Consider the following 54,843-nt stretch of genomic DNA (forward strand, 5'->3'; position numbering starts at 1 on the left):
GGGCCAGTTCGACTCGGTTCGCGAGACCCTTGCGCGAGAGTGAGGTGCGCGCCGTATCGAGCATCGCCTCGCTGATGTCGAAGCCATAGAAACGTGCCTCGGGCCAATGGCGGGCGGCAACGATCAGGTTTCGTGCCGTGCCGCAGCCGACTTCGAGCACGGTGCCGCCCGGCGGGGGCGCCAGATCGCGGATCAGCGCGTCGCGGCCGAGCAGGTAGAACTTGCGCGTGGCGTCGTAGATGTGGCGATGGAAGCCGTAGACGCTGTCCATCAGCCCCTTCTGGTCGGCGGCGGCGCCGTCCGTGCCCGCCCCGCTCATCCGTGCGGCTTCAGCGTCCAGAGATGGACCATGCCATAGACCGAGGAACGGTCCCGCCGCGTCCAGTCGTCGAGCTTGTCCTGCGGGGCATATTCCCACTGAGACATCAGCTCTTCGGGAATGTGCCCCTTCACGACGTCCGGCTTTGCGGCGGTGCGATAGAGCACGCGGGCGCCAGGCTTTGCCGTGCGCGTGATCGCCGCCCACAGGCGCGTGAGCTGCTCGTCCGTCATCCAGTCCTGCGCATCGAGCAGGATGTACCGGTCGAGCGACTGTGCGGGCATCGATTCGAGATATTCGGCCATGTTCTGGTGCCGGATCTCGATCCGATCGGCGCGGGTGCGCACCGCATCCCAGTTTTCGCGCTGAAGATAGGGGGGCAGGGGGGCGTCTTCGGTGCGGCCATAGCCGCGACCGAACGCCTGCCAGGCGAAATAATTGTCCTTGATGTCGAAATCACAGGCCAGCTTGCGTAGCCGGCTGCGCAGTGCGCCGGTGATCCCCTCGGGGTCGTCGGCCTTCAGCAGGTCGTATTGCGCCGGAGGGATGCCGAGCCCGAACAGCGAGGCGGGATTGTCGACGATCCACCGCAGCAGCTTCTTGTCGAAGAAGGGGGCGAAGTTCCGATCGAAAATCTCGCACTGCTCTTCGCGGCTCTTGGCGCGCAGGATCTCGCTCGGATCGATCTTGTAGCGGTGGGCGAGCCAATGGACGAAGCCGATCAGCCTGCCGAGCAGCCCGTAGCGATAGAAATTCGCCTTGAACGCGCTGATCCGACGCACGCCATTGGGGCTGCGCTGCTCCCAATAGGCGCGCGACGTGGAGTCGAGATGCGGCCGGATGTGTTCGTGATAGGCGTCGATGTTCGCCTCGCGGTCGGCCAGGCCGAAGAAGCGATGGAAGCTCTCATAGTCGGGCAGGTGGAGCGCTGCCTGCTGCTTGAGATTGTTGAGCGCGACGTGCGCCGTGTTGAGATCGACCGCCGTAATCTTCCGGGGATCGGCGGTCAGATAGGACTGCACATTGCAGCCGCCCGACGCGATCGTCACCAGATGGTGGTCCGGCCCGAGTTCCAGCGCCTCCATGTCGACGATCGGGTCTTCCCAAATCTGCGCATAGACGAGGCCGCGGAAGGCGAAGGTGAAGGCGCGCTCGAGCAGCCCCTGCTTGGTCAGATGCTCGTGCCGGTGCACGGCACCGCGCACTGCGACATTCTTCGGCGACTTCGCCATCGATCCCATTGCAGACTCCTGGAGGGGTTCCGCGCCTCGGGCGGAAGCGCGCGAGCACTAGGCTCGCATTGTGACGGTTTGGCGTCTCACATGTGACACGGCCTGCCCGAAATCAATCCCTCCCACCCGACGGGAGAAGCATGCCGCCCCGGCTGAGGCACGGAACATCGGCCTCGGCGGCAGCGCCGCCGGCTCCGGGGAGCCGACGGCGCCGGTTGCAGCTGGTGAAGGGATCAATAAGCGATCCGCTCCGCGTTCAGCGCGCGTTGGGCCAGGAAGTGCTGGAGGCTGTCCTCGCCAGCAAGGTGCCCCGCTCCGACGGCGACGAAGGCGGTGCCCGGCTGATCCAGTCGCGCGTCGATCCACTCGGCCCAGCGGGCGTTGCGATCGGCCAGAAGGCGCCGCGCGAGTTCGGGCTCGTCGCGCAGTTCCTCGTTGAGCAGCGCGCCCAGCGCATCGGGATCGCCGTTCGCCCAGAGCACGACCATATTGTCGAGCATCGGCCCCATCTCATCGACCTGATCGAGCACGCTGACGAAGTAGCGCGTCTGGAGATCGGCGGGCATGCTGTCGAAGATCATCAGCTGCTCTTCGGCCGTTTCGAGGCCGCTGACCGGCTTGCCGGCTTCCTCGGCGGCGGCGCTGATCATGCGCTCGGCGCCGGTGCTGGGATCGAAGCCGAGCTTCTGGAGCTTGACCGCCGTGATCGTGAGGCCGGCGAGCCAGGGATCGAAGCGATCGAGGGCGGCGACCGGCAGGCCCGTCTCGGCGGCGGCTGCGGCGAGCGCGGCGCGCTTGTCCTCGGGAAGCTGCTCGGTGAGCGTGGGTCCGGACATGTTCATGCCGGTGCGCATCACCAGCGCCTGCATCTCCGCCTCGTCGGGCTCGACCATTTCCAGCACGATTTCGTCGCTGGCTTCAAATGCGTTTTTCACCGCTTCGTCGAACCAGCTCAGACCGGGCTTGAGCACATGGACGGTGCCGAACAGGTAGATGGTCGTGTCCTCGTCCTTGACGACCCACAGCGCGGGATCGGCGTCTTGCACCGGCGCAGCCTGCGAATGCGCCTGCGTATCCACCTGAGCCTGACCCGCGGCGGGGGCGAGCACCAGCGCCATCGCGGCACCGGCACGAAGAAAGGTCTTCAACATGTTCGTGTCTCCTCGAGAGTGACCGCACCGGTCAGGGATGGAACTTCTTCCAGGAATAGGTCGCGATCAGTGCGAAATAAGTGGCGCCAAAGAGAATCTCGTGGTGCGGCTCGGGCGTGATTCCGCCCTTCCAGAGCAGCCACCAGCTCATGTACGTCAGAAAGTAGAAGTTCAGCGTCAGCATGCCGCTCCACAGGCAGGCGTTGCGCTCCAGCTCGTCGATCCGCCGCCAGTAGATCACGCTTCCGGCCGTCACCGTGACGACCGTGACGAGTGCCGCCGCCACCGCAGCTGCGGGCGGAAGCGCGCTGACCATCCGCTCGGTGCCCCCCTCCAGCGCCGCCAACACGAACCCGAGGATGCCGCCGATCACGCCGGTGGCGATGATGGGGCGCATGACGCGCCGGCGCCTCAGCACGGTAGCACGCTCGCCTTCGCCCATCCGATCAATCACAAGCCTGCTCCCCGCCATTCTCGCCATCATCGAAAATCTCCTCGATCCGCATGCCGAACACTCGGCCGATCCTGAAGGCGAGCGGGAGCGAGGGATCGTATTTCCCTGTCTCGATCGCGTTCACCGCCTGGCGCGAGACGCCCAGCCGTCCACCGAGTTCTGCCTGGCTCCAGTCGCGCTCCGCACGCAGCACCTTCAGCCGGTTCTTCATGCGGCCCATCGTCTCCTTCTGGTCGACCCCGAAAGTGTCAGGCGTCCCTGACTTTGTGACAGCGAGTCCTGGCGGTGTCAACAACACCTGACTAAAAGCGCTCTATAGTTGACAAACGGGCTCTGCTATCGGGATGCTGCGAGAAAGACAGGGAGGGCGCGATGCCGAGCCAGGCGATTGAATTCCAAGGCTCTTCTGGCCAGAGCCTCGCGGCGCGGCTGGAGCTCCCGGTCGGACCGATCCGTGCAGTGGCGCTGTTCGCGCATTGCTTCACCTGCACGATGAACAGCCATGCCGCGAATCGAATCACGACTGCGCTGGCAGGCGCCGGGATCGCGACGATGCGATTTGACTTCACGGGCCTTGGCGGCAGCGAGGGCGACTTCGCCAATGCGCATTTCCTCGGCGATGTGGCCGACATCGTCGCGGCGGCCGATCATCTGAGGGCGTCGATCGCAGCGCCCGCACTGTTGATCGGGCACAGTCTGGGCGGCGCGGCCGTGTTGGCGGCGGCGGAACGGATTCCCGAGGCGCGCGGCGTGGTGACGATCGGGGCGCCGTTCGATCCCGCGCATGTGCTCGAGGCGATCCGCGGCGATCTGGCGGCGATCGAACGTGAAGGCGCCGGCGCGGTGACGATCGGCGGCCGCAGCTTCCGCATCGGCGCGCAGTTCCTGCATTCGCTGCGCGCGCAGGATCCGGCGATCCGGATCGGCGCGATCGGCCGTGCGCTGCTGGTGCTGCACGCCCCGGGCGACGAAGTGGTGGGGATCGACAACGCCCGGCTGATCTTCGACGCGGCACGGCACCCGAAGAGCTTCGTCACGCTCGACGATGCCGACCATCTGCTCACGCGGCGCAGCGACGCGGCCTATGTCGCCGCGCTGATCGCCGCCTGGGCCGAACGCTATCTGGCGCCCGCCGAAGCGGCGCCGATGGTGGCGGAAGGCGAAGTGTTCGCCGGCAATGCGGGCGGCAAGTTCGGCACGACCGTGCGGACGCATCTTCACAGTCTGGTCGCCGACGAGCCGGTGGCCGTGGGGGGCGAGGACGCGGGGCCGGGCCCGTACGACCTGCTGCTGGGCGCGCTGGGCGCATGCACTTCGATGACGCTCAAGCTCTATGCGGCGCGCAAGGACATTCCGCTCGAGGACGTTGCGATCCGGCTGACGCATGACCGCAACCATGGCGTGGATTGCGACCATTGCACCGATCCGGCTTCAAAGATCGAAGCGATCGAGCGGACGATCCGAATGACCGGCCCGCTGAGCGAGTCGCAGCGCGCCGATCTGATGCGGATCGCCGACAAATGCCCTGTGCACCGGACGCTTACCGGCGAGCTGCACGTGCATACGCGCGAGGAGCCGCAGTCGGCGGACGAGGCTGATCGCTAGCCCAGCAGTTGCTTGAGCGGAACGCTCGTGTCGGCGAGCCGCTCCGGATCGACGACCGCTCCCGGCTCGACCAGCTTGCGTCCCTGAACATAGTCCTTGACCCTGTTCACGCAGTCGAGCGCGATTACCCGGCCCGAGCGCAGATAGACGAGCGAGAAGCTGCGGTCCGCCGGATCGCCGCGAACGACTGCGGTGTCATGGCCGGCCGACAGCCCGACGGTCTGCAGCTTCAGGTCATATTGGTTCGACCAGAACCAGGGGACGGCCTGATAGGTCGCGTCGATTCCACAGATCGTCTTCGCGGCCACCGTGGCCTGATCGTTCGCGTTCTGCACCGATTCGAGGCGGATAGGCCCGTCTTCCGCGAAGCGATTGGCGTGCAGCGCACAGTCACCGACGGCATAGATTTCGGGAAGCGTCGTGCGGCATTGCGCGTCGACCAGCACGCCGTTCTCACCCTGCGCGCCCACGGCGTAGAGCGGATCGGTCGCGGGGAGGATGCCGATGCCGACGATCACCATTTCGGCAGGAACGCTGCTGCCGTCACCGAGCCGTACGCCGCAGGCAGCGCCGTCCCGATCCTCGATGCAGCCGACCTCGACGCCCAGCCGGATGTCCACGCCATGGGCGCGATGCTCGTCCTCGAAGAAACGCGACAGCGGCGTGCCCGCAACTCGGGCAAGAACGCGATCCTGCGCCTCGAGAACGCAAACCTTCTTGCCGAGCTTGGTGAGCACCGCGGCCGCTTCCAGTCCGATGTACCCGCCTCCGATCACCGCCACACGAGTCACGTCCGGCAGTTCGGCGATCATTGCGTCGACGTCGGCGCGACTGCGTACCGTGTGAACGCCCTTCAGCGCCGCGCCCGAACAGGTGAGCCGCCGCGCGCGCCCGCCGGTCGCCCAGACGAGCGCTCCATAGCCGAATGTCTCACCCGCCTCGGTGGTGACTTCATGCGCGCCGGGATCGACGCGGACCACACGGCGGCCAGGCAGCATCGCCACGTCGCGCTCCGCCCAGAAAGCGGGGGGGCGTATCAACAGGCGCTCAAACGGTTTCTCCCCGGCGAGATACTCCTTGGAAAGCGGCGGGCGCTCGTAGGGCAGCTCGGGCTCGTCGCCGGCGATTCCGATCGTACCGGTAAAGCCGTTCTGCCGCAGTGCGATCGCCGTCTGTGCACCGCCATGGCCGGCGCCGACGATCAGCACGTCGAATCGGCTCATGTGTTCAGCCTCTCGGCGTGCCACGCGACATGATCGGCGAGGAAGGTGGAGATGAAATAATAGCTGTGGTCATATCCCGGCTGCATCCGCAGCGTCAGGTCGATGCCTGCCTCGCGGCATGCGGCCTCGAGCAGCTCGGGCTTGAGTTGTTCGACGAGGAACTGGTCGGCATCGCCCTGGTCGACCAGCAGCTCGGGAAGCCGCGCGCCATCGGCGATCAGCGCGCACGCGTCGTAGCGCCGCCACGCGGCCTTGTCCGCGCTGCCCAGATAGCCGCCCAGCGCCTTTTCGCCCCAGGGACAGGCGAGCGGCGAGGCGATCGGCGCGAAGGCGGAGACGCTGGCGAAGCGATCGGGGTTACGCAGCGCGATGGTCAGCGCGCCGTGGCCGCCCATCGAATGGCCGGTGATCGACTGGCGGGTGAGGTCCGCCGCCGGGAACTGCGCGGCGATCAGCGCGGGAAGCTCTTCCTCGATATAGCTGCGCATGCGGTAATTGGTCGCCCAGGGTTCCTCTGTCGCATCGACGTAGAAGCCTGCGCCCTTGCCGAAATCATAGCCATCCGTATCGGGCACATCGTCGCCGCGCGGGCTGGTGTCGGGCGCGATGAAGATCACGCCATGCTCTGCGCAAGCGGCGCGATACTCGCCCTTTTCGGTCACGTTGGCGTGAGTGCAGGTGAGGCCGGAGAGATACCAGAGCACCGGCAGCTTCGCGCCATCCGCGTGCGGCGGGACATAGACCGAGAAGGTCATGTCGGTGCCGGTGACGGTGGAGGCATGGCGATGGACGCCTTGGGTGCCGCCATGCGCCATGTTCGTCGAAAGCGTTTCCAACTCTCTCTCCCGGGAACTCGACTCGCGGAAATCCGCCGAAGGTCACTGAAAAGTCGCACCTCCGCGCGCGGGTGTGCGCGCACGCCCGCGCGCAAAGACCGATTCTAATTCCAGCGTGCGCCCAGCATTTCAGCGCAAATCCTATTATGGAAGCCCAAATCGTGTCTCAGGCTGCGATGGGCGGCCGCTGGGGCGAACCCTCGCCGACATTGTCGGTGCCGCGCGGTTCGAGATTCAGGATCCGCACCTCGCCGCGCCGCGCGACCGGCCGGTGCTCGACTCCGCGGGGAACGACATAGAGGTCTCCCGGGCCGAGCGTGATCGTGCGGTCGCGCAGTTCGATATCGAGTTCGCCGTCCAGGACGAGGAAGAAATCATCGGTGTCCTCATGGACGTGCCAGATGAATTCGCCCTCGGCCCGGATCAGGCGGACGTCGTTGCCATTGTAGCTGCCGACGATGCGCGGCGCCCAATGATCGGAAAAGCCGGCGAATTTCTGGGGCAGATTGACCTTGTCGTCCACGCGGTCAGCCCGACTTGCGCGGGCGATACATGCCGCACAGCTTGTTGCCGTCCGGATCGCGGACGTAGGAAAGGTGCACTTCTCCAAAGCTGCTCGCGCGCGGGCCGGGCGGGTCCTCGATCGAGGTGCCGCCATGGGCGACGCCCGCGTCGTGAAACGCCTTCACCTGCTCGGGCGAGCTGCACTTGAACCCGATCGTGCCGCCGTTCGCCGGGGTGGCGGGCGCGCCGTCGATCGGCTCGCTGACGCAGAAGCTGTTGCCCTCGTGCCGCCAGAACAGCCGCGTGATGCCGTCCTTGACGTCGCGGATCGGCTCGCCTTCGAACCCCAGCGTGCCGAGCACCGCGTTGTAGAACAGCCGCGCCTTTTCGACGTCGTTGGTGCCGACCATGATGTGGTTGAACATCGCTTCCTCTCCGTTCGTGTCGTATCAATAGACCACGACGCTGCGGATGCTTTCGCCCGCATGCATCAGATCGAAGCCCTTGTTGATCTCCTCGAGGCTGAGGACATGCGTGATCATCGGATCGATCGCGATCTTGCCGTCCATATACCAGTCGACGATCCTGGGCGTGTCGGTGCGCCCGCGCGCGCCGCCGAACGCCGTGCCCTTCCACACCCGGCCGGTGACCAGCTGGAACGGGCGCGTGCTGATTTCCTTGCCCGCTTCGGCAACGCCGATGATGATCGATTCGCCCCAGCCGCGATGCGCGCATTCCAGCGCGGTACGCATCACCTCGACATTGCCGGTCGCGTCGAAGCTGTAGTCGGCGCCGCCGTCGGTGAGTTCGAGGATCTTCGCGATCGTCTCCTCACGGCTCATGCCCTTCGAATTGAGGAAATGCGTCATGCCGAACTTGCGGCCCCATTCCTCGCGATCGGGGTTGATGTCGACGCCGATGATGCGGCCCGCGCCGACCATCTTCGCGCCCTGGATGACGTTGAGGCCGATGCCGCCCAAGCCGAACACGACGACGTTCGCGCCCGGTTCCACCTTGGCGGTGTTGACCACCGCGCCGACGCCGGTGGTGACGCCGCAGCCGATGTAGCAGCTGGTGTTGAACGGCGCGTCCTCGCGGATCTTCGCGACGGCGATTTCGGGCAGCACGGTGAAGTTCGAGAAAGTGGAGCAGCCCATATAATGGTAGATCGGCTGCCCCTTGTAGCTGAAGCGGGTCGTGCCGTCGGGCATCAGCCCTTTCCCTTGCGTCGCGCGGATCGCGGTGCAGAGGTTCGTCTTGCCCGAGAGGCACGACTTACACTGGCGGCATTCGGGGGTGTAGAGCGGGATGACATGGTCGCCGGGGGTCACGCTGGTGACGCCTGCGCCCACCTCGCGCACGATCCCTGCGCCTTCATGGCCGAGCACGCTGGGGAAGATGCCTTCGCTGTCGAACCCGTCGAGCGTATAGGCGTCCGTATGGCAGATGCCCGTCGCCATGATCTCGACCAGCACTTCGCCGGGCTTCGGCCCTTCGAGATCGAGTTCGACGATCTCCAGAGGCTGTTCGGCTTCGAAGGCGACGGCGGCGCGGGTCTTCATCACGATCTCCCAGAGGCTATTGGCGACCCTAATCGGGATCGCCGGCCGCGATGGCAACCAGGAGATGTCAGAAAATGGTGCTGCCGGTGAGGATTGAACTCACGACCTCAGCCTTACCAAGGATGCGCTCTACCACTGAGCTACGGCAGCACGCCGCGCGGGGGTCGCCCGAGCGGGAGGGGCCTATGTGCTTGGATGCCCCCGATTGTCAACCCGAAGCCCGGCGGTTTATCGACATGCCATGAACGACGACGAGAAGAAGGCGCGGCTGGCGCAGGCGCTGCGCGAGAACCTGCGCAAGCGCAAGGCGCAGGCGCGCGAAGGGCGGGCGTCAGAGAATGCCGCTGGCGAACAGGATCGCCAGCGCGAGGACGGTGACCACGCCTAGCGTCAGGCCGGATTTCCTCTGCATTTCGACTCTCCTTGGACTCCGCTTACTGCGCCGAAAGCTGGCCCCCCGCTTTCGCGGGGGCACCGGTGATTACGCGATCGGCGCGCATTTGGCTTCGAGCCAGGCCTTGTCCTCGCCGTCGACCTGCGGGCCGACGATCTCCAGCACCTTCGCGTGATAGCCGTCGAGCCACTCGCGCTCGTGCGGCGTCAATAGCGCGGGGTCGATCAGCGTGCGTTCGATGGGGACGAAGGTGAGCGTTTCGAAGCCGAGCATCGTCTGCTCCGCGCCCGCGATCTCCTGCTCGACGATCAGCACGAGGTTTTCGATGCGGATGCCGTATTCGCCTGCCTTGTAATAGCCCGGCTCGTTCGAGCAGATCATGCCCGCGCGCAGCGGCTCGCTCGGGCCGCCGCCGGGATAGTTGGGCGCGGCGATGCGCTGCGGCCCCTCGTGCACCGACAGATACGCGCCGACGCCGTGACCGGTGCCGTGCGGATAATCGAGCCCCGCCTGCCAGAGGAACTGGCGCGCGAAGGCATCGATCTGGCTGCCCGCGGTGCCGTCCGGGAACACGGCATGAGTGAGCGCGATCATGCCCTTGAGCACGCGGGTGAAGCGGTCCTTCATCTCCGCGGTCGGTTCGCCGACGGGCATCACGCGCGTGATGTCGGTGGTGCCGTCTTCATATTGCCCGCCCGAATCGACGAGATAGAGGCTGCCGGGTTCGAGGCGCAGGCTCGATTCCTCGGTGACGCGATAGTGCGGGATCGCGCCGTGCTTGCCATAGCCCGAGATGGTGTCGAACGACGTGTCCTTGAGCACGCCGAGGGCCTGGCGGAATTCGAGCAGCTTGCGCACCGCCGACATCTCGGTGACGCTGCCCTTCGGCGCTTCCTCCTCGATCCAGCGCAGGAAGCGGACCATCGCGACCGCGTCGCGCGCCTGCGCGGCACGGTGGCCGGCGACTTCGGCGGAGTTCTTGAGCGCCTTGGCGAGCACTGCCGGATCGCGCACCGGGAGGATGTGCGCGCCGCCTGCGTCGAGCAGGTCGAAGATCGCGGCGACGGCGCGCTCGGGATCGGCGGCGACTCGCTTGCCCGACAGCTCCTTCAGCGCAGGCGCGAAGGCGTCGCGCGGCTGGACGCGCACGGCATTGCCGAGGTGCTGGCGCACCGCGTCGGTCACCTTTTCGGGCGCGACGAACAGCTCGGCGGTACCGTCGGAGTGGACCAGCGCGTAGGAGAGCGCGACGGGCGTGTGGATCACGTCCTCCCCACGGATGTTGAACGTCCAGGCGATCGAGTCGAGCGCCGAGAGCACCACCGCGTCGGCACGGCGCGTCTCGAGCCATTCGGCGATAACGGCGCGCTTTTCGGCCGAGGTCTTGCCTGCCGCGGCATCGCTCTGGGCGCTGAGCGTGGCAGGCGAGGGGGCGGGACGATCGGACCAGATCGCATCGACCGGATTGGCCGCGACCGGCACCAGCTCGGCGCCGCGCTCCGCCAGCGCCTTGCTTGCCTCGGCCACCCAGGCGCGGGTGTGGAGCCACGGATCATAGCCGATGCGACCGCCCTCGGGCGCGTGCTCACCCAGCCAGTCCGACATGCTCGTGTCGGGCACCTTTACATATTGATAGTGATCGGCATCGACCTGTTCGCGCACCTGCAGCGTGTACCGCCCGTCGACGAACATCGCGGCTTCGGCAGGGAGGATCACCGCGGCGCCCGCCGAGCCCTGAAAGCCGGTAAGCCACGCGAGGCGCTGGGCATAATCGCCTACATATTCGCTCATATGCTCGTCGGTGAGCGGCACGACGAAGCCGTCGAGGCGCTCCGAACGGAGCTGTTCGCGAAGGGCGGTGAGGCGGTCTGCGTAGGTGGACATTGGCGTCGACTTCCTGCGCCTTGTGCGAGTGGCGCGCTGGTGATGAATCCTGCGCCTCAGCTAGGCAGCTGCGTGCGGTTGCGCAAATATCGCCTTTGGCCGGCTGCCCGATCGATCACCCTCAATCGATTCTTTCACTCTGTCTGAGCAAGCTTCCTCGCTTTCCTTCGCCTCACGCATCCGTACCTTGTCCGTAGTATTCAAGATCCGAGGAGATAGACGATGGACGCGAAGACGAGCGGAGATCCGCTGAGCGGCTGCCCGATGAAGGAAGGCAAGGCGATGCGCTCGCTGCTGGGCCGCACCAACCGGGATTGGTGGCCCAACCAGCTTTCGATCGAGATCCTGCATCAGCACGGGCTCCACGGGAATCCGATGGGCGACGACTTCGACTATCGCAAGGAGTTCGAGTCGCTCGACTATGAAGCAGTGAAGCGCGACCTCACCGCACTGATGACCGACAGCCAGCCCTGGTGGCCGGCGGATTATGGGCATTACGGCCCCTTCTTCATCCGCATGGCGTGGCACTCGGCCGGTACCTATCGGACCGGCGACGGCCGCGGTGGCTCCTCCTCGGGCAACCAGCGCTTCGCCCCGCTCAACAGCTGGCCGGATAACGCGAATCTCGACAAGGCGCGCCGTCTGCTCTGGCCGATCAAGGCGAAGTACGGCCGCAAACTCAGCTGGGCCGATCTGATGATCATGGCCGGCAACGTCGCGATCGAATCGATGGGTGGCCCGATCTTCGGTTTCGGCGGCGGCCGCGAGGACATCTTCGAGCCCGAGAAGGACGTCTATTGGGGCACCGAGGAAGAGTGGGTCGGTTCGGAGGGGAGCCTCACCCGTATCCACGAGGAAGAGGGTCGTGCGCTCGAAAACCCGCTCGCCGCGATCCAGATGGGCCTCATCTACGTCAATCCCGAGGGTCCGGGCGGCAATCCCGATCCGATGCAGTCCGGGCGGGACATCCGCGAGACCTTCGCGCGCATGGGTATGAACGACGAGGAGACGGTTGCGCTTACCGCGGGCGGCCACACGTTCGGAAAGTGCCACGGCGCCGGGGACGCATCCAAGGTGGGCGCCGAGCCCGAAGGCGCGGACATCGCACAGATGGGTCTGGGCTGGCAGTCGGGCCATGAGAGCGGCGTCGGCGACCATACCATCACCTCGGGCCTCGAGGGTTCGTGGACTCCCACGCCGACCAAGTGGGACATGAGCTATTTCGACATGCTGCTCGACCACGAATATGAGCTGGTGCGCAGTCCGGCGGGCGCCAAGCAGTGGCAGCCGGTGGGCAGCCCCGAGGAAACGCTCGCGCCCAAGGCGCACAGCCCCGGCGCCAAGGTGCCGACGATGATGACCACCGCCGACATGGCGATGAAGGTGGACCCGGAATACCGCAAGATCATGGACAAGTTCCGCGCGGATCCGGCCTATTTCGCCGACGCCTTCGCCCGCGCCTGGTTCAAGCTCACGCACCGCGACATGGGGCCCAAGGCCCGCTACCTCGGTCCCGAAGTGCCCGAAGAGGATCTGATCTGGCAGGATCCGATTCCCAAGGCCGATTACACGCCGATCAACGGCGACGACGTCGTGGCGCTCAAGAACAAGATCCGCGATTCGGGGCTCACCGTCTCCCAGCTGGTGAAGACCGCCTGGGCGTCCGCGTCCACTTTCCGCACGTCGGACAAGCGCGGCGGCGCCAATGGTGCGCGGATCCGGCTGGAGCCGCAGCGCAGCTGGGCAGTCAACGAACCCGACAAGCTTGCCAAGGTGCTCGCGGTCTATGAGCGCATCAAGGCGGAGTTCGACGGTGCGGCGAGCGGCGGAAAGAAGGTGAGCATCGCCGATCTCATCGTCCTCGGCGGTTCGGTCGGGATCGAAAAGGCAGCGCGCGACGCCGGCTATGACATTGCCGTGCCGTTCACGCCGGGCCGTACCGACGCGACGCAGGAGATCACCGATGCCGAGAGCTTCGAGGTGCTGGAGCCCAAGGTGGATGGCTTCCGCAACTATCTGTCGGTTTCGTTCAGCGTCCCGACCGAGGAGCTGCTGATCGATCGAGCGCAGCTGCTGAACCTCAGCGCACCCGAGATGACGGTGCTCGTCGGTGGTCTGCGCGTGCTGGGCGCAAATCACAACGATCGGCCCGAAGGCGTGCTCACCGACCGGCCCGGGCAGCTCACCAACGATTTCTTCGTCAACCTGCTCGACATGGGCACGGCGTGGAAGGAAGTGGACGAGGCCGGAGACGAGGAGTTCGTCGGCACCTGCCGCAAGACCGACGAGGAGAAGTGGCGTGCCACGCGGACCGATCTGGTCTTCGGCTCGAACTCGCAGCTGCGGGCGCTGTCGGAAGTCTATGCGTCGAGCGACGCCGGCGAGAAGTTCGCGAAGGACTTCGTCGCCGCATGGACCAAGGTGATGAACGCCGACCGCTTCGATCTGGCAGAATAGCCGAAAGGTCGAGCACCACACAGGCCCCTTGCCTCCGCTTCCAGTGACGCGGCGGCAAGGGGCCTCTTCGTGTCCGACCGTGCGGGCGCAGGCTTTCGGAGCGCGTGCCCGCTGCGCTAAAGGGCCGAAATGAACGACCTTCCCAAGCCTCCACGCGCCGCCACGCGGCCCCATCGCAGCGAATATCACGGAATCACCATCGACGATCCCTGGGCCTGGCTGCGCGACCCCGGCTATCCGACCGTGACCGACAAGGACGTGCTCGCCTATCTCGAGGAGGAGAACGCCTTTTTCGAAAAGGTGATGGCGCCACTGAAGCCGTTGGCCGAGACGCTGTTCGAGGAGATGCGCGGCCGGATCAAGGAAGACGATGCCACCGTGCCGCAGAAGGACGGCGACTGGCTCTACTGGACCGATTTCGAGATGGGCGGCGAATACCGCCGCTGGTGGCGCCGCCCGGTCGGCGCGCCCGACGACGGCAGTGCGGACCAGCTGATCCTCGACGAACCGACGCTGGCCAGGGGAAAGGAGTATTTCCGGCTGGGCGCGATCAGCGTCAGTCCGGGCGGGCGGTTGCTCGCCTATGCTGTCGACGACGATGGCTCGGAGCGGTTCGAGGTCCGGGTAAAGGACCTGGAAAGCGACCGGATGCTGCCGGACGTGATCCCCGGCACGCTTTCCGAACTCGTCTGGACCGCGGATTCGAAGGGCTTTCTCTATGCGCTGGTGAACGAGCATTGGCGTACCGATCGTATCCGCTGGCACAGGCTGGGAGAGCCGGTGGAGCAAGACGTCGAGCTCTATCATGAAGAGGACGAAGGCTATCGCGTCGGCGTCGGCGAGACTCAGTCGCGGCGGTTCCTGATCCTGTCGACCGGCGATCATGTGACCAGCGAGGTGCGGTTGCTGCCGACCGACGATCCCACCGCCGAGCCGATCCTGGTGCGGCCGCGGCAGACCGGCATCGAATATGACGTGGAGGAGCATGACGGCACGCTCTTCATCCACACCAACGATACTCACACCAACTGGCGGCTGGTGAAGGCGCCGCTGGAGGCGCCGGGCGACTGGCGCGAGGTGATCGCGCCGTCCGATCGCTTCTACATGACCGGGGTTACCCCCTTCGCCGATTTCTTCGTGGTCGAGGGGCGTGCGGACGGGCTCGATCAGGTCGAGCTGCACTGGTACGACGGGCGTCCGCCGCGGCGGCTGGAGTTCCCCGAAGCCAGCTATGTCGCCGGTGCCGGCGACAATCCCGAATATGCGATCGAGGTGCTGCGGCTCGGCTATGAATCGATGGTCACGCCCGGCACGGTGTTCGACTATCACCTGGCCGACGATCGGCTCGAGACGCTGAAGGTCCAGGAGATCCCCAGCGGATATGATCCGGCGAAATATGCCACCGAGCGGCTGAAGATCACGGCGCGGGATGGCACGCCAGTGCCGGTATCGATCGTCTATCCGGCCGACTTTCCCAAGGACGGCAGCGGCAAGCTCTATCTCTACGGCTATGGCGCCTATGGCCACGCCATCCCGCCCGGCTTTTCCACCAGCCGCATGTCGTTCCTCGATCGCGGCATGGCGTTTGCCATTGCCCATATCCGCGGCGGCGACGATCTGGGCCAGCAATGGTATCATGACGGCAAGCTCGAGAAGCGGACCAACACGTTCAACGACTTTGTGGACGTCGCGAAAGGGCTGATCGACCTCGGGTTCACCAGCGCCGGCAACATCGCCATCGCCGGCCGCTCGGCGGGCGGCGAGCTGATGGGCGCAGTCGTCAATTCGGATCCCGAGCTGTGGGGCGCGGTGATTGCCGACGTGCCGTTCGTCGACGTGCTGAACACGATGCTCGATCCCAGCCTGCCGCTGACGCCGGGCGAATGGCCGGAGTGGGGCAACCCGATCGAGGACAAGGCCGCGTTCGAGCTGATCCGTTCCTATTCGCCCTACGACAATGTGCGGCCGCAGGCCTATCCGCCGCTGTTTATTTCCGGGGGGCTCAACGATCCGCGAGTGACCTATTGGGAGCCGGCCAAATGGGCGGCGAAGCTGCGGGCGACGAAGACCGACGACAATGTGCTGCTGTTGAAGACGAACATGGGCGCGGGCCATGGCGGCAAATCGGGCCGCTGGGAGAGCCTGCGCGAGGCCGCCGACGAAATGGCGTTCGTGCTGTGGCAGCTCGGGCTGGCCGACGGGGTTCGGGCCGGTCCCCCCTAGCGGCGGTTGCGGGTAGCCGGGCGTTCGACGAGCCGCGTGTCGCGGTGGCATTCGTGGCAATGGGCATAGTCGAACACCGCCGACAGCACCCAGGCCTGGGCCGCCACATCCCATTCGGCCCAGGCGTCGCGCGTCACTGCCGTGCCGCCGCAGCGTTCGCAGGCATATTCCAGAGCCACGGGCGGTCCTTTCAAGCGACACCGTGCGCCGGAATATAGCCGGTCGCGTCCGAATCGGAGCCGAACCCGATCCGAAACGGACGCAGATTACGGCGTCATTCGAAGCCGGCGCCTCCCTCGCGCGGCGCGGTGCGGATCAGCCGCGAGGTGGCAACCGCCGCCTGGCGATGCACGACGGCGCGGCGATAGTCGGGATCGGTCACCATTTCGAGAAAGGCGTGGGCGCTGGGATAGCGGGCGACGAATGCCGTATCCCATGCCTCGTCGGCCGGGCCGGTGAGCACCAGCTCGGGCGCCGCCGACCAGACGATGGTGCCGCCCACGCGGCGGAAGATCGGCCCGCTTTCGGCGCCATAGCGGGCATAGGCCTCGGCGCCGCTCAGCCCCTCCGCAGCCTGTGGATGCTCCTCGGGATAGGCGGCGCGGGCGCGGAAGCGGACGAGGTTGAGCATCTCGATCAGCTGGTCGCGGGGCAGCGCCTTGAAGGCATCGAACTGCGGCCGGCTGGGGTCGATGTGATCGGTCATGGCGCGGTTCTCCTGATCGTTTCGCAGCTGGATAGCGCGGCGCACGCGGCCGATTCCACCCCTGAATGGCGCCAAGCGGTTGCATTTCCAACGAAAGCTGACTCTTCCATTCAGGAGTCTGCAACTACGCGGCTCCCACAAGGCGTCCCGAATCGGGACGGCGGAGGCACGTCCGCAGAGTCCCTGAATGCAGATGCCCGGAGTTGCCGGAGCGCAGCCGCAGCGGCGAAACGCGTTGCGACGGAGGATGTTAACCATGATCGACTGCATGAAGCGGCGGCTGCTGTACGCCGCGTCGCAGGCCTATCACCCGCAGATGGAAACGGTGCGCCGCAGCGTCGGCTGGACCGCGCCGCCGCTGGTGGTGCAGCGGCGAATCGAGCTGTGGCAGCAGCCGATCGACCTCGCGCTGGTCGGCGCCGTGCCCGACGGCGTGATCGTGGCGTTTCGCGGTTCGCTTCCTCCCTTTTTCGGCGGGCGGCACGACGGCTGGACCGTGCTGCTCGACTGGCTGAACGGCGGGCTTTCGGTGTGCCGTTCCGATCCGGACTATTGCGGCGCCGGCGTCCATTGGGGCTTCGCCGAATCGATGGCCCGGCTGTGGAACGACAGCGACGAAGGGCCCGGCGTGAAATCCGCCGTCCAGACGCTGCTCGATCGCGGCGCGCGCCGCCACCTGTTCGTCACCGGCCACAGCAAGGGCGGCGCGCTCGCCAACCTGGCCGCCTATCGCGCCGCGCGCCTCGCCGGGTGGCGCGACATGCCGATCAGCGTCGCCACCATCGCCGCCGCCCGCGCCGGCAACGCCGCCTTCGCCAAGGCCTATGCCGCCGAGCGGATCGCGTGCCTGCGCTACGAACTGCCCGGCGACCCGATCCCGCACCTGCCGATCGGCCCGGCCAGCCCGCGCTGGGCGCGGCAGCTCGCCCGGCAAGTGTGGCCCGGGCTGGCCGACAGCGACTATCACTCGGTCGGCGAGCGTGTCGCCCCGGCCGACGGGGGCGGCGTGAACCCGCGCGACTGGAGGACGGCGCTTGCCGGGCTCAACCTCGCGCGGCGCACTCCTTCGGCCATTGCTTCGCACGCGATCTGCCCCGACTCGGGCTATGACCGGCTGATCTGCCTGGGCGAGACCGGCTGCACCCATGGCGCCGCGCCGCCGCCGCCGCGCCGTCACGATCGCGAAGGCACGCGATCGACCGTGCCCGCCCGCTGGCGCGAGCACCGCCGCCGCAGCGAACCGCCCGAACTGCCCGAGCCGGGGCGCGAGCGGCGGACCTCGCGCCTTTCCTGATCCGCGGCGCGCTCAGCCGCGCCGGAAGGCGTAGCGATCGCGAATGTGATCGTGAAAGAAGCGGCCGTGCGACGGCGCGGCGAGCAACGCCTCGAACACGTCGCGCGGCACGCCCGCATACCAGTACCAGCCGCCGGAAATGAAGCGGATCCCGAGCCGGCAGCGGGCGGCGTCATAGTCCACCGCATCCATCATTTCGGAATCGACCGCGATCATTGCGCGACTTCCTGCCGCCGGAACCGCAGCGTAGAACGGGCGGACGGCGGCCGGGTTGCCGTGGCGGCTTGCGCGCCGCGATCGGCGGTTTTCCGTCGAAGGTCGCACTAAGGTCGCACCTCAACGCGCGCGCGAGCGCCCGCGCGCACGCGCGAGGGCTATTCCACATCATAGGCCTCCACATCGAACACGCCGGGCACGTCGACCGGCTCGCCCACCATGTCGAACGCGGGCTGCACTCCCTCGACGAAATCCTCGCGGCGCAGGCGCTCGGCGGGCGAGTCGCTGTCGGTCAGCGCTTGGGTGAGCGCGGGGAGCGCGGCGCGGGCGGCGGCGCGCGGATCGGGAATGTCGACTTCGATCAGCCCCGAGAGATTGCCGTAGCGCATCGCATCGAAATGCTTGAGCAGGAAGATGAGCAGCCGATCCGACGGCACGCGCTCCTCGCCGACGCACTCGCCGCGATGCCACACCTGGCGCAGCGTGCCGTTGACGGCACGCTCGAAAGCGATGGTGGTGAGCCGCTGGCTGGCGATGACGAGCGCCGCGTCCCAGGCGCGGTGGAACGCATCGGCATCGGCCCGCGCGCGCAGCCGATAGGCCGATCGCGGAGTGAGGCCGACCGCGGCGGCGGCATCGGACACGCAGCCGGTTTCGGCGAGGGTCTCGAGGAACAGCCGCTGCCGCTCGGCGGTCCAGCCGTCGCGGCGGACCCGGCGCGAAGTAGCGGGGAAATCATGGGACTGATCGGTCATGGCTTGGCTCCTTGGTCGCTGAAGGGGCGCGGGAGCCGGGGTATATAACCATATCGGTTCGTGTAGGACAGCGGAAATCGGAGGGGCGGGTCGGCGGGGCTGGATCTGGAGCTGGGCCGGAATGGGGCTGGGGGGCAAATTTGACGTCGCCCCTGCGCAGGTCGGGGCCTATCGCTGCCGCTGACTCTGCGATGCGGCCTGCGATTGTGCGCCGACCCGCCCGCCGGCACGCGCCGAAACCAGACATGGGCCCCTGCCTTCGCAGGGGGGACGGGAGGTGCGGCGGGCGTTCCCCTGTCTTCGTCGCCCCTGCGCAGGTCGGGGCCTATCGCTGCCGCTGACTCTGCGATGCGGCCTGCGATTGTGCGCCGACCCGCCCGCCGGCACGCGCCGCAACCAGACATGGGCCCCTGCCTTCGCAGGGGCGACGGGAGGTGCGGCGGGCGTTCCCCTGTCTTCGTCGCCCCTGCGCAGGTCGGGGCCTATCGCTGCCTCTGACGCTGCGATGCGGCCCGCGATTGTGCGCCAACGCGCCCGCCGACACGCGCCGCGGCCAGACATGGGCCCCTGCCTTCGCAGGGGCGACGGGGTGGTGCGGCGGGCGTTCCGCTGTCTTCGTCGCCCCTGCGCAGGCAGGGGCCTATCGCTGGCAATTACTCTGCGAAGCGGTCAGCGATCCTTCGTCCCCGGCGGTGCGATCACCGGTTGATTTCGTCCCACAAGTCGCGCCAGTCCGGGTTCGCCCTGCCGATCAGGTTGAGCTTCCAGCCGCGCTTCCATTTCTTGATCGCCTTTTCGCGGGCGATGGCGGCGTCGATCCGCTCGTGCGTCTCGACATAGACCAGGCGGGTGAGGCCGTTCTCGCGGCAGAAGTCCGATCCGGTGCCGCTGCGGTGCTGGTGCACGCGCGCGGTGAGGTTCGCGGTGACGCCGGTGTAGAGCGTTCCGCTCGGTCCGTTCGTCATGATGTAGACATAGCCGCGCTTTCCCATGCCCGTCCCCCGCCGCTCCTGCGCAGGCAGGAGCCCATGTCTGCCGGATGTCGCGCGGGGATCAAGCGGGGACGTGCGATTGTCGAGGGCAGCGTGCGCGGCGCGAGCCATGGGCCCCTGCCTGCGCAGGGGCGACGGGGGGCAGCGTTATTCCCTCACTTCCGAATTGCATCCTCAAGCCGAACTTCGCGAAGCGTCGTTTCCCTCTCGCAACTGTGGCAGAAGGAATAATCATACGCAGCTCCGAGCGCCCATTGCTGTGCGGCTTCGTCCCACTCCGCCCAAGCGTCGCGCGTCACGAGTTTGCTGCCGCATTTCTCGCAGACATAGGTTAGTCCCATCGTCGCCTCCCGTGCGTTCCGACGGTATGCCGGAGCGTGGGAGAGCGAGTGGCGATTTGCTCGACTTTGGATGAAATCCTGTCGACTCCGGAGGAGCCTGCCGGTTGACCGGGTGACGATCCGATTGTTCGGACCCAGATAACACTGAGATGCAGGTACAACGCGCCTGGCGTTGCGCTCCGTCGCTCCTGCGTAGGCAGGAGCCCATGTCTGGCAATTATTGTCCGGAAATCATGCGGAGCGCACAACCGCCGAAGGCAGCGTGCGCGGCGCGAGCGATAGGCCCCTGCCTGCGCAGGGGCGACGGGTGGGTGCTATCGCAGCGTGAACCGGAGGTGGGGTAGAGCGCAGTAACCCGGCGCGAAACAATCGTGGTCGTCGAGTCACTGCGCGTGGCGTTCGATGGCTGGTGGACCCGAGCACAAGGCCGGGTGAAGCCTTAAGTCCTGGAGACCAGCCAGCCGACAGCAAAGAAGAACGCAACAATGCCCATAACCATTGAAACCCCGGCCGAAGCTCGAGGGTCCCATAGCTAAATCCTTTCTAAGTGGGTCGCACGAGTCTGATCACTCCGCCGCCACGCCGCCCTTCGCGAACATGTCCCCCTCGCCGCCATCGTCCTCGTTCGCCACGGGGGCGACCTTCGCCTTCTGGCGCTTGTCGAAGCTGTCCCACACTTCGTTCCACTGGCCGCGGGTCGCGCCCTTCGAATATTCGGTCGCGCGGGTTTCGAAGAAGTTCGCGTGCTCGACGCCGTTGAGCAGCGGCGTGAGCCACGGCAGCGGGTGCTCGTCGATCATGTAGATCGGCTTGAGGCCGAGCTGGCCGAGCCGCCAGTCGGCGATGTAGCGGATATACTTCTTGATCTCCTTGGGCGTCATGCCGGGGACGGGGCCCATTTCGAAGGCGAGATCGATGAACGCGTCCTCGAGCCGCACCGTCGTCTGGCAGACGTCCATAATGTCTTCCTTCACCGATTTGGTGAGGCAGTCGCGCTCCTTGCAGAAGGCGTGGAACAGCCGGGTGATGCCTTCGCAGTGGAGGCTTTCGTCGCGCACGCTCCAGCTGACGATCTGGCCCATGCCCTTCATCTTGTTGAAGCGTGGGAAGTTCATCAGCATCGCGAAGCTGGCGAAGAGCTGAAGTCCTTCGGTGAAGCCGCCGAACATCGCCAGCGTCTTGGCGATGTCCTCGTCGGTGTCGACGCCGAACTTCTGCAGATAATCGTGCTTGTCCTTCATCTCGGCATATTCGAGGAACATGCCATATTCGCTTTCGGGCATGCCGATCGTGTCGAGCAGATGGCTGTAGGCGGCGATATGGATCGTCTCCATGTTGCTGAACGCGGCCAGCATCATCTTGACTTCGGTCGGCTTGAACACGCGGCCGTATTTCTCGTGGTAGCAATCCTGCACCTCGACATCGGCCTGCGTGAAGAAGCGGAAGATCTGCGTGAGCAGGTTGCGCTCGTGATCGGTCAGCTTCTGCGCCCAGTCGCGGCAATCCTCGCCCAGCGGCACTTCCTCGGGCATCCAGTGCACCTGCTGCTGGCGCTTCCAGAATTCATAGGCCCAGGGATATTCGAAGGGCTTGTAGGTCTTGCGGGCTTCGAGAAGAGACATGGGGTACTCCCTGGGAACTTACTGGCTGGACAGGACGAACATGGTGGCGAAGCCGGCGCAGAAGAGCGCGGCGGCGAAGAGCATCGCGCCGGCGATGCGCAGGGCATAGCCGGCCGCCTCGCCGTCGCCGGTGCGCAGCAGGCGGCGCGCGGCGGCGGGGCGGACGAGGAGCGCGAGGCCGACCGCGCCGACGACCGCGGCGACGCCGTTGGCGATGAGCAGGCCGCGAGTCACAACAGCCCCTCCTCGATCAGGCGGAAGGCGAGCAGCAGCGCGAGCGCGAGCGCGATCGACGTGCCGATCAGCAGCCAGCGGCTCGACCGGGGGGACTCGCCCGGCGCGCGCAGCACCGCGACCAGCCCGACGAGCGTGGCGACCGCGGCGAGCGCGAAGAGGAACAGCGTCGGGCTCATTCGTGGTCGATCACCTGGCCGCGCCGCGCGGGGCGATCGCGATAGACGGTGCGGGTGCGATAGATGACCCGGCTGCCGCCGCCCGAGCCTACGCCGAGAAAGACGATGCCGATGAAATAGCCGAAATCATACCAGCCACCGTTGTTCGGCACGGCATAGACCGCATAGTCGGGCACGAAGAGCGAGAGCACCCAGGCGACCGGGAAGATGAAGCCGTGCCACAGGCCGAGCAGGAAGCCGGGGGCGCCGGGCTGAACCGCGCTGTCGATCTGGCTCGCGCAAGCGGCGAGGGAGAGGAGCGGCGCGAGTGCCGCGAGCGCGGCGGCGCGGGAGCGAACCGCCCGGTCAGGGATGCTCCGGATTTTCGCTGACGATGACTTCATTGGCTGCGCCCTCCCAGCCGATCCATTGCACGGCGATCGCGCCGATCCAGCCGAGATTGAAGAGGATCAGCATCGCGATGACCGCGCCGCGCGAGGCGCGCCTGCGACCGGGGCCGGGCACGATCTCCGTCCGGCCGCGGAAGAGCGCGGCGACCGAGCGGGCGTTGAGCATCAGCCAGATGCCGCTCACCGCCGTCACGACGATGCAGAGCGCGAGCAGGAGCGGAAAGGTTGCGAGCGGCATGGGCGCGGTTCTCCAGCGATACGGAAAACGAATGGTTCCGCAACGCGCGGGGTTCCGCGTTGACCTGAGTCAAGCGCATGCCGGCAGCCGCGCGCGGACGCGCCCGCGCGGCGCCGGCGGCGATGGGCTCACTGACAGGCGAGGCATTCGTCATAGTCGGTGCTCTCGCCGATCTCGTATTTGGCGAGTTCGGCGGTGTTGTCCGCCTCCACCCCGCCCGCGAAGCCGGCGCGCTGCACCGATTTCGACCGCAGATAATAGAGCGACTTGATGCCCAGCTCCCAGGCGCGGAAATGGAGCATCAGCAGATCCCATTTCTCGACATCCGCCGGGATGAACAGGTTGAGCGACTGCGCCTGGTCGATGAAGGGCGCGCGATCGCCGGCGAGTTCGAGCAGCCAACGCTGATCGATCTCGAAGCTCGTCTTGTAGGCGTCCTTTTCCTCCTGGCTGAGGAAATCGAGATGCTGGACCGAGCCGCCCTTTTCGAGGATCGAGTTCCACACCGCGTCCGAGTTCTTCGACTTCTCGATCAGGAGCTTCTCGAGATAGGGATTGCGGACCACGAAGCTGCCCGACAGCGTCTTGTGGGTGTAGATGTTGGCCGGGATCGGCTCGATGCAGGCGCTCGTACCGCCGCAGATGATCGAGATCGACGCGGTGGGCGCGATCGCCATCTTGCACGAAAAACGCTCCATCACGCCCATGTCGGCCGCATCGGGGCAGGGCCCGCGTTCGACCGCGAGCTGCATCGACGCTTCGTTCACCCGGGCGTTGATGTGCTTGAAGATGCGCAGGTTCCAGCTCTTGGCCATCGCCCCTTCGAAGGGAAGGCCGCGCGCCTGGAGGAAGCTGTGGAAGCCCATCACGCCAAGGCCCACCGAACGCTCGCGCATCGCCGAATAGCGCGCGCGGGCCATCTCGTCGGGTGCGCGCTCGATATAGTCGGTGAGGACATTGTCGAGGAAGCGCATCACGTCTTCGATGAAGCGCCTGTCCTGGCTCCACTCGTCCCAGGTTTCGAGGTTGAGCGACGAGAGGCAGCAGACCGCGGTGCGATCGTTGCCGAGATGATCGGTGCCGGTGGGCAGCGTGATCTCGCTGCACAGGTTCGAGGTCGAGACCTTGAGCCCAAGCTCCCGATGATGCTTCGGCATGTTCGAATTCACATGGTCCGAGAAGACGATATAGGGCTCGCCGGTCGCGAGCCGGGTCTCGACCAGCTTCTGGAACAGCGCCCGCGCGTCGACCGTGTTGCGGACACTGCCGTCCTTCGGCGACTTCAGCTCCCATTCGGTGCCGTCGCGCACTGCCTCCATGAAGGCATCGGGGATCAGCACGCCGTGGTGGAGGTTCAACGCCTTGCGGTTGAAGTCGCCCGAGGGTTTGCGGATTTCGAGGAACTCCTCGATCTCGGGATGCGAGATGTCGAGATAGCAGGCGGCCGAGCCGCGGCGCAGCGAGCCCTGCGAAATCGCGAGCGTCAGGCTGTCCATCACGCGGACGAAGGGAATGATGCCGCTGGTCTTGCCGTTGAGGCCCACCGGCTCGCCGATGCCGCGCACGCTGCCCCAATAGGTGCCGATGCCGCCGCCGCGCGAGGCGAGCCAGACATTTTCGTTCCACGTCTCGACAATGCCTTCGAGGCTGTCGGGCACCGAATTGAGATAGCAGCTGATCGGCAGTCCGCGCCCGGTGCCGCCGTTCGACAGAACGGGCGTGGCGGGCATGAACCAGAGCTTCGAGATATAGTCGTAGAGCCGCTGGGCGTGCTCGGCATCGTCGGCATAGGCCGAGGCGACGCGCACGAACAGATCCTGAAAGCTCTCGCCGGGCAGGAGATAGCGGTCCTTCAGCGTCTCCTTGCCGAAATCGGTGAGCAGCGCGTCGCGCGAATGATCGACTTCGACCGGAAAGGACTGCGGATCGACGCTGTGCGAATCGCGCGCCTTGCCCTTCCGCTTCGCGACGGGCTTCTCGTCTGCCTGGGCGGGGGCGGCTTGGGTGGCGGTTTCGTTCACGCTGGTTTCCGTGTCCCTGAATTCCATGACGCTGTACCCCTCATACTGCCTTCGATCGGCGTCGTTTCGACTCGGGGGCGGCTTGCGGATGCTAGACCATCGGCCGTGCCGCAGGCGAGAACAAAAAGTGTCCACACGCCATCCACAGGGCACGAACAGGGTTATCCCGCGATATAGGGTCGCGGTGAACATCCTACCAGTGCTTGAGCCTGCCCCTCAGTGCAACCACTAGAGCTTGTGTCAGATCGAGTCCGACATCAAGACCGTAAATGAATGCTTACCGACTCGGTTCGCCGCTAAAATGACTCGGTTCATGGCGCCTCGAGCACTTGTCCACAGGCGCGACGCGCGGACCTTCCACGGCTTCGGACTCCGTCAAGAGAACGAACGTCGAACGAAAATATTTCGCGGTGGAAAGTCGTTTCGAAGCCGGACCGAATTCCAAGATGTTGGGCGGTTCGTTCCTTCCGGCCCCCAATCCCTGGGTCAGCGATCGAAGGCGATCCGCACGCCGCTGTTCGGCAGAGTGGGAAAGCGATCGAGCGGCACGCGCAGATCCTGTTCGGGCAGGTGGCCAGGCATGATTCGCAGCAGGGCGAGTGCGCGGCGCAGGACCGCGATCGTCATCCATTCGCCCGGGCAGCGATGATCGGGGAGATACGCGCCCGCCCCCTGCGGAATCAGATCATAGCCGCTGCCCTGCCAGCGCAGGAAGCGTGCGGGATCGAAACGGTGCGGCTCTGGCCAGAGCCGTGCGTCGTGATTGGTGGCATGCAAGCCGAGCAGCACCCAGTCGCCATCCGCAAATTCGTTGCCGCGCCATTCGAACGCCGAGCGGACCCGGCCGCCGATCACCGGGAAGAAGGGATAGAAGCGGCGCACTTCCTGCACAAAGGCAAGCTGGCGTTCGCGCACCTCGCCCGGGCCGGATTCGAGCCATTCGGCAGCATCGCCGTGTTCGTGCAGCGCGAGCGCGGCGAAGGTGACGAAGCGGGCGATCGCGACGATCGGGCGCAGCAGGTTGAGCAGCTCGACTCCGGCCTCCTCGCGCGTGAGCGGCCCGCCGTCGAGGTCGTGAAATTCGGCGATTCGGGCGAGCGGCGAGCCCGGGCGAGCGGGGCGCCCGCGGCGGACACGATCGATCTGGTCGCGCGCCCAACGCTCGGCGCGGCGGCGCAGCCACAGGCCGCGGACCAGCTTCGGCCCGACCGCTCCGGCGCCCGCGACCATCGCCGCCAGCTCCTCGGCGCGATCCGGCACATCGCGCTCGGCGACCGCGATGCCGCACCATTCGAGCGCCGATTCGCACAGCAGCCGCACCGCCGCTTCGTGCAGCGTGACCTCGCCGCGCCCCCGCCATTCGGGCAGCGCGGCGCGCCAGCGGCGCTCGAAAATGTCGGCGAACGACTCGGGCGCGTCGCCGGCCAGCAGATCGAGGAACAGCTGTTTGCGATGGGCGTGCGCGGCGCCGTCGAGCGCCTGGACGCTGCCCTTGTCCTGAAGGAGGCGCAGCGTGGTGGGCGGCATCGCACCCACGCGCGAAAAGCTCTTGCCGTCGTAGAAGCGTCGCGCCGCCTCTTCGCCCATCATGCAGAGGACGCGCCGACCCATCAGCCGCGTTTCGAACATGTCGCTGCCGAGGTCGCGACAGCGGTTGCCGAGCCAGGGATAGCCTTCGCGCAGGAAGGCGGGCGTGCTGTCGAGCGTGGCGAGACGGGGAATCGATGTCATGAGCAGCAAACCGGGGGGCGGGGCGAGCGTTCCCCCCCTGCGTCGCTCGCCCCGCCGCGCAGCGTTCCTGCTGGCGCTTATCGGATCAGGGCGCGATCAGAAGGAAGGTCGCACGCGAAGCGGCCCTCGATCGCTTTGCCGCAGCGCGAAGCAGGGTTGAGCCCCATATCAGGGGTGATAGGCTGCCGGCGACGAAGGGGAGACTGCATGGCGAAAACGGGTGTGCTGGCCGGGCTGGCGCTGATGATGGGCGCGAGCGTTCCGGCGCTGGCTCAGGATGCGACGGCGCCCGCGCCGGCGGCGACGCGGGCCGATGGTTCCGCCGATCGGCGCGTTGGCGAGCGGGTGCGGGTCGAGGAAGCATCGATCGCCGAATTGCAGGCGCTGATGGAGTCGGGGGCGGCGACGAGCGAAGCCCTGACCGCAGCCTATCTGGAGCGAATCGCCGCGATGGACCGGCAGGGGCCGACGCTGCGCGCAGTGATCGCGCTCAGCCCCGATGCGCTCGAACAGGCGCGGCTGCTCGACGCGGAGCGAGCGGCCGGGCGCGTGCGCGGGCCGCTCCACGGCGTTCCCGTGCTCCTCAAGGACAATATCGAGAGCCGCGAGCTGCCGACGACGGCGGGCAGCCTGGCGCTCAAGGATAATCTCACGCGCCGCGACGCGCCGGTGGTGGCGCGGCTGCGCGAAGCGGGCGCGGTGATCCTGGGCAAGACCAATCTCTCGGAATGGGCGAACATCCGCTCGACCGCCTCGATGAGCGGGTGGAGCGCAATCGGCGGACTGGTGCGCAATCCCTATGCGCTCGACCGCACCTCGTGCGGCTCCTCCAGCGGATCGGGCGCGGCGGTGGCGGCGAGTTTCGCCGCGGGCGCGCTGGGCACCGAGACGGACGGATCGGTGGTGTGCCCGGCGGCGATGAACGGGCTGGTGGGGCTCAAGCCGACGATCGGCCTCGTCAGCCGGACGCACATCGTACCGATCAGCCACAGCCAGGACACTGCCGGGCCGATGACGCGCAGCGTGCGCGATGCGGCGATCCTGCTCTCGGCAATGATCGGCAGCGATCCGGCGGACGCGGCGACCCTCGGGGCGGATGCGCACGCGCGCGACTATGCCGCGGGGCTCGACGCCGGTGCGCTCTCCGGGATGCGAATCGGCGTATTGCGCCCGCAGATGCCGGCCGAGCTGGAGGCGAAATACGACGCCGCGCTCGAGGTGCTGCGGGCGCAGGGCGCGGTGCTGGTCGAGGTGGAGCAGCCCGAGCTGGAGGGGCTCGACGAAGCCGAGTTCTTCGTGCTGCAGACCGAGTTGAAGAGCGACCTGGCGGACTATCTCGCGAGCTCGCCCGCGCCGCTGCCGGCGCGGACGCTGGCCGAGCTGATCGCGTTCAACGCGGCGAATGCCGAGGCCGAAATGCCGTATTTTGCGCAGGAGATTTTCGAAATGGCCGAGGCGACCGGCGGAGTCGACGATCCCGGCTATGCCGAGGCGCGGGCGAAATCGCTGCGCCTGGCGGGCGCCGAGGGGATCGACGCGATGCTCGCCGAGGGCGACGTGCGGCTGCTCGTCTCGCCTACCTATGGCCTGCCGTGGCTGAGCGATCCGGTGCACGGCGACCAGTTCAGCGGGCCCTCCGCCAGCCAGTTGCCGGCGGTGGCGGGAACGCCGCATCTCACCGTGCCGATGGGGCTGGTTGACGGGCTGCCGGTGGGGCTTTCGTTCATGGGGCCGGCGTACAGCGAGGCGCTGTTGCTCGACGCCGGCTATGGCTATGAGCAGGCGGCCGAAGCGCGCGTGCCGCCGAGCTATGTGCCGAGCGTGGAGGCAGGGCCGGGGCTGGAGGGCATCGCGCGGTAGCGCCGCGCGACGCGCGCCTGCCAGAGCAGGAGCAGCGGCACGACGCCGAGCTCTATGCCCAGGCCCGCGAGATGGGCGGCCGAGGGCGGGCCGAGATCGACGAGCGACAGCGCGCGCGCGAGTCCGCCGGCGACGACCATTGCGCCGAGCAGCCGGAATCGGGGGCCCATCGTTTCGATCCGAGGGATGCAACTCGCGAAGCCGAGGCCGAGCATGAGGAAGATGCCCGAAAGATAGCGGAAATGGCTGTCGAGATCGACGCGTGCCGGATCGGCGCCGAGCCATTGCGCTCCGAGCAGGATGCCGGTGCCGGCGGCAAAGATCGGCACCAGCACCGTGAGCGCGACGGCGGCCTGAAGCAGGTGGCGCTCGGCGGAGGGGCTCATTTGCCGTCGTGCTCCAGCAGTTCCTTGCGGACGTGAATCGCCGCGAGCGACATGCGGACTTCGAACAGGAAGAAGACCAGCCCCGACATCAGCAGCAGCATCGAAAGAATGAAGGCGACCGCGACGACGACTCCGAAATGCAGGTCGATCAGCTCCGACACGAACATCAATGCGACGACGAGGCAGATCGCCAGCGCGCTGGCGACGCACAGGAAGATCGCCGAGTTGATGACCGAGATGCGCCGATCGATCAGGCGGAGCTCCCAGACATGGCGATCATGCTCGGGGCCGGTGCTGCGCGGATGGAGCTGCTCGAGCTGGCGCGCGCGATCGACGATGCGCGCAAGCCGGCCGACCATGACGTTGAGGATCGCGCCAATGCCGGCGAGCAGGAAGACGGGCGCGATTGCCACCTGGATCGTGGCGGCGACGGTGGAGACGAACGGCGAGCTTTCCATGGCGCCTCTTCTATGCGGGCGGCGCGCGCGAGCCAAACGCAATGGTAACCGCTGGGCAGTAGAGCGGAGGCCATGACGAAGCCGATGCCGCTCGCCGATTTCCCGCGCCTGCCGCCCGCACTGACGGTGGAGGCGGTCGTCGGCCTGTCCGGAACGATCGACGCGGCGGCCGAGGCGGCGCTGCCGAGCCATCGCTTCCTGCGCTATGGCTGGTTCGCCGCGGCGCTGGCCGCCTATGGCGGCCATGCGCGGACGCTGACGGTGTGCCGCGACGGCGCACCGGTGCTGGCGCTGCCCACTGTGCGGATGGGGCCGGCGGCGCTGGGAATGGCGGCGGTGCCGGGATGCTACTGGCCGTTCCGCAGCTTCCCCGTGCGCGGCGACGCGGGAATCGAAGTGTTCGAGGCGCTGCTGCCCCGGCTCGCGCGCGAAGCGACGGCGCTGCGGATCGGCCCGGTCTATGACGGCGATCCGGCGGTGGAGGGACTGCGCGCGGCGGCCGGGGCGGCGGGCTGGGCCGTGCTCGACCGGTTCGTCGCGGAGAGCTTCCTGCTCGACATGGCCGCGCTGCGCGCCGAGGGGGGCTGGCCGCGCACTTCGACGCTGCGCAAGAACCGGTTCCACGAGAAGCATCTGGCGAGCCACGGCGCGCTCGACTGGTCGTTCGTATCCGGGGCGGAGTGGACGCCGGAGGCGTTCGATTCGCTCGCGGCGGTCGAGGAGGCGAGCTGGATCGCGGCAAAGACCGACGGCAGCGACGCGAAATTCACGACGACGGGACACGGCGCCTTCTGGCGCGCGGCGGTGGCCGATCCGGCGCTGGCGGAGATGCTGTGGGCGGCGGTGCTCCGGGTGGACGGTGCGCCGGCGGCCTTTTCGTTCGATCTCAATGCCGGCGACCTCAAATATGCGATCGCCAACAGCTATGATCCGCAATTCGCGAAACACTCGCCGGGCAAGCTGCTCTATTACCGCAATTTGGTTCGGGCGCTGGACGACGGCATGACGCACGTCGACTGGGGCGCGGGCGACAGCGGCTACAAGCGCACGATCGGCGCCGAGCCGGGGCCGGCGATTCGCGACTGGCTGTTCGTGCGGCCCGGCGCGGCTGCGCTGGCGGCGAAGCTGCTCGGCGGCCTCTGGCGGCGAAGCGGGCAGGCGCCGAGCGCGCCATAGGGCGCGCAGAGGCCCGAGAGCTGCGGCCGCCGACCGCCGCCGTGCAAAGGTGGGAGCGGCCGGCGCCCGGCCGCCTCAAGTCCCCGGAGCGGAACCCGGACCCCGCCTTGCCATTTGCCTCAAGGGCACGGTCGATCGATGATTCTCCGGCACATGGGAACAGGAGGCGGGGATCGCTCTGGAGGTAGCGTATTGCGGGCCTGCGCCGCTGCCGGTCGAACTGTTCGAGCGGTGGAACCTCGATCCGTGGTTGCTCGCGGCGCTTCTCGCGCTGGGCGTGGCGAGGGCGATCCGTGGCCATTCGCGCGCGGCGTTCGCGGGTGCGATGCTGGCCCTCGCCATTGCGTTCGTCTCGCCGCTCTGCGCGCTGAGCAGCGCCTTGTTCTTGGCACGCGCGGTGCATCACGTGCTGTCGTCGCCGCTGCCGCGCCACTGCTGGCGCGCGCATTCCCCGCCCGGAGCGAAACCGGACTGGCGCTGCCCTTCACCGCTTCCGCGCTGACCCTGTGGCTGTGGCACGCGCCGCCGCTCTATACCGCGGCGCTCGAGGAGGCGCCGCTCTATTGGCTCATGCAGCTGTCGCTGCTCGTGACGGCGCTGCCCGTCGCCCTGCTCACGCTCGCGGCGGCGGTCGGGCAGATGGGGCTGCTGGGCGCGCTGCTCACCTTGGCGCCCGATCCGCTCTATCCGCACCATTACGCGGCGCCGCTCGCTTCCGGACTGACGCCGCTGGAGGACCAGCGGCTCGCCGGACTCATCATGTGGGTGCCGGCGATGCTTCCCTATGCGGTCGCCGCCGCCTGGATCGCGCGGCGGGCATGGCGCAGCGCGTCCGCCGGCGCGCCGCGATGATGCTGGCGATCGCCATTGTAAAGGGGCTCCACATCGCGGGCGTGATCGTCTGGGGCGCGGGATTGATGGCGGTGCCGCTGATGCTCGCCGAGCATGCGCCGGACGACACGCAGGAGGAATATGCCCGCGTCCGCCGCTTCACTCATTATGGATACACGCACCTGCTGACGCCCGCCGCCGTGATCGCGGTCGCGGCGGGAACGGCGCCGATCTTCCTGCGCGGTGTGTTCGTCCCCTGGATGTTCGGAAAGCTGGTGCTGGTCGGCATCGGGCCCCTTTTCCTCGGTTACTTCTCATCCGCACAACGCCCGGCGCGGCATTTCTTTCAACCGGATGCGCGGGGCCGCTTTCGGCGCTCGATCCGGCGGGCCCCGCCGCCGCCGCGATCAGCAGCCTCTGGTGGGTGACGCTGGCCGGCGCGGCGGCGATCTTCCTGTTCGTGCTGGTCCTCCTCCTGCTGGCGTCCACGCGCAGGCGCGCGCCGCGCGAACAGTCTTCGCGCATCTGGATCGTCGGCGGCGGACTGATCTTCTCCTCCGCCGTCCTGGTGGCGCTACTCGCCTATGGCCTGGTCGCGGGCGAGCGCCTGTTGCCGCGCGACGATCCGCGGCTGGTGCGCGTGGAGGCGGAGAGCAGCCGCTGGCGCTGGACCTTTCGGCACAGGGACGCGGACGGCGCGGCATCGCGACGCGCGACGTGCTGCACATTCCCGCCGGGCGGCCGGTGGACGTCGTGCTCACCACCCGCGACGTAATCCACGCCTTCTGGGTTCCGCGGCTGGGCGGCAAGATGGACGCCGTCCCGGTCACCGCAACGTGCTGCGCATCGAGGCGAGTGCGCCCGCGCACATCCCGGCGTCTGCGCCGAATATTGCGGCATCGGCCACGCCCGCCACGGGTTCCGGGTGCTCGCGCACGACGACGCCGGCTGGGCGCGGTTCCAGTCGCGGGGTGGCACGTGAAGGCGCTGCGGCTCCACCGCGCCTTCGAGGCGATCTGGGGAACGCCGAAGGGCTGGCGCGGGTCGCTTTCGACGGTGAACCACAGCACGCTGGGCATCCGACCGATGGTGACGGCCTTTGCCTTCTTCCTGATCGGCGGCGTGCTGGCGATGCTGATCCGCGCGCAGCTCGCAACTTCCTGTCCTCGGTCGGCGGATTCGTGCTGGCCTTCGGCATCGGGGCTGTTCCTCATCGACGTGACGCTGCAATTCTTCCACGCGCCGAAAAGCCGCCGGAATCCCTGGGGGGCGGGGACGCTGGAATGGCCGATGATGCTGCCGTCGCCGAGCTACAACATCGCCAGCATTCCGCACGTCGAGGATCTCGAGCCGGTCGAGCGCCGGCCAGCGCTGGCGGTGGAACTGGCGCGGGGCGAAGGCTATCTCGGCGAGCCGCGGAACGGCTGGCGCGAGACGCTGGCGGTGGAAACCGCGAGCGGCCGGATCGACCATGTCGTCCTGCTGCCCGGCAACAGCCTGCTTCCGGTCGACACGGCGGCGGTCACGGGCGTCTTCTTCGTGGCGATGCTGCTCAAGCTCTACTGGATCACGCCGCTGCCGTTGCTCGCCCTGGCGGTGATCGGATGGCGCTGGGCCTGGTGTTGGGGCAGCGGCAGGACATCGGAGCGCTTCCGATCGGAAAAGGCGCATCGGCGCCGCCGCACGTCGAGGCACAGGACCCGCGGGATGGTGGGGCCGTGTCTTCCTGCTGGCGGCCGACGCGACCTTCTTCGGATCGCTGCTGTTCGGCTATGCCTATCTCTGGACCGTCGCGCCCGACTGGCCGCCGAGGCTGATCCAGGGCTCCTGGATCGCCCTTGCGGCGGGGCTTGCGGGCGCGGCGCTGACCGTTTTCGCGGCGCAGTGGGCGATACGGCGCGCGAAGCGAAGCGTCGGTTCGGGCGCAGTGCCGATGATCGCCGGACTGGCGTTTCTGCTGCTGGCATTGCTGGCGACGATCACCCTGCATGCACTTCCGCCGACGGAACATGCCTATAACGCCGTGGTCGCGGCGCTGCTGGGCTATGCCGTGTTGCACGTGGCGCTCGGCATGCTCATCCGGCTGTTCGTGGCGCGACGGGCCGCCGCGGGGTTCCATTCGCCGCGCCTCAGCACCGAGCCGCGGATCGCGAGGCTGTGGACCGACTATGGTGCGGGGACCGGGATCGTGGTGCTGCTCGCCGTGCATGTTCCGGGCCTGCTGGCATGATCGCGCTGCTTCGCCCCGTGTTCGGACTGATCGTGTGGGCGGTGGCGTTTTCGGCGCTCTATGGCTGCAGGGCATTGTCTGCGCTCGGGCCGCTCAGCCTGGGGCGGGCGCTGCTGATCCTGCTGTGGCTGGCGTGGCTCGCGCTCCTTTCCTGGATGAGCCGGCGGTACTGGCGCGGGCGCTCCGACTTTCTCGGGCGCCTCGCGGCCGCACTCGCGTTGGTGGGGCTGATCGCGACGGCATATACGTGCGCGCCGGTGCTGGCGGGGTCGATCTGCAGGTGAGATGGCGCCGGGCGGCGCGGTGCGGCTACCGCTCCGGCGGGGGCTATGCCGGCTCCAGCTCCTCTCCCGGAAGCGTTTCCGTATCGATCTGCGCCTGCATCGCGGCGGTGTAGCGCGCGCCGCGGATCGCGCCGCCGGCGAAGATCGCGTCGATCCGGTCAAGCGCGGCGGGCGTCAGCGTAATCCCGGCGGCGGCGACATTCTCTTCCAGATGCGCGATGCTGCGTGTGCCGGGGATCGGGACGATGTGATCGCCGCGCGCGAGCACCCAGGCGAGCGCGAGCTGGGCAGGCGTGGCGCCGAGTTCTTCCGCCAGCGCATCGAAGGCCGCGACTGCATTGAGATTATGCGACAGATTGGGCTCGACGAAGCGCGGCATGTTGCGGCGGATGTCCCCCTCCGCATAATCGGCGTCGTGGACCGCTCCGGCCAGCAGGCCGCGTGCGACGGGGGAGAATGCGACGAATCCGATCCCGACTTCGCGGCAGGTGTCGAGCACCGCGACTTCGGCGTTGCGCACCACCGGCGAATATTCGGTCTGCACCGCTGCGATCGGATGCACCGCCTGCGCGCGGCGGATCGTGTCGGCGGACATTTCGCTGAGGCCGATCGCGCCGATCTTGCCCGCTTCCTTCGCGCGGACGAGCGCGCCGACCGAATCCTCGATCGGCACCTTCTTGTCGAGCCGATGAAGATAGTAGAGATCGATGTGATCGGTGCCGAGCCGTTCGAGCGCTGCGTCAAGGGTTCTGGCGATCGCCGTGGGAGAGCCGTCGAGCCCGCGCTTGCCGTCGATCACGTCGAGCACGCATTTCGACGCGAGAGTGAATTCGGAGCGCCGGTGCATCACCGCCTTGCCAAGCAGCCGTTCGTTCGCGCCGAAGCCATAGAGCGCGGCGGTATCGAGAAAGGTGACGCCCAGATCGATTGCGCGGTTGAGCAGCTTCGCGCCCTCCTCCTCCGACGGCGGCACGCCATAGGCGTGGCTGAGATTCATGCAGCCAAGCCCGATCGCCGAAACGCGGAACGGGCCGATTGCACGGGTGGGGAGGGTCATCGGTGGCTCCTGAGTCGAGTGCCTGTGATCGGGTGCGAGTCGGGGGTGCGAGCGCGGCGTGGCGGCGCGGAAGTTTGCGAAGCTGCCACTACGTCCCTCCTCCTTCTCCTCGTATCGAATCGAGCGGCAGTGCCGGGAGTTCCGGGAGGGGTTTCGGCGCGGACCGTGGCGGACGGGACGGTATTAGAAGGGACGCGTGCAGGACAGGGGTGAGCTCCGTGTCTGATCGCTTGCGGATGCCGTGCTCCGGCGGAGGCCGGAGCCCGGGCGGATGGGCGGTCTGGCGCCGGCCGACGCTCCGGCCTTTGCCGGAGCACGGGCAGGCCGCGGCGGTGCGACGAGTTCCCGGACGGTTTCGGCACGGAGCTTGGCGGAGGGCGCGATGGCAGATGCGCCGCGTGTCATACAAGGGTGAGCTCCGTATCGGATCGCCTGCGGGTACGGTGCTCCGGCGTAGGCCGGAGCTTGGGCGGCGAGGTGGTTCAGTGACGGCCAGCGCTCCCGCCTTCGCCGGAGCATGAGTATCTCGAGAATCCCGCTGTGCAGGTCCGCCGCAGGACGTGGGCTACAGCGGCAGGCCGACATAGTTCTCTGCGATGCTCGTCTGCGCGGCGTCCGAATTGGCGATATAGTCCAGCTCGGCGACCTGCATCCGCCGTTCGAACGGGCCGTTCTCGGGGAAGCGGTGCATCAGCGACGTGAGCTGCCAGCTGAACCGCTCCGACTTCCAGACGCGGGCGAGTGCCCTGCCCGAATAGCCGGCGACGCCGTCGGCGTCGTTGCGCCGGAAATAGCCGATCAGCGCATCGGACAGATAGACGACGTCGGACGCGGCGAGGTTTAGGCCCTTGGCGCCGGTGGGCGGAACGATGTGCGCGCTGTCGCCGGCGAGGAACAGGCTGCCGTGGCGCATCGGCTCGAACACGAACGAGCGCAGCGGCGCGATCGACTTTTCGATCGAGGGGCCGCGCGTGATGTGCGCCGCGGCATCGGGGCCGAGCCGCACCGCCAGTTCGTCCCATAGCCGGTCGTCGGGCCAGTCCTCGATCTTCTCGTCGAGCGGCACCTGGATGTAATAGCGGCTGCGCGTTTCCGACCGCATCGAAGCGAGTGCGAAGCCGTTGGCGTGGTTGGCGTAGATCAGCTCATGATTGCACGGCGGCACATCGGCGAGGATACCGAGCCAGCCGAACGGATAGACTTTCTCAAAGGCGCGCGCGACGCGTTCCGGGATCGCCTTGCGCGAGGGACCGTGGAAACCGTCGCAGCCGGCGATGAAGCGTGCCTCGATGCGATGCTCGGCGCCGCCCCTAGTGTAGCTGATCGAGGGTGCGTCGCTCTCCACATTGTGGAGCGCGACGTCGGCGGCCTCGTAGATCACTTCGAGCCCGCGCGCGGGGGCCGCGTCCATCAGGTCGCGCGTCACTTCGGTCTGGCCATAGACCATCACCTGACGGCCGGTGAGCGCGGTGATGTCGATGCGGATCAGCCGCTCTCCGTCGGCGAGGTTGAAGCCGTCGTGCGGTATTCCCTCGGCGTGCATGCGCGCATCGAGACCGAGCCGCTCCATCAGATCGGTGGTGACGCGTTCGAGCACGCCCGCGCGGATGCGGCCGAGCACATAGTCGGGCGACTGGCGTTCGACGACGACCGCGTCGATGCCTTCGGCGCGCAGGAGATGGCCGAGGAGGAGCCCGGCGGGCCCCGCTCCGATGATCGCGACCTGGGTTTTCATTGGGTCTGCCCTTGTTTCCGTTTGGGCCGAGCCTGTCGAAGCCCCGTTCTTCTGTTTCGAACGGATCGAAGGAAGAAGAACGGCCCTTCGACAAGCTCAGGGCAAACGTTGGATTGTATTGGGGATCAGCGCTTGGCCATCAGCTGGCGCTCGAGCGCATCGAGCGCGCGGTAGCAGGGCATGACCTGCGCGACGCTGGCGTTGGGTTCGCGGCCTTCGCGGATCGCGGCGACGAATTCGCGGTCCTGCAGCTCGATGCCGTTCATCGAGACATCGATCGCGGACACGTCGATCGGCTCCTCGCGCCCGGTGACGAGATCGTCGTAGCGCGCCAGGTACGTGCCGGTGTCGCCGATGTAGCGGAAGAAAGTGCCGAACGGCCCGTCGTTGTTGAAGCTGAGCGCGAGCGTCAGGATCTGGCCCTTCGCGGTCTTCATCTGGATCGACATGTCCATCGCAATGCCGAGCTCGGGATGGAGCGGCCCTTCGAGGACGTTCATGTCGACGATGTCCTCGCCGGTCATATACTGGAAGATGTCGACGGTGTGCGCGGCGTGATGCCAGAGCAGATGGTCGGTCCAGCTGCGCGGCTCGCCCTTGGCATTGGTGTTGGTGCGCCGGAAGAAGAAGGTCTGGACGTCCATCGACTGGATGGTGAATTCGCCCGCCTCGATCCGCTTCTTCACCCACTGGTGCGACGGATTGAAGCGGCGGGTGTGGCCGACCATGCAGACCAGCCCCGTTTCCTGGCTCTTCTTCAGCACCGCCTCGCCGTCGGCGAGATTGTCGCAGAGTGGGATCTCCACTTCGACATGCTTGCCCGCCTCCATGCACTGGATCGCCTGCGCGGCGTGCATCTGCGTGGGCGTGCAGAGAATCGCCGCGTCGACGCCCGGTTGGGCGAGCGCTTCGGCGAGGTCGGTGGTGACGTGCGGCACGCCGTATTTGTCGGCGACCTTCTGCGTGGCCTCGAGCGTGCGGCCGACAAGCGAGACGACTTCGACGCCGTCGATCTTCCTGAGCCCGTCGAGATGCTTTTCGCCGAACGCGCCGGCGCCTGCGAGGATGAGTTTCATTGCGGCTTCCTTTGCTTGCTCTCTTTCCCTTTCAGGGAAGAGGGTCGGGGAGAGGGGCTGTCTGATAGGGCGTCGCACGCGAGGCCCCTCTTCCGACCTCGCTGCGCTCGGCCACCCTCTCCCCTGATGGGGAGAGGGAATGGGTCATCCGATCATTCCCTGTGCTGCGGGCGAGTTCGCTTCGATCGTGTCGCTGTCGGGCACTTGCGGCCCGTCGCCGCCGACCGGTTCGAGCACGATATGACCGACCGCGGTGTTGCTGGCGGGGACGTGATAATGGCGGTGGAGGCAGCGCGTCTCGCGGCCCAGCGCGCCGCGCATGATCAGCCACATCACCATCTCGATGCCCTCCGAGCCGGTCTCGCGCAGATATTCGATGTGGGGGATGTGGCGCAGCGCGTCGCTGTCGCCGATCAGCCGGTCGAGGAAGCGATTGTCCCATTCCTTGTTGATCAGTCCGGCGCGTGGACCCTGGAGCTGGTGGCTCATCCCGCCGGTGCCCCACACCTGCACGTTCAGATCCTCGGGGAAGCTCGCCACCGCGCGCGCGATCGCCTCGCCCAGCGCCCAGCAGCGATTGCCCGAGGGCGGCGGGTAGGTGACGACGTTGACCGCGAGCGGAATGACGCGGCACGGCCATGCATCGGGCTTTCCGAACATCATCGACAAGGGCACGGTGAGCCCGTGGTCGACGTCCATCTCGTTGATGATGGTCATGTCGAATTCGTCGAGGATGCAGCTCTGCGCGATATGCCAGGCAAGGTCCGGGTGGCCCTGCACCACCGGCACCTGGCGCGGCCCCCATCCTTCGTCGGCGGGCTGGAACTCCTCGGCGCATCCGATCGCGAAGGTCGGGATGATGCGCATGTCGAACGCCGAGGCATGATCGTTATAGACCAGCACGACGACGTCAGGCTTCTGCTCCGCCTCCCACGCCTTCGTCCATTCATAACCGGCAAAGGCGGGCTTCCAATATTCCTCGCCGGTCTTGTCAAGATCGGATGCGACGCCCAGCGCGGGGATGTGGCTGGACGCGACGCCTGCGGTGATGCGCGCCATCACTTCTTCTCCCGGATCGAGCGGACGCCTTCGGGCGAGCGGCCGCCGGCGAGCATCATCGCCTGATACTCCTCGAGGCTCATGCCGCTCATCGTCGACACCGCCTGGAGGAAGCTCTTGCCGTCGGTCGAGAAGACCTTGGCCATGAAGTAGATGTTGCCGCCCAGATCGAGCAGCTTGTTGTAATCGCGGGCAAGCAGCGCCTCCTCCTGCTCCGGCGTGAGTTTCCATTCCTTGAGATAGGCGCGCTCATCGGCCTTCCAGCGCTCGCGATTTTCCGCCTTCATCAGGCTCATAGCGAACTGGTTGAGCTTGTAGCCCTGGCGCGCTCGCTTGGCGGTGAACACGCGGGTGCCGGGAATATCGTCGAATTCGGCGAGATAGCTGTGGATGTCGCGAGGTGATGTCATGGATCGCTCCTGGAACCCCGCCGGACGGGGAAGGGGACCGCCGCAGGCGGTGGAGGGGACGCGCCGCGGGGGTCGCGTGCGCGGCGCGCCCCCTCCGCCAGCGCTTCGCGCTGACACCTTCCCGAGGCGGGGCGGACCGGGAAGTCCGCAGTCACAGTCCGCGCGCCTTCAGCCGGGCGTCGAGACGGGGATAGACGCGGCGCGCATTGCCTTCGAAGATCGCGTGCCGCTGCTCGGCCGTGATCGGGAGGGCGTCGACATAGCGTTTGGTGTCGTCGAAATACTGGCCGGTCTGCGGATCGACGCCGCGCACCGCGCCCACCATCTCGCTGCCGAACAGGATGTTCTTCGTGTCGATCACCTCGGCGAGCAGGTTGACGCCGGGCTGGTGGTAGACGCACGTGTCGAAGAACACGTTGTTCATCACATGTCCGTCCAGGCTCGGCTGCTTCAGCATGTCGGCCAGCCCGCGATAGCGACCCCAGTGATAAGGCGCCGCGCCGCCGCCGTGCGGGATGATGAAGCGCAGCGTGGGGAAATCCGCGAACAGGTCGCCCTGGATCAGCTGCATGAAGGCGATCGTGTCGGCGGCGATATAATAGGCGCCGGTGGCGTGCATCGCCGGATTGCAGCTGCCCGAGACGTGGATCATCGCAGGCACGTCCAGCTCGACCATCTTTTCGTAGAAGGGATACCAATAGCGGTCGGTGAGCGGCGGATGCTCGAACTTGCCGCCGCCCGGATCGGGGTTGAGATTGCAGCCGACGAAGCCGAGCTCGGTTATGCAGCGCTCCAGCTCGGCGACGGAACCCGCCATGTCCGCCTTTGGGTTCTGCGGCAGCATGCAGACGCCGATGAAGGTCTCGGGATAGAGATCGACGCACCGCTTGATGAGATCGTTGTTGTAGCGCGCCCAGGCGGTCGCCACCGCTTCGTCGCCGATGTGCGGCGCCATGGCGGAGGCGCGCGGCGAGAAGATCGTCATGTCCGCGCCGCGTTCGCGCAGCAGGCGGAGCTGATTCGTCTCCAGCGTCTCGCGGATCTCGTCGTCGGAAATGGCCGGATAGGGCGGCGGGCTTCCCCCTTCCCGGAATGCGGCCTTCTGCGCCTCCCGCCAGTCGCTGTGTGCGGCCGGCGCGGTGGTGTAATGGCCGTGACAGTCGATAATCAGCGTCATGCGGCCCTCAGCGTGTCGAGTTTGGCGGAAAGCGTGGCGGGCGCGCCAAGGCTGCGGTTGCCGATCTCGCGCTGGCGCTGCGCGGTGGCGCGGCTCATCGGCGAGCCGGTGCCGAGCGCGTCGAGCGTCCTGGCCACTTCGTCCATCTCGGCGGCGCGGCGGCTGCCGTGGACGAGCATGCGATCGAGATTATAGTCGAAGCGGCGGCTCCAGTCGGCGCCGGGCCACGACGCGTCGAGCGAAGCGATCACTCGGTCGAGCACGCCCGCCGCGTCGGCGGCGAGCACGCATTCGGCCGACAGCGCCTCAATCCCCTTCACCATTACCGAGCGGATCATCTTCACTGCAGACGCATCGCCGATCCGCTCGCCGGCGACTTCGATCGAAGCGAAGCCCGCCTGCTCCAGCGCATCGGCGGCGGCGTGCGCATCGGGTCCGGAGACGAGCAGCGGCACCGCGCGCCCCTTCGGCCGTACCGGCGCCATCACCGCGACATCGACATAGCGGCCGCCCGCCGCCGCGATGCTTTCGGCCGCCGCGCGCTTCGTATCGGGAGCGACCGAGTTCATGTCGCAATAGAGTGCGCCGGCAAGTGGCGCGCGCGCGGCATCCGTCGCCGCGGCAAGGGCCTGATCGGCAGTGACGAGCGAGAGGATCAGGTCGGCACCGCGCGCCGCATCGACGCTGGTGGCGGCATATTCGACGCCCGCTTCGGCCATGGCGTTGCGCATCGCGCCGTCCTCGCGCACATCGAACGCGACTCCGGGCGATTCGAGCCCCGTGGCGAAGGTGGCGCCCGCCTCGCCGAATCCGATCCAGCAAATCCTCATGGCCGCGATGCTATCGAGCCGCCCGGGCCGGCTCCAATGCGATCGCCACCGCAGCCATTAGTTTTTACGAAGTAAGTGTCTCCAGGCCGAGTTCGGACAGGAACGCCCCTTGCAGTGGCGTGAGGCGCCAGCCGGCGCGGGTGGTGACGCCGATCGTGCGGACGATCGCGGGCGGCGCGGAGCAAAGGATCGTCAGCCAACCGGCTTCGAGCTCGACCGCCACCTGATCGGGCGAGAGCAGGGTGAGGAAGTCGCTCGACATCATCAGCTGGCGAATCGCGATTACCGAACCGCATTCGACCGGCACGCGCGGCACGGCAAGCCCGGCGCCGGCGAACATCGCTTCCCAATGGTCGCGCAGCGGCGCGCCGGGCGCGGCCACCGACCACGGATAGCGCGCGAGCATATCGAGACTGGGATCGGTGCCGGCGAGGGGATGGTCGGCACGGCCGATCACCACCGGCCGATCCTCGAACAGCGGGCGCTGTTCGAGATCCGCGCCGGGAGCGGGATCGCGCAGCGCGCCGATCAGCAGATCAAGCTCGCCGTCGCGCAGCGGCCCCACTAGCTCGGCATGGCTGCCCTCCGACACGACGATGGTGTAGTGCGGGTAGCGCGCGTGAAACCGCGCGATCGCGGCGGGCAGCAGGCGTGCGCGGCACAGCGGCATCGCGCCGATCGCGATGCGGCCGGTTTCCCGCCCGGCGAGCGCGGCGAGTTCCTCGAGTCCCGCATTGAGTTCCGCGCTGGCGAGCGCGCAGGCGCGCGCGAGTTCGCCGCCCCGGCGCGTGAGCGTAACGCCGCGCCCGCGCCGTTCCACCAGATCGCGGCCGAGGGCCACCGACAGATCCCGCACCGCGCGGTGCAGCGAAGCCTCGCTCACGCCGATGGCGTGCGCCCCCCCGGCATAGCTGCCGGCGCGGGCGAGCGCCAGGAGTGCACGCATCTGGGCCGCCGTGACGCGCGGACTGGCGATGCGCGCGAGCGCGGCGGCGATGCGCGGGACGAACAACGCGGCGGCGGGCGTGGGGCGCATGCCGCCGCTGCTGCGTTCGAACAGCGGCATGCCGATCTGGTGCTCGACGCGCGCCAGCCCTTGAGTGATGGCGGATTGGGTGAGGTTCACTTCATGCGCGGCGGCGCTGATCGTGCCGTGGCGGTGAATCGCCAGTATCGCACGCAAGTGGCGCAGGTTGAGATCGCTCGCCGGCATCATGGCACGCTTAACAAGAACTTATGGTGCGGGGCCAGTTCTGACTTCCGCGACCGCGCACTCCGTCCGACATTAGCCGCGCAAGGCGATGGAGAAGGCGATGGGCGGCGTTGTGGTGCAGGCGATCGAGCGTGCGGAACGATCGGTGATTGATCGGCTGGCGGCGTGCGGCGTGGCCACGGTGCACGAGGCGCAGAGCCGCACCGGGCTGCTCGCGCCGCACATCCGCCCGATCCAGAGCGGTGCGCGCGTCGCCGGATCGGCGGTCACCATTTCGGCGCCGCCCGGCGACAACTGGATGGTGCATGTCGCGATCGAGCAACTGCGCGAGAGCGACATATTGGTGCTGGCGCCGACCAGCCCGTGCAGCGACGGCTATTTCGGCGATCTGCTCGCGACCTCGGCGCAGGCGCGCGGGTGCCGTGGCCTCATCATCGACGCCGGGGTGCGCGACGTGCGCGACCTGAAGGAAATGAACTTCCCCGTCTGGTCGAAGGCGGTGTTCGCGCAGGGAACGGTGAAGGCGACGCTGGGTTCGGTGAACGTGCCGGTCGTGTGCGCGGGGGCCGCGATCCAGCCGGGCGACGTGATTGTCGCCGACGACGACGGCGTGTGCGTGGTGAGGCGGGACGCCGCCGCCGCGGTCGCCGACAAGGCCGAGGCGCGCGAGGCGAATGAGGAGGCCAAGCGCGTGCGGCTGGCGGCGGGCGAGCTGGGGCTCGACATCTACGACATGCGCGGCAAGCTGGAGGCGATGGGGCTGCGCTATGTCTGACGGCGTGCCGGTGCTGTGGATGCGCGGCGGCACGTCGAAGGGCGGATTTTTCCTGAAGGACGATCTGCCCGCCGACGCGGCCGCGCGCGACGCGCTGCTGCTGCGCATCATGGGGTCGCCCGATCCGCGCCAGATCGACGGCATGGGCGGCGCCGATCCGCTCACCTCGAAAGTCGCGGTGGTGTCGCGATCGGCGCGTGAGGGCGTCGATCTCGACTATCTGTTCCTCCAGGTGTTCGTCGATCAGGCGATCGTCACCGACAGGCAGAATTGCGGGAACATGCTCGCGGGGGTGGGTCCGTTCGGGATCGAGCGCGGGCTGGTGCCGGCGGCGGGCGACGAGACTCGCGTCACCATCTTCATGGAAAACACCGGCCAGGTCGCCGTGGCGACGGTGCAGACGCCGGGCGGGCGAGTGACCTATTCGGGCGATGCTCGGATCGACGGCGTGCCGGGCAGCGCGGCGCCGGTCCCGCTCGAATTCCGCGACACCGCCGGGTCGTCGTGCGGCGCGCTGCTGCCCACCGGCAATGCTGTCGACATGATCGAGGGCGTCGCCTGCACGCTGGTCGACAATGGCATGCCGTGCATCGTGCTGAAGGCGGCGGATGTCGGCGCGAGCGGCTATGAGGAGCGCGAGACGCTCGACGCCGCCGAGGAGGTGAAGGCACGTATCGAGGCCATTCGCCTCGCCGCCGGGCCGATGATGAACCTTGGGGATGTCACCGAGCTGTCGGTGCCCAAGATGATGCTGGTCGCGCCGCCGCGCCACGGCGGGGCAGTGACGGTACGCAGCTTCATTCCCAGGCGCGCGCATGCCTCGATCGGCGTGCTCGGCGCGGTCAGCGTCGCGACCGCCTGCCTCGTGCCCGGCTCGCCCGCTGCCGAAGTGGCCGACATTCCCCAGGGCGCGCGCAAGACGCTGTCGGTCGAGCATCCGACCGGCGAGATGACCTGCGTGCTGGAGACCGACGCCGCGGGCGCGGTGATCTCGGCCGCATTGCTGCGCACCGCGCGCAAGCTGATGGATGGGGTGGTGTTCGCATGAGCATGGACGAAGCAGAGCGGATTCGCAGCTGGACGCTGGCGCCGTCGAAGCCGCGTTTCGTTCCGCCGCCCGGCGCAGTCGACGCGCACTGCCATGTCTTCGGTCCCGCCGAGCGCTTCCCGTTCAGTCCCAAGGCGAAATATCTGCCGCAGGACGCCGGACCCGACATGCTGTTCGCGCTGCGCGACCGGCTGGGCTTCGCGCGCAACGTGATCGTGCAGGCGAGCTGCCACGGCACCGACAACGCCGCCATGCTGCACGCGATCGCCAAGTCGCAGGGCCGCGCACGCGGCGTCGCGGTGGTCGATCCGGCGATCGGCGCGGCGGAGCTGGCGATGCTCGACGGGGGCGGGATCCGCGGCATACGCTTCAATTTCCTGAAGCGGCTGGTCGACGACGCGCCCAAGGACCGGTTCCTCGACGTGGCGCGCAGGCTGCCCAAGGGGTGGCACGTCGTGGTCTACTTCGAGGCCGACATATTGGACGAGCTGCGTCCATTCCTCGATGCGATCCCGGTGCCGCTGGTGATCGACCATATGGGACGTCCCGACGTGACGCAGGGGCCGGGCGGGGCCGACATGCGCGCGTTCCGCGCATTGCTCGATAGCCGCGAGGACATCTGGTTCAAGGCGACCTGCCCCGATCGGCTCGACCCAGCCGGGCCGCCCTGGGACGACTTCGCCGGGGCGGTGGCGCCGCTGGTCGCCGATTATCCCGATCGCGCTCTATGGGGCACCGACTGGCCGCACCCGAACATGCAGGATGCGATCCCCGACGACGGCGCGCTGGTCGAAATGATCCCGCGGATCGCGCCGACGCCCGAACTGCAGCACAAGCTGCTGGTCGCCAATCCGATGCGGCTCTACTGGCCGGAGGAAGTCCGCGCCAAGGGCTGATCCGATTGACGCGGCGCGGGAAACATGGCTTGCACGCGCTGCATGTCGGACGAACAGAAGATCGGCGCATTGGCGCCGCTGGTAGGGTATCATCTGCGCCGTGCGTCGGCCGTGTTCGCGGTCGATTTTGCCGCAGTGATGGAGGGGACCGGCCTTCGCCAGGTGCCGTTCGCGGTGCTGTCGGTCGTCGCCGCCAATCCCGGGATCAATCAGGGTTCGGTCGGCCGCATTCTGGGCATCAAGCGCGCCAACATGGTGTCGCTGATCAACGAACTGATCGACAGGGGCCTGGTCGATCGAACGGTCGATCCGAACGATCGCCGCGCCTTTTCGCTGACGCTGACCCCGGGCGGCGACGCCGCGCTCGCCGACGCGCTGGCCCGGATCGGCGTGCATGAGCGGGAGTTGCTCGCCGATTTCGACGATGCGGAAAAGGCCATGCTGCTCGATCTGCTGAGCCGGATCGAGCGCCGCAATCCCGCTGAGACTGATGGCGGGGACGACTGACGGGGTGCGTCAGATCAGGCCGAGCAGCTTCGCGGCATTGCCCTTCAGGATCTTTTCCCGCAAGTCCGGCTTGAATCCGGCGTCGTCATAGGCGGCGATCCACTTGTCCGGCGGGATCAGCGGGAAATCGGAGCCGAACAGGAATTTGTGCCCCAGCTGGCCGTTCGCATAGCGCATGATCTGCGGCGGAAAATATTTGGGGCTCCAGCCGCTCAGGTCGATGAAGACATTGGGCTTGTGCAGCGCCATCGACAGCGACTCGTCGGTCCAGGGCCAACCCGGATGCGCGAGGATGATCCGGATGTTGGGAAAACGCACCGCGACTTCATCGACCAGCATCGGCTGGCCGTATTTCAGCCGGATGCCGCCGCCGCCCGCCATGCCGGTGCCCAGCCCCGAATGGCCGGTGTGGAAGATCGCGGGCAGGCCATAATGATCGATCACTTCGTAGAGCGGCCACGCCATCGGGTCGCCGGGATCGAAATTCTGCAGCGGCGGGTGGAACTTGAAACCCTTCACGCCGTGCTTTTCGATCAGGTCGCGCGCCTCGATCGCACCGCGCTTGCCCTTGTGCGGATCGATCGAGGCGAAGGCGATCATCACGTCGGCGTTGGCGGCGGCGGCCTCGGCGACTTCCTCGTTGCGGATGCGCTTGATGCCGGTGCCTGCCTCCATGTCGACGGTGAACATGACGAAGCCGATGTCGCGCTCGCGATAGTGTGCGATCGTCTCGGGGATCGTCGGGCGGCGCCGATCGGTCTTGAAGTAGCGGGTGCTGGCGTCGAGGAATTCGCCGAAGATCGGGTCCTCGGGATCGCAGCACGACACCTCGGCATGGACGTGGATGTCGATCGCCTTGAGCTTGCCGAGGTCCATCTGCCTGTCTCCTATTCGGCGAGAATCAGCGCGTCGAGCGCGACCACGCCCCCGCCTCGCGGGTAGACCACCACCGGATTGAGGTCGATCTCGCGGATCACGGGCGTGCCCGCAAGCACGCGGCCAAGCCCGGCGATCAGATCGGCCACCGCCTCGATATCGAGCGGCGGCGACCCGCGATAGCCATCGAGCAGCGCACCCTGCTTCAGCGCGCGCAGCTCGGCGCAGATCGCGTCGTGGGTGAGATCGTGCGGCAGCAGGCGGACGTCGTGGAGCAGCTCCGCGGTAACCCCACCGAAGCCGACGAGGATCACCGGCCCCCAATCGGGATCGTTGCGCGCGCCGACGATCAGTTCGGTGCCGCGCTTGCCCATCGCCTCGACCAATGCGCCATCGAGCGCGATGCCAGGGTCATAGGCGGCGACGTTGTCGAACAGCGTCGTCCAGGCGGCATCGAGCGCGGCATCGTCGGCGATGTTCAGCAGCACGCCGCCCGCGTCGCTCTTGTGGCTGAGCGCGGCGGCCTGCGCCTTGAGGACGACCGGATAGCCGATGGTGTTGGCGATGGCCTTCGCCTCGTCCGCCGAGCGTGCGAAGCCGCCCCGTGGAAAGGGGATGGCGGCGGACGCGAGCAGCTCCTTCGCGCGATATTCGGGCACGACGCCGTGCGGCAGGTCCAGGGAGACCGGATCGGCTGCGACGCGCTCGAAGTTGCGCTCGGCGCGGCGGGCGAGGTGGCGCAGCGCGCGAAACGCGCGGTCGGGAGAGGGGAAATAGGGTATGCCGAGCGCGCGTAGCGTTTCGATATATTCCGGTGGCACCGGCGCACCGTCGTCGAGTCCGGCGAAGATCACCGGCTTGTCGGGCGAAAGCGTGCGCACCGCATCGGCGATCGGCGGAAATTTGCGCGCGCTGGTGGCCTCGTCCGTCTGGATGATACCAAGCACCAGCGCCGCGAAGCCGTCGTCGGCGAGCAGCGGCTCCATCGTGCGGCGGTAAAGATCGGGATCGACGAGCGCCTGTGCGGTGAGGTCCATCGGGTTCGAAATCGGGATGAAGTCGGGAATCGCGCCACGCATCGCCGCGGCGGTCGCGCCGTCCATCGGCGGCAGGTCGAGCCCGATCTTCTCAGCAAGGTCGAGCGTCAGCGCCTTGAACGCGCCCGATTCGGTCAGGACGGCGGTGCCGCCGCGTCGCACAGGCCTGGCGCGCGTGACGAGTTCGAGAACGTCGCCCAGCGCTTCGAGACTGTCGACCAGGATAACGCCCGCGCGCTCGACCTTGGCGCGCATCAGCTGCCAGTCGCCCGCCATTGCGCCGGTATGCGTCGCGGCCGATTCGCGCGCGGCGCTCGACGTGCCCGGATGCAGCAGGACGATCGCCTTGCCCGCCCCGCGTGCCCTTTCCGCCAGCGCGAGGAACGCCTGGGGCTTGCGGAACTGCTCGACGATCATGCCGATCGCGGGCGTTGCGGGATCGTCGATCAGATGCGCGACATAGTCCTCGACTCCGCTCGCGGCTTCGTTGCCGGTCGAGACAGAGACGGTGATGCCGAGGCCCTTGGCCATCAGCGTTGTGCCAAGCACCACCGCCATCGCGCCCGACTGGCTGACGATGCCAACCGCAGGCTTGTTCTCGAGATCGAGGACGGGCGCCTCGACGAAGGTGAGCGGCACACCAGCGGCATAGTTGACCATGCCGAGGCAATTCGGCCCCTCGACGATCATGCCGCTTTGCGCGGCGATGCGCGCGACTTCAGCCTGTGCCGCGAGACCTTCCTCGCCGCCCTCCGCAAAACCTGCCGAGAAGATGATCGCCGCGCCCGCCTTGCGCTCCGCCAGTGCGCGTACCGCGTCGAGCACCGCTCCGCCCGGGATGGCGAGCACTGCGGCATCGACACCTTCGGGCAGGTCCGCGATCGACTTCAGGCACGGTCGCCCGTCGATCGTCTCGCGCCTGGGATTGATGAGGTGGATGTCGCCCGAATAGCCGTGGCGCCCCAGATTGCGCAGCACGCTGTTGCCCAGCGCGCCGGGCGTGGGCGAGGCGCCCACGATCGCCACCGATCGCGGAGTGAGCAGGCGGGACAGGTCGGGCATCATTCTCATCCGTTAGAGGACGCGGGGTGCGCGCGCGTGGGGACGAAGGGCGCGGTTCTCGACTGCGCGCGAACCGGACGGGGATTGGGGCCGCGAGGGACCCCGATCCTCACGACCTGGAACGTTCCTTGTCGTAGGCGCCGAGGCCGGGCTTGTAGCTCTTCTCGTCGATGAACTGGCGGATGCCTTCCTTGCGCCCCTCGTTGTCGTAGGAGTTCGCGGCTTCCTGCGCTCGCACGAGATAGTCCTCGGCGTTGTCATAGGTCATTTCCGAAACGCGGCGGATCGCGTCCTTGGTGCCCTTGAGCGCGACCGGGTTCTTCGCGAGCAGCACCTTGGCGACTTCGGTCACGCGGTCCTTGAGCGCGTCGAGCGGCAGCGCTTCGTTGACGAGGCCCCATTCCGCGGCGGTCCTGCCGTCGATATTCTCGCCCATCAGCGCGTGATACATGGCCTTGCGGAACGACATCAGCTCGACCGCGATCTTGGTCGCGCCGCCGCCGGGCAGGATGCCCCAGTTGATCTCGGACAGGCCGAACTGCGCGTCCTCGGCGGCGAAGGCAAGGTCGCATGCGAACAGCGGGCCATAGCCGCCGCCGAAGCACCAGCCGTTGACCATCGCGATCGTCGGCTTCTGATACCAGCGCAGGCGGCGCCACCAGCCATAGCTTTCGCGCTGCGCCTGACGCGTGGAGCCGAGGCCCTGCGCCTCGGTCTCACGGAAATATTCCTTGAGGTCCATGCCCGCGGTCCAGGCTTTGCCTTCGCCGCCCAGCACCAGCACGCCGACGTCGTCGCGGTGTTCGAGAGTGTCGAGCACTTCCATCATGTCGCGGTTGAGCGTGGGGCTCATCGCGTTGCGCTTGTCGGGGCGGTTGAAGCGCACCCAGGCGATGCCGCCTTCCACGTCATAGGCGACGACGCCGTTGCTGCTGAGTTCGGTCATTCGATTCCAGTTCCTCTGTTCGCCCGCGCGCGGGCCTATTCGACGATGAAGAATTCGATCACGACATGGTCGGGCATGCGGATGCCGCGCCCCACGAAGGTCTTTTCGCGCAGCCACTGGTGCGGACCCGGGGGCGGATCGAACACCGGCGAGCTGCGGAAATAATAGCTGGCGGGCGGCACCTGCTCGCCGCGCGCGATCGCCTGCGTGACGGTTTCGTCCGCCACGCGCACGCCGGGATTGTGGATCCCAATCAAGGTGCCGTCCTCCGCCTTCAGGAAATAACGCGCCTCGATACGCGTAAAGCCGCCCGGATAGATGGTCTGCCAGTCGCCGCCGCCCGAAGCGACGGTTCCGGTCAGCCGCGGACCGCTGATCGTTCCTCCGGTGATCGGGATGAACCGCCGCCGGCCGCCGTCGATCTCGCCCTGCTCGATTGGCGGGGCGACTTCGACCCGCACCGAAAAGGCATAGGTGAGCCCGGGCGGCGCGGGAGGGGCGGACTGAGCGGAGGCGGAACCGGCGAGCGACGCTGCCGCCGCCAGTCCCGCCAGCGCGAGGCCGAAGTGGGAGGTTATCGGCATCGCGATCAGATGGGATAATGGCCGGGTTCGGTTTCGATCGTCACCCAGCGCAGTTCGGTGAAGGCGTCGATCCCCGCCTTGCCGCCGAAGCGGCCATAGCCCGACGCCTTGACGCCTCCGAACGGCATCTGCGCCTCGTCATGCACGGTCGGGCCATTGACGTGGCAGATGCCCGACTTGATCTGCCGGGCGATCTTCAGACCGCGCGCGGTGTCGCGCGTGAAAACCGCAGCGGACAGGCCGTATTCGGTATCGTTGGCGAGTTCGATCGCATGCGCCTCATCGCGTGCGCGGACGATGCCGACAACGGGACCGAAGCTTTCGTCGCGGAACAGCTTCATCTCCGGCGTGACCTTGTCGATCACGTGCGCGGGCATCAGCACGCCGTTCGCCTCGCCGCCGTTCACCTGTTCGGCGCCGTTCGCGAGCGCATCGTCGATCAGCGCGCGGACACAGTCGACCGTCTTCTGGTTGACCACCGCGCCCAGCGGCGTCTTGCCCTCGCGCGGGTCGCCCACCGCCATGCCGCCCACCTTATCCCTGAACTTGGCGACGAAGGCGTCGGCGACGGCATCGACCACGATGATCCGCTCGGTCGACATGCAGATCTGGCCCTGGTTCATGAATGCGCCGAACGCGGCGGCCTTCACCGCTTCGTCGAGATCGGCGTCCTCGAGCACGAGCAGCGGCGCCTTGCCGCCCAGTTCGAGCAGCACGGGCTTGAGGTGTCCGGCGGCGCGCTGCGCGATGATCCGGCCGACCGAAGTCGAGCCGGTGAAGTTGATCCGGCGGACATGCGGGTTGTCGATCAGCGCGCCCACGATCTCGGGCGCGTCCTGCGGCGCATTGGTGACGATGCTCACCGTGCCCTCGGGCAGGCCGGCGTCGGCGAAGGCTTCGGCGATCAGGCTGTGGGTGCGGGGGCATTGCTCGCTCGCCTTGAGCACCATGGTATTGCCGCAGGCGAGCGGTACGGCGATGGCGCGCACGCCAAGGATGATCGGCGCGTTCCACGGCGCGATGCCGAGCATCACGCCCACCGGCTCGCGCAGCGCCATCGCGACGCAGCCCGGCTTGTCGGACGGGATCACTTCGCCCGCGATCTGCGTGGTGAGCGAAGCGGCCTCGCGCACCATGCCGGCGGCCAGCATCAGATTGAACCGTGCCCAGCCCTCGGTCGCGCCGATTTCGGTCATCATCGCATCGACGAACTGGTCGGCCTTCGCCTCCAGCGCGGCGGCGGCCTTGTTGAGCAGCGCACGGCGGGCGTTCGGGCCGAGTGCGGACCATTCCGGGAATGCCCTGGCGGCCGCTTCGGCAGCGGCATTGGCATCGGCGACGGTGGCCGCCGGGGCGGTGGTGGCGACTTCGCCGGTAACGGGATTGAGTCGCGTGAAAGTGGCGGTGCCGGACGCCGGCGGAGCTATGGTTGCCATGACTGCCTCTCCTAGGTTTGTTATGACGTATAGCTTATGTGTGACCTTTTGCAAGCGCATAGCGCCCTGCCGCCGCGAACTTGCAGATTGTTTCGGCGCAAAACAATATTGAAAGCGTTTTCAGAGTGCGTATCACCTCCTCAAACATTCGGAAGGAGAGGATCGGATGCGCACCCTGTGGATCTGCGCGGCGGCGGCGGTGGCCCTTGGCGCTCCGCCCGTCACTCCGCCGTCGGCTGCGCAGGGCGCGCCCGGCGGCACGCTGCCCGGCGGGGCGCAGTGGCATGCGGAGGTGCCCGCGAACTGGAACGGTACGCTGCTGCTGTACAGCCGGGGCTATTCTCCGAATGTCGGCGCGCCCGCCGCCGCCCCGGAAGCGCATCGCGAGGCGCTGCTCGACGCCGGCTATGCACTGGCTGGATCGGATTATGGCGCGGGTGGCTGGGCGCTCGAACAGGCCGTACCGGCGCAGCGCGCGACGGTGACGGCGTTTGCGGAACGCCACGGGAAACCGCAACGCGTGATCGGCTGGGGCTTCTCGATGGGCGGGCTCGTTACCACGGCGCTAGCCGAACAGCGCGATCCGGTGATCGACGGCGGCGTCGCGATGTGCGCGTCGATCGGCGGCGCGGTGGGAATGATGAACATGGCGCTCGACGGCGCCTATGCCTTTCGCACGCTGATCGCGCCTGATTCGGACATTCGCATCGTTGATATCGACGACGACCGGGCCAACGCCGCGCGCGTGGCGGCCGCGCTGGCGCGCGCGATGGAAACGCACGAGGGCCGCGCGCGGGTGGCGCTGGCCGGCGTCCTCGCGGGAATTCCCGGTTGGACCAGCGCGGACCTGCCCGAGCCGGGTGCGCAGGATTACGCGGCGCGGGTGCGGGAGATCGCCAGGAGCTTCGTGATGGGCGTGTTCCTGCCGCGAGTCGATCAGGAGCGGCGTGCGGGCGGCGTCTTTTCCTGGAATCGCGGTATCGATTATCGCACGCAGCTGGCCCGATCGGAGCGGCGGGCGCTGGTGGAGGTGCTCTATCGCGAGGCGGGGCTGGATCTCGACGCCGATCTCGCGACGCTGAACGCCGGGCCGCGCGTAACGGCGCAGCCGGGGGCAGTGCGCTACATGATGGCCAACTACACTCCAGATGCGCGCCCGCGGGTGCCGCTCGTCGCGGTCCAGCTGATCGGAGACGGACTCACTTCGCCTTCGCTCCAGCGCGGCTATGCCGAGGCGGCGGCGGGACGCGGCGACGTGCAGAGCCTGTGGGGGCGCGGCGCCGGCCATTGCCGGTTCGACACGGCAACGGTGATCTCGGCGATCCGTTTCGTCCATGCGCGGCTGTCGAGCGGCGAATGGGGCGCACGGCCCGATGGCTTCGTCGATCACACGCCGCCGCCGATGCTGCGTCCCTGCGTTCGAGGCGGACGCTGCCGCTAGGCGCACGCGAGTCGCTCCCTCTTCCGCTCGCGGCGGGAGAGGGAGGCGCATAGCGCGAAAGGCGTGCGGGCGGTTGGCGGAGTGCCGACGCGCGCGTCAGAACCCCTTGCGCTCGATCGTCCAGGTCGGGCTCGCGCACAGGCCGCACTCCGGGCCTACGAAGGTCTTCGCCGCATCGACATCGCCGCGCAGCTGCCATTCGAGCCAGTCGACCGAGAATTGCGCGACATCGCCGCCGTTGGGCTGGCGGAAGGTGCCGCCGTGCCCGACGTCCCCGGTCACCAGTGCGGCCGGCACATGCGTGATCCGGGCATAGTCGTCGCTGCCGTTCGGCCAGGCGACGTCGCCTTCGCCGCCAAGCACATAGAGCACCGGCGTGTGCAGCGTCTCCAGCAGCGACTTGTCGACCGTGATTCCGGCGATCGGATTCGTTCCGTCGGTGAACACGCCGCTGTTGTGGACGATCACCGTCTTCACGCGCGGATCGCCGGCGACCTGAAGGGCCTGAAGACCGCCACAGCTGTGGCCGGCGACGGCGACATTGCCGGTATCGATCCGCCCCTCGAACGGGCTGCCGGCGCGGCTGTTTTCGCGAATCGCCCAGTCGATACCGCCGCGCACGTCCTCGGCGGTCGTGGCGACGCCGGGAAGCGTGCCGGTCGCCGGGTCGGGCCGGCGCGGTGGCGGCGGTGCGGCCGCGCGCGGGCCGCTGAGGATCGCGCCCGGCGCCACGACCAGATAGCCGTGCGAGGCGATCTCCGCGAGGTGGAAGCGCGCGCTGGCGCCATTTGCGACGCAGCCGCCATTCCCCCAGACGAGCACGGGCAGCCTGGTGCCGCCAAGCGCATCGAGCGCCGCGGGGCGATAGACGACATGGTCGGAAAGGTTCGGCACCACTTCCATCACGGCTGGATAGGGGCCGGTGCCCGGCGTGTCCGGAAGTGCGTTATAGGCCGCCCGGCTCGCCGCTTCACGCTCGGCGAGCTGCGCGATCCCCGGCGCGTCCGGCGCGACCTGCGCCAGCGCGGTGCCGCTCAGCAGAAGCGACGAAACCAGCAGAACTCCGAACCGCATCAATCCTCTCCCGCGTTGTTATGCGGGAAAGCTATCTCAGCGCCGGGTTGATGAAAAGGCTTTCATGCACTTTCGCGTGCGATCACGCGGAATCCGACGTCGATCCGCGTCTCGATCTGCTCGCCGGCGGCGCGCGCGCGCAGCACGCGCATCACTTCGCGTGCGATCCGTGCGCCGTCGATATCGACCGAGGTGATCGTGGGACGCATGTCGCCCGCCAGGCGCAGATTGCCAAAGCCGGTCACGGCGAGCTGGTCGGGCACGCGGATGCCGGCCGCCTGCGCCTCCACGATCACCCCCTGCGCGATCCAATCGGACCCGCAGACGACGACGTCGGGCATTTCGGGCAGGTCGGCGAGACCGCGATAGCAGAGCCGGCCCTGCCCGAAATGGCTGGGAACGTTGACGTCCAGGCGCGTCGGCTCGGGTCCGCCGTCATAGACCCAGCGCGTGACGAAGCCACTCGCGCGCCGTTCGGAGCGAGTCGAGCGCGGTACCACCAGATGCGGCCGCCGATAGCCGCGCTGGCGCAGGAAGCGCGCCATCTCCTCGCCGGCCGCGCGGTGCGAAAAGCCGATCGCGACGTCGATGGGATCCTCGGGCAGGCCCCAGGTCTCGATCGTGGTGATCCCTGCCGAGCGCAGCCGCTCGCGCGTCGCTGAATCCGATACGATGCCCGTAAGGATGATCGCGTCGACTCGTCGGGCAAGCGCCATGTTGATCTCGCGCACCAGCCGGGGATTGTCCGGTCCGGTGAGCGCCAGCATCACGCCGTTGCCGTCGGTCGCCAGCTCCTCGATCATCGCCTCGACCGTGT

General features: G+C 67.5%; 58 protein-coding genes and 1 tRNA gene (2 of these 59 cut by a window edge). 18 read left to right on the plus strand and 41 right to left on the minus strand.

The annotated features are described in order from the left end of the window. From H7V21_RS12655 to H7V21_RS12675, 5 genes are all read right to left on the minus strand, one after another. A protein-coding gene (locus H7V21_RS12655; protein WP_188054094.1) for a class I SAM-dependent methyltransferase crosses the window boundary here: on the minus strand, positions 1-319 show its beginning. Its footprint begins 356 nt before the window's first position; 319 of the gene's 675 nt are visible here — the first part of the coding sequence; the start codon lies at positions 317-319; its stop codon lies beyond the left edge, outside the window. Then, positions 316-1,560 (minus strand): DUF3419 family protein, encoded by a 1,245-nt coding sequence (locus H7V21_RS12660; RefSeq protein ID WP_188054095.1) that lies wholly within the window; start codon positions 1,558-1,560, stop codon positions 316-318. The genes H7V21_RS12655 and H7V21_RS12660 overlap by 4 nt, the downstream gene beginning before the upstream one ends. Positions 1,561-1,784: 224 nt before the next feature. Next, positions 1,785-2,702, minus strand: a complete 918-nt coding sequence (locus H7V21_RS12665) for a TraB/GumN family protein (protein ID WP_188054096.1) — start codon at positions 2,700-2,702, stop codon at positions 1,785-1,787. A 31-nt stretch (positions 2,703-2,733) separates the two neighbouring features. Then, the gene (locus H7V21_RS12670; protein WP_188054097.1) at positions 2,734-3,099 is read right to left on the minus strand and encodes a hypothetical protein; all 366 of its coding nucleotides are present in this window, start codon (positions 3,097-3,099) and stop codon (positions 2,734-2,736) included. Positions 3,100-3,148: 49 nt separating this feature from the next. After that, positions 3,149-3,367: a helix-turn-helix transcriptional regulator gene (locus H7V21_RS12675; protein ID WP_188056539.1), complete on the minus strand. Its 219-nt coding sequence runs from the start codon at positions 3,365-3,367 to the stop codon at positions 3,149-3,151. A gap of 161 nt (positions 3,368-3,528) precedes the next feature. Here H7V21_RS12675 and H7V21_RS12680 point away from each other — a divergent pair, with 161 nt between their 5' ends. Further along, a complete protein-coding gene (locus H7V21_RS12680) occupies positions 3,529-4,761 on the plus strand; it encodes a bifunctional alpha/beta hydrolase/OsmC family protein (protein WP_188054098.1) in 1,233 nt (410 codons plus the stop codon). On the opposite strand, the gene H7V21_RS12685 is transcribed toward H7V21_RS12680, so the two are convergent. The 6 genes from H7V21_RS12685 to H7V21_RS12710 form a co-directional block, all read right to left on the minus strand. Beyond that, on the minus strand, positions 4,758-5,984 hold the full coding sequence (locus H7V21_RS12685) for an NAD(P)/FAD-dependent oxidoreductase (RefSeq protein ID WP_188054099.1): 1,227 nt from the start codon (positions 5,982-5,984) through the stop codon (positions 4,758-4,760). The genes H7V21_RS12680 and H7V21_RS12685 overlap by 4 nt on opposite strands. Further along, positions 5,981-6,820, minus strand: a complete 840-nt coding sequence (gene fghA / locus H7V21_RS12690; protein ID WP_188054100.1) for an S-formylglutathione hydrolase — start codon at positions 6,818-6,820, stop codon at positions 5,981-5,983. The genes H7V21_RS12685 and fghA overlap by 4 nt, the downstream gene beginning before the upstream one ends. A 166-nt stretch (positions 6,821-6,986) precedes the next feature. Next, complete coding sequence (locus H7V21_RS12695; protein WP_188054101.1) at positions 6,987-7,343, minus strand: cupin domain-containing protein; 357 nt, start codon at positions 7,341-7,343, stop codon at positions 6,987-6,989. 4 nt (positions 7,344-7,347) lie between these two features. Continuing rightward, positions 7,348-7,749 carry a VOC family protein gene (locus H7V21_RS12700; RefSeq protein ID WP_188054102.1) on the minus strand — a complete coding sequence of 134 codons (402 nt, stop codon included), beginning with the start codon at positions 7,747-7,749 and terminating at the stop codon, positions 7,348-7,350. Between the two features lie 24 nt (positions 7,750-7,773). Then, positions 7,774-8,886: an S-(hydroxymethyl)glutathione dehydrogenase/class III alcohol dehydrogenase gene (locus tag H7V21_RS12705; protein ID WP_188054103.1), complete on the minus strand. Its 1,113-nt coding sequence runs from the start codon at positions 8,884-8,886 to the stop codon at positions 7,774-7,776. Positions 8,887-8,961: 75 nt separating this feature from the next. Next, a tRNA-Thr gene (locus tag H7V21_RS12710) sits at positions 8,962-9,036 on the minus strand. Positions 9,037-9,127: 91 nt separating this feature from the next. Between H7V21_RS12710 and H7V21_RS12715 the strand changes: the two genes are divergently transcribed. Next, the gene (locus H7V21_RS12715) at positions 9,128-9,274 is read left to right on the plus strand and encodes a hypothetical protein (protein ID WP_188054104.1); all 147 of its coding nucleotides are present in this window, start codon (positions 9,128-9,130) and stop codon (positions 9,272-9,274) included. A 93-nt stretch (positions 9,275-9,367) separates the two neighbouring features. Here H7V21_RS12715 and H7V21_RS12720 read toward each other — a convergent pair whose 3' ends face one another. Further along, the gene (locus H7V21_RS12720; RefSeq protein ID WP_188054105.1) at positions 9,368-11,164 is read right to left on the minus strand and encodes an aminopeptidase P family protein; all 1,797 of its coding nucleotides are present in this window, start codon (positions 11,162-11,164) and stop codon (positions 9,368-9,370) included. A 222-nt stretch (positions 11,165-11,386) separates the two neighbouring features. Between H7V21_RS12720 and katG the strand changes: the two genes are divergently transcribed. Then, positions 11,387-13,621 carry a catalase/peroxidase HPI gene (gene katG, locus H7V21_RS12725; protein WP_188054106.1) on the plus strand — a complete coding sequence of 745 codons (2,235 nt, stop codon included), beginning with the start codon at positions 11,387-11,389 and terminating at the stop codon, positions 13,619-13,621. 129 nt (positions 13,622-13,750) lie between these two features. Further along, positions 13,751-15,844, plus strand: a complete 2,094-nt coding sequence (locus H7V21_RS12730; protein WP_188054107.1) for a S9 family peptidase — start codon at positions 13,751-13,753, stop codon at positions 15,842-15,844. Here the strand turns inward: H7V21_RS12730 and H7V21_RS12735 are convergent. Further along, entirely contained in the window at positions 15,841-16,023 is a 183-nt protein-coding gene (locus tag H7V21_RS12735; protein ID WP_188054108.1) for a hypothetical protein, read from the minus strand. The genes H7V21_RS12730 and H7V21_RS12735 overlap by 4 nt on opposite strands. A gap of 95 nt (positions 16,024-16,118) precedes the next feature. Next, positions 16,119-16,550, minus strand: a complete 432-nt coding sequence (locus tag H7V21_RS12740; RefSeq protein ID WP_188054109.1) for a DUF1330 domain-containing protein — start codon at positions 16,548-16,550, stop codon at positions 16,119-16,121. Positions 16,551-16,806: 256 nt separating this feature from the next. Between H7V21_RS12740 and H7V21_RS12745 the strand changes: the two genes are divergently transcribed. Further along, positions 16,807-17,844 carry a lipase family protein gene (locus H7V21_RS12745; protein WP_188054110.1) on the plus strand — a complete coding sequence of 346 codons (1,038 nt, stop codon included), beginning with the start codon at positions 16,807-16,809 and terminating at the stop codon, positions 17,842-17,844. Between the two features lie 12 nt (positions 17,845-17,856). Here H7V21_RS12745 and H7V21_RS12750 read toward each other — a convergent pair whose 3' ends face one another. The 10 genes from H7V21_RS12750 to H7V21_RS12795 form a co-directional block, all read right to left on the minus strand. Then, the gene (locus H7V21_RS12750) at positions 17,857-18,060 is read right to left on the minus strand and encodes a KTSC domain-containing protein (protein WP_223177022.1); all 204 of its coding nucleotides are present in this window, start codon (positions 18,058-18,060) and stop codon (positions 17,857-17,859) included. Positions 18,061-18,218: 158 nt separating this feature from the next. Continuing rightward, a complete protein-coding gene (locus H7V21_RS12755; RefSeq protein ID WP_188054111.1) occupies positions 18,219-18,815 on the minus strand; it encodes a hypothetical protein in 597 nt (198 codons plus the stop codon). A gap of 698 nt (positions 18,816-19,513) precedes the next feature. Then, positions 19,514-19,780 (minus strand): GIY-YIG nuclease family protein, encoded by a 267-nt coding sequence (locus H7V21_RS12760; protein WP_410482661.1) that lies wholly within the window; start codon positions 19,778-19,780, stop codon positions 19,514-19,516. 934 nt (positions 19,781-20,714) lie between these two features. Continuing rightward, a complete protein-coding gene (locus tag H7V21_RS12765) occupies positions 20,715-21,770 on the minus strand; it encodes a ribonucleotide-diphosphate reductase subunit beta (RefSeq protein WP_188054113.1) in 1,056 nt (351 codons plus the stop codon). A gap of 18 nt (positions 21,771-21,788) precedes the next feature. Further along, positions 21,789-22,004 carry a hypothetical protein gene (locus H7V21_RS12770; protein WP_188054114.1) on the minus strand — a complete coding sequence of 72 codons (216 nt, stop codon included), beginning with the start codon at positions 22,002-22,004 and terminating at the stop codon, positions 21,789-21,791. Beyond that, on the minus strand, positions 22,001-22,183 hold the full coding sequence (locus H7V21_RS12775) for a hypothetical protein (RefSeq protein WP_188054115.1): 183 nt from the start codon (positions 22,181-22,183) through the stop codon (positions 22,001-22,003). The genes H7V21_RS12770 and H7V21_RS12775 overlap by 4 nt, the downstream gene beginning before the upstream one ends. Continuing rightward, positions 22,180-22,566 carry a hypothetical protein gene (locus H7V21_RS12780; RefSeq protein WP_262503863.1) on the minus strand — a complete coding sequence of 129 codons (387 nt, stop codon included), beginning with the start codon at positions 22,564-22,566 and terminating at the stop codon, positions 22,180-22,182. Before H7V21_RS12780 ends, H7V21_RS12775 begins: the two co-directional genes overlap by 4 nt. After that, positions 22,529-22,810, minus strand: coding sequence for a hypothetical protein (locus H7V21_RS12785; protein ID WP_188054116.1), 282 nt, complete (start codon positions 22,808-22,810; stop codon positions 22,529-22,531). The genes H7V21_RS12780 and H7V21_RS12785 overlap by 38 nt, the downstream gene beginning before the upstream one ends. 128 nt (positions 22,811-22,938) lie before the next feature. Next, positions 22,939-24,858 carry a ribonucleoside-diphosphate reductase subunit alpha gene (locus H7V21_RS12790; protein ID WP_188054117.1) on the minus strand — a complete coding sequence of 640 codons (1,920 nt, stop codon included), beginning with the start codon at positions 24,856-24,858 and terminating at the stop codon, positions 22,939-22,941. Positions 24,859-25,317: 459 nt separating this feature from the next. Further along, positions 25,318-26,562 (minus strand): cytochrome P450, encoded by a 1,245-nt coding sequence (locus tag H7V21_RS12795; protein WP_188054118.1) that lies wholly within the window; start codon positions 26,560-26,562, stop codon positions 25,318-25,320. 387 nt (positions 26,563-26,949) lie between these two features. On the opposite strand from H7V21_RS12795, the gene H7V21_RS12800 reads away from it, so the two are divergent. Beyond that, positions 26,950-28,422, plus strand: a complete 1,473-nt coding sequence (locus H7V21_RS12800) for an amidase (RefSeq protein WP_262504105.1) — start codon at positions 26,950-26,952, stop codon at positions 28,420-28,422. Here the strand turns inward: H7V21_RS12800 and H7V21_RS12805 are convergent. Together H7V21_RS12805 and H7V21_RS12810 are read right to left on the minus strand one after the other, a co-directional pair. After that, entirely contained in the window at positions 28,371-28,808 is a 438-nt protein-coding gene (locus tag H7V21_RS12805; protein ID WP_188054119.1) for a DUF4345 domain-containing protein, read from the minus strand. The genes H7V21_RS12800 and H7V21_RS12805 overlap by 52 nt on opposite strands. Then, complete coding sequence (locus H7V21_RS12810; RefSeq protein ID WP_188054120.1) at positions 28,805-29,266, minus strand: DUF2721 domain-containing protein; 462 nt, start codon at positions 29,264-29,266, stop codon at positions 28,805-28,807. Before H7V21_RS12810 ends, H7V21_RS12805 begins: the two co-directional genes overlap by 4 nt. A 72-nt stretch (positions 29,267-29,338) precedes the next feature. Here H7V21_RS12810 and H7V21_RS12815 point away from each other — a divergent pair, with 72 nt between their 5' ends. The 7 genes from H7V21_RS12815 to H7V21_RS12840 all read left to right on the plus strand — a co-directional run bounded on the left by H7V21_RS12815 (position 29,339) and on the right by H7V21_RS12840 (position 33,787). Next, complete coding sequence (locus H7V21_RS12815; RefSeq protein ID WP_188054121.1) at positions 29,339-30,442, plus strand: GNAT family N-acetyltransferase; 1,104 nt, start codon at positions 29,339-29,341, stop codon at positions 30,440-30,442. 246 nt (positions 30,443-30,688) lie between these two features. Next, positions 30,689-31,294, plus strand: a complete 606-nt coding sequence (locus H7V21_RS12820; protein WP_262503864.1) for a cytochrome c oxidase assembly protein — start codon at positions 30,689-30,691, stop codon at positions 31,292-31,294. Continuing rightward, positions 31,261-31,701, plus strand: coding sequence for a CopD family protein (locus H7V21_RS15770; protein WP_223177024.1), 441 nt, complete (start codon positions 31,261-31,263; stop codon positions 31,699-31,701). Before H7V21_RS12820 ends, H7V21_RS15770 begins: the two co-directional genes overlap by 34 nt. Beyond that, a complete protein-coding gene (locus H7V21_RS15775; protein ID WP_223177025.1) occupies positions 31,698-32,048 on the plus strand; it encodes a hypothetical protein in 351 nt (116 codons plus the stop codon). The genes H7V21_RS15770 and H7V21_RS15775 overlap by 4 nt, the downstream gene beginning before the upstream one ends. Continuing rightward, positions 32,027-33,292 (plus strand): hypothetical protein, encoded by a 1,266-nt coding sequence (locus H7V21_RS12830; RefSeq protein WP_262504106.1) that lies wholly within the window; start codon positions 32,027-32,029, stop codon positions 33,290-33,292. Before H7V21_RS15775 ends, H7V21_RS12830 begins: the two co-directional genes overlap by 22 nt. Further along, a complete protein-coding gene (locus H7V21_RS12835; protein WP_188054123.1) occupies positions 33,207-33,503 on the plus strand; it encodes a hypothetical protein in 297 nt (98 codons plus the stop codon). The genes H7V21_RS12830 and H7V21_RS12835 overlap by 86 nt, the downstream gene beginning before the upstream one ends. Beyond that, on the plus strand, positions 33,500-33,787 hold the full coding sequence (locus H7V21_RS12840) for a hypothetical protein (RefSeq protein ID WP_188054124.1): 288 nt from the start codon (positions 33,500-33,502) through the stop codon (positions 33,785-33,787). Before H7V21_RS12835 ends, H7V21_RS12840 begins: the two co-directional genes overlap by 4 nt. A gap of 43 nt (positions 33,788-33,830) precedes the next feature. On the opposite strand, the gene H7V21_RS12845 is transcribed toward H7V21_RS12840, so the two are convergent. The 8 genes from H7V21_RS12845 to H7V21_RS12880 form a co-directional block, all read right to left on the minus strand. Further along, positions 33,831-34,844: an aldo/keto reductase gene (locus H7V21_RS12845; RefSeq protein WP_188054125.1), complete on the minus strand. Its 1,014-nt coding sequence runs from the start codon at positions 34,842-34,844 to the stop codon at positions 33,831-33,833. A gap of 565 nt (positions 34,845-35,409) precedes the next feature. Further along, complete coding sequence (gene pobA, locus H7V21_RS12850) at positions 35,410-36,579, minus strand: 4-hydroxybenzoate 3-monooxygenase (protein WP_188054126.1); 1,170 nt, start codon at positions 36,577-36,579, stop codon at positions 35,410-35,412. 125 nt (positions 36,580-36,704) lie between these two features. Next, positions 36,705-37,655, minus strand: coding sequence for a Gfo/Idh/MocA family oxidoreductase (locus H7V21_RS12855; RefSeq protein WP_188054127.1), 951 nt, complete (start codon positions 37,653-37,655; stop codon positions 36,705-36,707). 144 nt (positions 37,656-37,799) lie between these two features. Then, the gene (locus H7V21_RS12860; RefSeq protein WP_188054128.1) at positions 37,800-38,714 is read right to left on the minus strand and encodes a class III extradiol dioxygenase subunit beta; all 915 of its coding nucleotides are present in this window, start codon (positions 38,712-38,714) and stop codon (positions 37,800-37,802) included. Continuing rightward, a complete protein-coding gene (ligA, locus tag H7V21_RS12865) occupies positions 38,714-39,124 on the minus strand; it encodes a protocatechuate 4,5-dioxygenase subunit alpha (protein WP_188054129.1) in 411 nt (136 codons plus the stop codon). Before ligA ends, H7V21_RS12860 begins: the two co-directional genes overlap by 1 nt. Positions 39,125-39,275: 151 nt before the next feature. Continuing rightward, positions 39,276-40,301 carry an amidohydrolase family protein gene (locus H7V21_RS12870; protein ID WP_188054130.1) on the minus strand — a complete coding sequence of 342 codons (1,026 nt, stop codon included), beginning with the start codon at positions 40,299-40,301 and terminating at the stop codon, positions 39,276-39,278. Next, a complete protein-coding gene (locus H7V21_RS12875) occupies positions 40,298-41,131 on the minus strand; it encodes an NAD(P)-dependent oxidoreductase (RefSeq protein ID WP_188054131.1) in 834 nt (277 codons plus the stop codon). The genes H7V21_RS12870 and H7V21_RS12875 overlap by 4 nt, the downstream gene beginning before the upstream one ends. A gap of 64 nt (positions 41,132-41,195) precedes the next feature. Next, on the minus strand, positions 41,196-42,344 hold the full coding sequence (locus H7V21_RS12880) for a LysR family transcriptional regulator (protein WP_188056543.1): 1,149 nt from the start codon (positions 42,342-42,344) through the stop codon (positions 41,196-41,198). Between the two features lie 100 nt (positions 42,345-42,444). Between H7V21_RS12880 and ligK the strand changes: the two genes are divergently transcribed. Genes ligK through H7V21_RS12900 form a run of 4 tightly spaced genes read left to right on the plus strand, consistent with a single transcriptional unit; the run spans position 42,445 to position 45,570 of the window. Next, positions 42,445-43,119, plus strand: coding sequence for a 4-carboxy-4-hydroxy-2-oxoadipate aldolase/oxaloacetate decarboxylase (gene ligK, locus H7V21_RS12885; protein WP_316715151.1), 675 nt, complete (start codon positions 42,445-42,447; stop codon positions 43,117-43,119). Further along, the gene (locus H7V21_RS12890; RefSeq protein WP_188054133.1) at positions 43,112-44,167 is read left to right on the plus strand and encodes a 4-oxalomesaconate tautomerase; all 1,056 of its coding nucleotides are present in this window, start codon (positions 43,112-43,114) and stop codon (positions 44,165-44,167) included. Before ligK ends, H7V21_RS12890 begins: the two co-directional genes overlap by 8 nt. Beyond that, positions 44,164-45,063 (plus strand): amidohydrolase family protein, encoded by a 900-nt coding sequence (locus H7V21_RS12895; RefSeq protein ID WP_316715153.1) that lies wholly within the window; start codon positions 44,164-44,166, stop codon positions 45,061-45,063. The genes H7V21_RS12890 and H7V21_RS12895 overlap by 4 nt, the downstream gene beginning before the upstream one ends. Positions 45,064-45,105: 42 nt before the next feature. Next, positions 45,106-45,570 (plus strand): MarR family winged helix-turn-helix transcriptional regulator, encoded by a 465-nt coding sequence (locus H7V21_RS12900; protein ID WP_188054134.1) that lies wholly within the window; start codon positions 45,106-45,108, stop codon positions 45,568-45,570. 9 nt (positions 45,571-45,579) lie between these two features. On the opposite strand, the gene H7V21_RS12905 is transcribed toward H7V21_RS12900, so the two are convergent. From H7V21_RS12905 to H7V21_RS12925, 5 genes are all read right to left on the minus strand, one after another. Next, positions 45,580-46,446: an amidohydrolase family protein gene (locus H7V21_RS12905; RefSeq protein WP_188054135.1), complete on the minus strand. Its 867-nt coding sequence runs from the start codon at positions 46,444-46,446 to the stop codon at positions 45,580-45,582. Between the two features lie 11 nt (positions 46,447-46,457). After that, on the minus strand, positions 46,458-48,548 hold the full coding sequence (locus H7V21_RS12910) for an acetate--CoA ligase family protein (protein ID WP_262503865.1): 2,091 nt from the start codon (positions 48,546-48,548) through the stop codon (positions 46,458-46,460). Positions 48,549-48,654: 106 nt separating this feature from the next. Further along, on the minus strand, positions 48,655-49,491 hold the full coding sequence (locus tag H7V21_RS12915) for a p-hydroxycinnamoyl CoA hydratase/lyase (RefSeq protein WP_188054136.1): 837 nt from the start codon (positions 49,489-49,491) through the stop codon (positions 48,655-48,657). Between the two features lie 35 nt (positions 49,492-49,526). Then, positions 49,527-50,075, minus strand: a complete 549-nt coding sequence (locus tag H7V21_RS12920) for a DUF3237 domain-containing protein (RefSeq protein ID WP_188054137.1) — start codon at positions 50,073-50,075, stop codon at positions 49,527-49,529. 5 nt (positions 50,076-50,080) lie between these two features. After that, positions 50,081-51,511, minus strand: coding sequence for an aldehyde dehydrogenase (locus H7V21_RS12925; RefSeq protein WP_188054138.1), 1,431 nt, complete (start codon positions 51,509-51,511; stop codon positions 50,081-50,083). 166 nt (positions 51,512-51,677) lie between these two features. Between H7V21_RS12925 and H7V21_RS12930 the strand changes: the two genes are divergently transcribed. Further along, complete coding sequence (locus tag H7V21_RS12930) at positions 51,678-52,952, plus strand: alpha/beta hydrolase (RefSeq protein ID WP_188054139.1); 1,275 nt, start codon at positions 51,678-51,680, stop codon at positions 52,950-52,952. A gap of 96 nt (positions 52,953-53,048) precedes the next feature. Here H7V21_RS12930 and H7V21_RS12935 read toward each other — a convergent pair whose 3' ends face one another. Both H7V21_RS12935 and H7V21_RS12940 read right to left on the minus strand, forming a co-directional pair. Further along, positions 53,049-54,026: a hypothetical protein gene (locus H7V21_RS12935; RefSeq protein WP_262503866.1), complete on the minus strand. Its 978-nt coding sequence runs from the start codon at positions 54,024-54,026 to the stop codon at positions 53,049-53,051. A 62-nt stretch (positions 54,027-54,088) separates the two neighbouring features. After that, positions 54,089-54,843, minus strand: the 3' portion of a protein-coding gene (locus H7V21_RS12940; protein WP_188054140.1) for a LacI family DNA-binding transcriptional regulator. Its footprint extends 238 nt past the window's final position; only the last 755 of its 993 coding nucleotides appear in the window; its start codon lies beyond the right edge, outside the window; the stop codon is at positions 54,089-54,091.

It is taken from the genome of Sphingosinithalassobacter sp. CS137, from assembly GCF_014334115.1.
Lineage (GTDB): Bacteria > Pseudomonadota > Alphaproteobacteria > Sphingomonadales > Sphingomonadaceae > Sphingomonas.

Bases quoted from the DNA above. Each gene is read 5' to 3' on its own strand.
- H7V21_RS12880 (WP_188056543.1), bottom strand. From the start codon at position 42,344: ATGCCGGCGAGCGATCTCAACCTGCGCCACTTGCGTGCGATACTGGCG.
- H7V21_RS12890 (WP_188054133.1), top strand. From the start codon at position 43,112: ATGTCTGACGGCGTGCCGGTGCTGTGGATGCGCGGCGGCACGTCGAAG.
- H7V21_RS12860 (WP_188054128.1), bottom strand. From the start codon at position 38,714: ATGGCGCGCATCACCGCAGGCGTCGCGTCCAGCCACATCCCCGCGCTG.
- ligA (WP_188054129.1), bottom strand. From the start codon at position 39,124: ATGACATCACCTCGCGACATCCACAGCTATCTCGCCGAATTCGACGAT.
- H7V21_RS12915 (WP_188054136.1), bottom strand. From the start codon at position 49,491: ATGACCGAACTCAGCAGCAACGGCGTCGTCGCCTATGACGTGGAAGGC.
- ligK (WP_316715151.1), top strand. From the start codon at position 42,445: ATGGGCGGCGTTGTGGTGCAGGCGATCGAGCGTGCGGAACGATCGGTG.
- H7V21_RS12810 (WP_188054120.1), bottom strand. From the start codon at position 29,266: ATGGAAAGCTCGCCGTTCGTCTCCACCGTCGCCGCCACGATCCAGGTG.
- H7V21_RS12910 (WP_262503865.1), bottom strand. From the start codon at position 48,548: ATGATGCCCGACCTGTCCCGCCTGCTCACTCCGCGATCGGTGGCGATC.
- H7V21_RS12935 (WP_262503866.1), bottom strand. From the start codon at position 54,026: ATGCGGTTCGGAGTTCTGCTGGTTTCGTCGCTTCTGCTGAGCGGCACC.
- H7V21_RS12765 (WP_188054113.1), bottom strand. From the start codon at position 21,770: ATGTCTCTTCTCGAAGCCCGCAAGACCTACAAGCCCTTCGAATATCCC.
- H7V21_RS12920 (WP_188054137.1), bottom strand. From the start codon at position 50,075: ATGCCGATAACCTCCCACTTCGGCCTCGCGCTGGCGGGACTGGCGGCG.
- H7V21_RS12925 (WP_188054138.1), bottom strand. From the start codon at position 51,511: ATGGCAACCATAGCTCCGCCGGCGTCCGGCACCGCCACTTTCACGCGA.
- H7V21_RS12670 (WP_188054097.1), bottom strand. From the start codon at position 3,099: ATGCGCCCCATCATCGCCACCGGCGTGATCGGCGGCATCCTCGGGTTC.
- pobA (WP_188054126.1), bottom strand. From the start codon at position 36,579: ATGAAAACCCAGGTCGCGATCATCGGAGCGGGGCCCGCCGGGCTCCTC.
- H7V21_RS12750 (WP_223177022.1), bottom strand. From the start codon at position 18,060: ATGATCGCGGTCGATTCCGAAATGATGGATGCGGTGGACTATGACGCC.
- H7V21_RS12900 (WP_188054134.1), top strand. From the start codon at position 45,106: ATGTCGGACGAACAGAAGATCGGCGCATTGGCGCCGCTGGTAGGGTAT.
- H7V21_RS12835 (WP_188054123.1), top strand. From the start codon at position 33,207: ATGATCGCCGGACTGGCGTTTCTGCTGCTGGCATTGCTGGCGACGATC.
- H7V21_RS12790 (WP_188054117.1), bottom strand. From the start codon at position 24,858: ATGGAATTCAGGGACACGGAAACCAGCGTGAACGAAACCGCCACCCAA.
- H7V21_RS15770 (WP_223177024.1), top strand. From the start codon at position 31,261: ATGGCGCAGCGCGTCCGCCGGCGCGCCGCGATGATGCTGGCGATCGCC.
- H7V21_RS12715 (WP_188054104.1), top strand. From the start codon at position 9,128: ATGAACGACGACGAGAAGAAGGCGCGGCTGGCGCAGGCGCTGCGCGAG.
- H7V21_RS12660 (WP_188054095.1), bottom strand. From the start codon at position 1,560: ATGGGATCGATGGCGAAGTCGCCGAAGAATGTCGCAGTGCGCGGTGCC.
- H7V21_RS12855 (WP_188054127.1), bottom strand. From the start codon at position 37,655: ATGAAACTCATCCTCGCAGGCGCCGGCGCGTTCGGCGAAAAGCATCTC.
- H7V21_RS12700 (WP_188054102.1), bottom strand. From the start codon at position 7,749: ATGTTCAACCACATCATGGTCGGCACCAACGACGTCGAAAAGGCGCGG.
- H7V21_RS12720 (WP_188054105.1), bottom strand. From the start codon at position 11,164: ATGTCCACCTACGCAGACCGCCTCACCGCCCTTCGCGAACAGCTCCGT.
- H7V21_RS12785 (WP_188054116.1), bottom strand. From the start codon at position 22,810: ATGCCGCTCGCAACCTTTCCGCTCCTGCTCGCGCTCTGCATCGTCGTG.
- H7V21_RS12755 (WP_188054111.1), bottom strand. From the start codon at position 18,815: ATGACCGATCAGTCCCATGATTTCCCCGCTACTTCGCGCCGGGTCCGC.
- katG (WP_188054106.1), top strand. From the start codon at position 11,387: ATGGACGCGAAGACGAGCGGAGATCCGCTGAGCGGCTGCCCGATGAAG.
- H7V21_RS12760 (WP_410482661.1), bottom strand. From the start codon at position 19,780: ATGACGAACGGACCGAGCGGAACGCTCTACACCGGCGTCACCGCGAAC.
- H7V21_RS12680 (WP_188054098.1), top strand. From the start codon at position 3,529: ATGCCGAGCCAGGCGATTGAATTCCAAGGCTCTTCTGGCCAGAGCCTC.
- H7V21_RS12905 (WP_188054135.1), bottom strand. From the start codon at position 46,446: ATGGACCTCGGCAAGCTCAAGGCGATCGACATCCACGTCCATGCCGAG.
- H7V21_RS12870 (WP_188054130.1), bottom strand. From the start codon at position 40,301: ATGACGCTGATTATCGACTGTCACGGCCATTACACCACCGCGCCGGCC.
- H7V21_RS12775 (WP_188054115.1), bottom strand. From the start codon at position 22,183: ATGAGCCCGACGCTGTTCCTCTTCGCGCTCGCCGCGGTCGCCACGCTC.
- H7V21_RS12930 (WP_188054139.1), top strand. From the start codon at position 51,678: ATGCGCACCCTGTGGATCTGCGCGGCGGCGGCGGTGGCCCTTGGCGCT.
- H7V21_RS12815 (WP_188054121.1), top strand. From the start codon at position 29,339: ATGACGAAGCCGATGCCGCTCGCCGATTTCCCGCGCCTGCCGCCCGCA.
- H7V21_RS12740 (WP_188054109.1), bottom strand. From the start codon at position 16,550: ATGACCGATCACATCGACCCCAGCCGGCCGCAGTTCGATGCCTTCAAG.
- H7V21_RS12730 (WP_188054107.1), top strand. From the start codon at position 13,751: ATGAACGACCTTCCCAAGCCTCCACGCGCCGCCACGCGGCCCCATCGC.
- H7V21_RS12805 (WP_188054119.1), bottom strand. From the start codon at position 28,808: ATGAGCCCCTCCGCCGAGCGCCACCTGCTTCAGGCCGCCGTCGCGCTC.
- H7V21_RS12895 (WP_316715153.1), top strand. From the start codon at position 44,164: ATGAGCATGGACGAAGCAGAGCGGATTCGCAGCTGGACGCTGGCGCCG.
- H7V21_RS12845 (WP_188054125.1), bottom strand. From the start codon at position 34,844: ATGACCCTCCCCACCCGTGCAATCGGCCCGTTCCGCGTTTCGGCGATC.
- H7V21_RS12780 (WP_262503863.1), bottom strand. From the start codon at position 22,566: ATGAAGTCATCGTCAGCGAAAATCCGGAGCATCCCTGACCGGGCGGTT.
- H7V21_RS12705 (WP_188054103.1), bottom strand. From the start codon at position 8,886: ATGAAGACCCGCGCCGCCGTCGCCTTCGAAGCCGAACAGCCTCTGGAG.
- H7V21_RS12800 (WP_262504105.1), top strand. From the start codon at position 26,950: ATGGAGTCGGGGGCGGCGACGAGCGAAGCCCTGACCGCAGCCTATCTG.
- H7V21_RS12685 (WP_188054099.1), bottom strand. From the start codon at position 5,984: ATGAGCCGATTCGACGTGCTGATCGTCGGCGCCGGCCATGGCGGTGCA.
- H7V21_RS12665 (WP_188054096.1), bottom strand. From the start codon at position 2,702: ATGTTGAAGACCTTTCTTCGTGCCGGTGCCGCGATGGCGCTGGTGCTC.
- H7V21_RS12840 (WP_188054124.1), top strand. From the start codon at position 33,500: ATGATCGCGCTGCTTCGCCCCGTGTTCGGACTGATCGTGTGGGCGGTG.
- H7V21_RS12795 (WP_188054118.1), bottom strand. From the start codon at position 26,562: ATGACATCGATTCCCCGTCTCGCCACGCTCGACAGCACGCCCGCCTTC.
- H7V21_RS12875 (WP_188054131.1), bottom strand. From the start codon at position 41,131: ATGAGGATTTGCTGGATCGGATTCGGCGAGGCGGGCGCCACCTTCGCC.
- H7V21_RS12675 (WP_188056539.1), bottom strand. From the start codon at position 3,367: ATGAAGAACCGGCTGAAGGTGCTGCGTGCGGAGCGCGACTGGAGCCAG.
- H7V21_RS12745 (WP_188054110.1), top strand. From the start codon at position 16,807: ATGATCGACTGCATGAAGCGGCGGCTGCTGTACGCCGCGTCGCAGGCC.